Source organism: Streptomyces sp. NPDC033136, assembly GCF_055578235.1.
This window is the reverse complement of the sequence record NZ_JBVIPD010000004.1, coordinates 169,117-226,218: the sequence shown is the minus strand read 5'-3', so window position 1 is coordinate 226,218 and position 57,102 is coordinate 169,117. Positions and strand designations below refer to the sequence as shown.

At 70.9% G+C, this 57,102-nt stretch carries 49 protein-coding genes, 1 tRNA gene and 3 pseudogenes (2 of these 53 cut by a window edge); 36 read left to right on the top strand and 17 right to left on the bottom strand.

What is annotated here, in order from left to right; genetic code table 11:
- The 3 genes from ACZ5TL_RS09275 to ACZ5TL_RS09265 all read left to right on the top strand — a co-directional run.
- A protein-coding gene (locus ACZ5TL_RS09275) for an amidohydrolase family protein (RefSeq protein ID WP_468588764.1) crosses the window boundary here: on the top strand, window positions 1–755 show its 3' portion. 151 nt of this gene lie to the left of the window's left edge; the window shows 755 of its 906 coding nt (coding positions 152–906); its start codon lies beyond the left edge, outside the window; its stop codon occupies window positions 753–755.
- A 246-nt stretch (window positions 756–1,001) separates the two neighbouring features.
- Window positions 1,002–1,601: a dihydrofolate reductase family protein gene (locus ACZ5TL_RS09270; protein WP_468588763.1), complete on the top strand. Its 600-nt coding sequence runs from the start codon at window positions 1,002–1,004 to the stop codon at window positions 1,599–1,601.
- Between the two features lie 399 nt (window positions 1,602–2,000).
- Window positions 2,001–2,804: a sugar phosphate isomerase/epimerase family protein gene (locus ACZ5TL_RS09265; RefSeq protein WP_468588762.1), complete on the top strand. Its 804-nt coding sequence runs from the start codon at window positions 2,001–2,003 to the stop codon at window positions 2,802–2,804.
- A 4-nt stretch (window positions 2,805–2,808) separates the two neighbouring features.
- On the opposite strand, the pseudogene ACZ5TL_RS09260 reads toward ACZ5TL_RS09265, so the two are convergent.
- Window positions 2,809–3,018 (bottom strand): annotated as a pseudogene (locus ACZ5TL_RS09260) (MFS transporter); the annotation flags it as partial.
- Window positions 3,019–3,259: 241 nt separating this feature from the next.
- Complete coding sequence (locus ACZ5TL_RS09255) at window positions 3,260–3,778, bottom strand: imine reductase family protein (protein WP_468588761.1); 519 nt, start codon at window positions 3,776–3,778, stop codon at window positions 3,260–3,262.
- 238 nt (window positions 3,779–4,016) lie between these two features.
- On the opposite strand from ACZ5TL_RS09255, the gene ACZ5TL_RS09250 reads away from it, so the two are divergent.
- Entirely contained in the window at window positions 4,017–4,520 is a 504-nt protein-coding gene (locus ACZ5TL_RS09250; protein WP_468588760.1) for a GNAT family N-acetyltransferase, read from the top strand.
- A gap of 182 nt (window positions 4,521–4,702) precedes the next feature.
- On the opposite strand, the gene rbsD is transcribed toward ACZ5TL_RS09250, so the two are convergent.
- From rbsD to ACZ5TL_RS09225, 5 genes are all read right to left on the bottom strand, one after another.
- Window positions 4,703–5,092, bottom strand: coding sequence for a D-ribose pyranase (rbsD, locus tag ACZ5TL_RS09245; RefSeq protein ID WP_468588759.1), 390 nt, complete (start codon window positions 5,090–5,092; stop codon window positions 4,703–4,705).
- Complete coding sequence (locus tag ACZ5TL_RS09240; RefSeq protein ID WP_468588758.1) at window positions 5,089–6,078, bottom strand: ribokinase; 990 nt, start codon at window positions 6,076–6,078, stop codon at window positions 5,089–5,091. Before ACZ5TL_RS09240 ends, rbsD begins: the two co-directional genes overlap by 4 nt.
- Before the next feature lie 69 nt (window positions 6,079–6,147).
- Window positions 6,148–8,097 (bottom strand): ABC transporter permease/substrate-binding protein, encoded by a 1,950-nt coding sequence (locus ACZ5TL_RS09235; RefSeq protein ID WP_468588757.1) that lies wholly within the window; start codon window positions 8,095–8,097, stop codon window positions 6,148–6,150.
- Window positions 8,087–9,643 carry a sugar ABC transporter ATP-binding protein gene (locus ACZ5TL_RS09230; RefSeq protein WP_468588756.1) on the bottom strand — a complete coding sequence of 519 codons (1,557 nt, stop codon included), beginning with the start codon at window positions 9,641–9,643 and terminating at the stop codon, window positions 8,087–8,089. Before ACZ5TL_RS09230 ends, ACZ5TL_RS09235 begins: the two co-directional genes overlap by 11 nt.
- Window positions 9,640–10,659, bottom strand: coding sequence for a LacI family DNA-binding transcriptional regulator (locus ACZ5TL_RS09225; protein ID WP_468588755.1), 1,020 nt, complete (start codon window positions 10,657–10,659; stop codon window positions 9,640–9,642). Before ACZ5TL_RS09225 ends, ACZ5TL_RS09230 begins: the two co-directional genes overlap by 4 nt.
- 384 nt (window positions 10,660–11,043) lie before the next feature.
- Here ACZ5TL_RS09225 and ACZ5TL_RS09220 point away from each other — a divergent pair, with 384 nt between their 5' ends.
- Entirely contained in the window at window positions 11,044–11,691 is a 648-nt protein-coding gene (locus ACZ5TL_RS09220; protein WP_468588754.1) for a dihydrofolate reductase family protein, read from the top strand.
- 158 nt (window positions 11,692–11,849) lie between these two features.
- On the opposite strand, the gene ACZ5TL_RS09215 is transcribed toward ACZ5TL_RS09220, so the two are convergent.
- Window positions 11,850–12,161, bottom strand: coding sequence for a hypothetical protein (locus tag ACZ5TL_RS09215; protein ID WP_468588753.1), 312 nt, complete (start codon window positions 12,159–12,161; stop codon window positions 11,850–11,852).
- Window positions 12,158–12,370 carry a hypothetical protein gene (locus ACZ5TL_RS09210; protein ID WP_468588752.1) on the bottom strand — a complete coding sequence of 71 codons (213 nt, stop codon included), beginning with the start codon at window positions 12,368–12,370 and terminating at the stop codon, window positions 12,158–12,160. The genes ACZ5TL_RS09215 and ACZ5TL_RS09210 overlap by 4 nt, the downstream gene beginning before the upstream one ends.
- A gap of 129 nt (window positions 12,371–12,499) precedes the next feature.
- Here ACZ5TL_RS09210 and ACZ5TL_RS09205 point away from each other — a divergent pair, with 129 nt between their 5' ends.
- Together ACZ5TL_RS09205 and ACZ5TL_RS09200 are read left to right on the top strand one after the other, a co-directional pair.
- The gene (locus ACZ5TL_RS09205) at window positions 12,500–13,324 is read left to right on the top strand and encodes a helix-turn-helix domain-containing protein (RefSeq protein WP_468588751.1); all 825 of its coding nucleotides are present in this window, start codon (window positions 12,500–12,502) and stop codon (window positions 13,322–13,324) included.
- Window positions 13,311–13,517 (top strand): DUF397 domain-containing protein, encoded by a 207-nt coding sequence (locus tag ACZ5TL_RS09200; protein WP_468588750.1) that lies wholly within the window; start codon window positions 13,311–13,313, stop codon window positions 13,515–13,517. The genes ACZ5TL_RS09205 and ACZ5TL_RS09200 overlap by 14 nt, the downstream gene beginning before the upstream one ends.
- A gap of 21 nt (window positions 13,518–13,538) precedes the next feature.
- Here ACZ5TL_RS09200 and ACZ5TL_RS09195 read toward each other — a convergent pair whose 3' ends face one another.
- The gene (locus ACZ5TL_RS09195; protein WP_382494143.1) at window positions 13,539–13,709 is read right to left on the bottom strand and encodes a hypothetical protein; all 171 of its coding nucleotides are present in this window, start codon (window positions 13,707–13,709) and stop codon (window positions 13,539–13,541) included.
- Between the two features lie 527 nt (window positions 13,710–14,236).
- Here ACZ5TL_RS09195 and recD2 point away from each other — a divergent pair.
- Window positions 14,237–16,516: an SF1B family DNA helicase RecD2 gene (gene recD2, locus ACZ5TL_RS09190; RefSeq protein WP_468588749.1), complete on the top strand. Its 2,280-nt coding sequence runs from the start codon at window positions 14,237–14,239 to the stop codon at window positions 16,514–16,516.
- A 178-nt stretch (window positions 16,517–16,694) separates the two neighbouring features.
- On the top strand, window positions 16,695–17,984 hold the full coding sequence (locus ACZ5TL_RS09185) for a citrate synthase (RefSeq protein WP_468588748.1): 1,290 nt from the start codon (window positions 16,695–16,697) through the stop codon (window positions 17,982–17,984).
- A gap of 683 nt (window positions 17,985–18,667) precedes the next feature.
- Here the strand turns inward: ACZ5TL_RS09185 and ACZ5TL_RS09180 are convergent.
- The 3 genes from ACZ5TL_RS09180 to ACZ5TL_RS09170 form a co-directional block, all read right to left on the bottom strand.
- The gene (locus ACZ5TL_RS09180) at window positions 18,668–20,911 is read right to left on the bottom strand and encodes a heavy metal translocating P-type ATPase (RefSeq protein ID WP_468588747.1); all 2,244 of its coding nucleotides are present in this window, start codon (window positions 20,909–20,911) and stop codon (window positions 18,668–18,670) included.
- Window positions 20,912–21,053: 142 nt separating this feature from the next.
- Window positions 21,054–21,293, bottom strand: coding sequence for a heavy-metal-associated domain-containing protein (locus ACZ5TL_RS09175; RefSeq protein ID WP_468588746.1), 240 nt, complete (start codon window positions 21,291–21,293; stop codon window positions 21,054–21,056).
- Window positions 21,294–21,681: 388 nt separating this feature from the next.
- Complete coding sequence (locus ACZ5TL_RS09170; protein WP_468588745.1) at window positions 21,682–21,882, bottom strand: helix-turn-helix transcriptional regulator; 201 nt, start codon at window positions 21,880–21,882, stop codon at window positions 21,682–21,684.
- Between the two features lie 485 nt (window positions 21,883–22,367).
- Between ACZ5TL_RS09170 and iolC the strand changes: the two genes are divergently transcribed.
- From iolC to ACZ5TL_RS09115, 11 genes and pseudogenes are all read left to right on the top strand, one after another.
- Entirely contained in the window at window positions 22,368–23,342 is a 975-nt protein-coding gene (gene iolC / locus ACZ5TL_RS09165; RefSeq protein ID WP_468588744.1) for a 5-dehydro-2-deoxygluconokinase, read from the top strand.
- The gene (locus tag ACZ5TL_RS09160) at window positions 23,339–24,229 is read left to right on the top strand and encodes a Cgl0159 family (beta/alpha)8-fold protein (protein WP_468588743.1); all 891 of its coding nucleotides are present in this window, start codon (window positions 23,339–23,341) and stop codon (window positions 24,227–24,229) included. The genes iolC and ACZ5TL_RS09160 overlap by 4 nt, the downstream gene beginning before the upstream one ends.
- A gap of 10 nt (window positions 24,230–24,239) precedes the next feature.
- A pseudogene (locus ACZ5TL_RS09155) lies at window positions 24,240–24,521 on the top strand (5-deoxy-glucuronate isomerase); the annotation flags it as partial.
- 216 nt (window positions 24,522–24,737) lie between these two features.
- Window positions 24,738–26,615, top strand: a complete 1,878-nt coding sequence (gene iolD / locus ACZ5TL_RS09150; RefSeq protein ID WP_468589000.1) for a 3D-(3,5/4)-trihydroxycyclohexane-1,2-dione acylhydrolase (decyclizing) — start codon at window positions 24,738–24,740, stop codon at window positions 26,613–26,615.
- 25 nt (window positions 26,616–26,640) lie between these two features.
- A complete protein-coding gene (gene mmsA, locus ACZ5TL_RS09145) occupies window positions 26,641–28,143 on the top strand; it encodes a CoA-acylating methylmalonate-semialdehyde dehydrogenase (RefSeq protein ID WP_468588742.1) in 1,503 nt (500 codons plus the stop codon).
- 151 nt (window positions 28,144–28,294) lie between these two features.
- Window positions 28,295–30,949, top strand: coding sequence for a CocE/NonD family hydrolase (locus tag ACZ5TL_RS09140; RefSeq protein ID WP_468588741.1), 2,655 nt, complete (start codon window positions 28,295–28,297; stop codon window positions 30,947–30,949).
- Window positions 30,946–31,812, top strand: a complete 867-nt coding sequence (locus ACZ5TL_RS09135) for an ABC transporter permease (RefSeq protein ID WP_468588740.1) — start codon at window positions 30,946–30,948, stop codon at window positions 31,810–31,812. Before ACZ5TL_RS09140 ends, ACZ5TL_RS09135 begins: the two co-directional genes overlap by 4 nt.
- A 148-nt stretch (window positions 31,813–31,960) precedes the next feature.
- Window positions 31,961–33,478 (top strand): vWA domain-containing protein, encoded by a 1,518-nt coding sequence (locus tag ACZ5TL_RS09130; protein WP_468588739.1) that lies wholly within the window; start codon window positions 31,961–31,963, stop codon window positions 33,476–33,478.
- Between the two features lie 241 nt (window positions 33,479–33,719).
- The gene (locus ACZ5TL_RS09125) at window positions 33,720–34,238 is read left to right on the top strand and encodes a hypothetical protein (protein ID WP_468588738.1); all 519 of its coding nucleotides are present in this window, start codon (window positions 33,720–33,722) and stop codon (window positions 34,236–34,238) included.
- A 179-nt stretch (window positions 34,239–34,417) separates the two neighbouring features.
- Complete coding sequence (locus ACZ5TL_RS09120; RefSeq protein WP_468588737.1) at window positions 34,418–36,337, top strand: AMP-dependent synthetase/ligase; 1,920 nt, start codon at window positions 34,418–34,420, stop codon at window positions 36,335–36,337.
- Window positions 36,338–36,565: 228 nt separating this feature from the next.
- Entirely contained in the window at window positions 36,566–36,907 is a 342-nt protein-coding gene (locus ACZ5TL_RS09115; protein ID WP_468588736.1) for a hypothetical protein, read from the top strand.
- A 370-nt stretch (window positions 36,908–37,277) separates the two neighbouring features.
- Here the strand turns inward: ACZ5TL_RS09115 and ACZ5TL_RS09110 are convergent.
- Window positions 37,278–37,703: pseudogene (locus ACZ5TL_RS09110) on the bottom strand (IS5/IS1182 family transposase); the annotation flags it as partial.
- Window positions 37,704–38,081: 378 nt separating this feature from the next.
- Here ACZ5TL_RS09110 and ACZ5TL_RS09105 point away from each other — a divergent pair.
- The 6 genes from ACZ5TL_RS09105 to ACZ5TL_RS09080 all read left to right on the top strand — a co-directional run bounded on the left by ACZ5TL_RS09105 (window position 38,082) and on the right by ACZ5TL_RS09080 (window position 42,376).
- Entirely contained in the window at window positions 38,082–38,384 is a 303-nt protein-coding gene (locus ACZ5TL_RS09105) for a hypothetical protein (RefSeq protein ID WP_468588735.1), read from the top strand.
- Between the two features lie 827 nt (window positions 38,385–39,211).
- The gene (locus ACZ5TL_RS09100) at window positions 39,212–39,916 is read left to right on the top strand and encodes a hypothetical protein (RefSeq protein ID WP_468588734.1); all 705 of its coding nucleotides are present in this window, start codon (window positions 39,212–39,214) and stop codon (window positions 39,914–39,916) included.
- A 296-nt stretch (window positions 39,917–40,212) separates the two neighbouring features.
- Complete coding sequence (locus ACZ5TL_RS09095; protein ID WP_468588733.1) at window positions 40,213–40,401, top strand: hypothetical protein; 189 nt, start codon at window positions 40,213–40,215, stop codon at window positions 40,399–40,401.
- 153 nt (window positions 40,402–40,554) lie between these two features.
- Window positions 40,555–40,836, top strand: a complete 282-nt coding sequence (locus ACZ5TL_RS09090) for a hypothetical protein (RefSeq protein WP_468588732.1) — start codon at window positions 40,555–40,557, stop codon at window positions 40,834–40,836.
- A 219-nt stretch (window positions 40,837–41,055) separates the two neighbouring features.
- Window positions 41,056–41,526, top strand: coding sequence for a tyrosinase family oxidase copper chaperone (locus ACZ5TL_RS09085; RefSeq protein WP_468588731.1), 471 nt, complete (start codon window positions 41,056–41,058; stop codon window positions 41,524–41,526).
- On the top strand, window positions 41,510–42,376 hold the full coding sequence (locus tag ACZ5TL_RS09080; RefSeq protein ID WP_468588730.1) for a tyrosinase family protein: 867 nt from the start codon (window positions 41,510–41,512) through the stop codon (window positions 42,374–42,376). The genes ACZ5TL_RS09085 and ACZ5TL_RS09080 overlap by 17 nt, the downstream gene beginning before the upstream one ends.
- A gap of 150 nt (window positions 42,377–42,526) precedes the next feature.
- Here the strand turns inward: ACZ5TL_RS09080 and ACZ5TL_RS09075 are convergent, their stop codons facing one another.
- Window positions 42,527–43,492 carry a D-2-hydroxyacid dehydrogenase family protein gene (locus ACZ5TL_RS09075; RefSeq protein WP_468588729.1) on the bottom strand — a complete coding sequence of 322 codons (966 nt, stop codon included), beginning with the start codon at window positions 43,490–43,492 and terminating at the stop codon, window positions 42,527–42,529.
- A 253-nt stretch (window positions 43,493–43,745) separates the two neighbouring features.
- A tRNA-Arg gene (locus ACZ5TL_RS09070) sits at window positions 43,746–43,818 on the bottom strand.
- Between the two features lie 321 nt (window positions 43,819–44,139).
- Here ACZ5TL_RS09070 and ACZ5TL_RS09065 point away from each other — a divergent pair.
- From ACZ5TL_RS09065 to ACZ5TL_RS09020, 10 genes are all read left to right on the top strand, one after another.
- Entirely contained in the window at window positions 44,140–45,747 is a 1,608-nt protein-coding gene (locus tag ACZ5TL_RS09065) for a dynamin family protein (protein ID WP_468588728.1), read from the top strand.
- Between the two features lie 3 nt (window positions 45,748–45,750).
- Window positions 45,751–47,577, top strand: a complete 1,827-nt coding sequence (locus ACZ5TL_RS09060; protein WP_468588727.1) for a YfjP family GTPase — start codon at window positions 45,751–45,753, stop codon at window positions 47,575–47,577.
- Window positions 47,578–48,017: 440 nt separating this feature from the next.
- Window positions 48,018–48,494 carry a single-stranded DNA-binding protein gene (locus tag ACZ5TL_RS09055; protein WP_468588726.1) on the top strand — a complete coding sequence of 159 codons (477 nt, stop codon included), beginning with the start codon at window positions 48,018–48,020 and terminating at the stop codon, window positions 48,492–48,494.
- Between the two features lie 288 nt (window positions 48,495–48,782).
- Entirely contained in the window at window positions 48,783–50,192 is a 1,410-nt protein-coding gene (locus tag ACZ5TL_RS09050) for a Cys-Gln thioester bond-forming surface protein (RefSeq protein ID WP_468588725.1), read from the top strand.
- Between the two features lie 943 nt (window positions 50,193–51,135).
- Window positions 51,136–52,359: a cation:proton antiporter domain-containing protein gene (locus ACZ5TL_RS09045; RefSeq protein ID WP_468588724.1), complete on the top strand. Its 1,224-nt coding sequence runs from the start codon at window positions 51,136–51,138 to the stop codon at window positions 52,357–52,359.
- Between the two features lie 504 nt (window positions 52,360–52,863).
- The gene (locus tag ACZ5TL_RS09040; protein ID WP_468588999.1) at window positions 52,864–53,256 is read left to right on the top strand and encodes a DUF421 domain-containing protein; all 393 of its coding nucleotides are present in this window, start codon (window positions 52,864–52,866) and stop codon (window positions 53,254–53,256) included.
- The gene (locus ACZ5TL_RS09035; protein WP_468589019.1) at window positions 53,150–53,947 is read left to right on the top strand and encodes a hypothetical protein; all 798 of its coding nucleotides are present in this window, start codon (window positions 53,150–53,152) and stop codon (window positions 53,945–53,947) included. Before ACZ5TL_RS09040 ends, ACZ5TL_RS09035 begins: the two co-directional genes overlap by 107 nt.
- A 333-nt stretch (window positions 53,948–54,280) precedes the next feature.
- On the top strand, window positions 54,281–55,945 hold the full coding sequence (gene ettA / locus ACZ5TL_RS09030; RefSeq protein ID WP_468588723.1) for an energy-dependent translational throttle protein EttA: 1,665 nt from the start codon (window positions 54,281–54,283) through the stop codon (window positions 55,943–55,945).
- Window positions 55,946–55,947: 2 nt separating this feature from the next.
- Complete coding sequence (locus tag ACZ5TL_RS09025; protein WP_468588722.1) at window positions 55,948–56,361, top strand: acyl-CoA thioesterase; 414 nt, start codon at window positions 55,948–55,950, stop codon at window positions 56,359–56,361.
- A complete protein-coding gene (locus tag ACZ5TL_RS09020) occupies window positions 56,358–57,029 on the top strand; it encodes a DUF8010 domain-containing protein (RefSeq protein WP_468588721.1) in 672 nt (223 codons plus the stop codon). Before ACZ5TL_RS09025 ends, ACZ5TL_RS09020 begins: the two co-directional genes overlap by 4 nt.
- Window positions 57,030–57,100: 71 nt before the next feature.
- Here the strand turns inward: ACZ5TL_RS09020 and ACZ5TL_RS09015 are convergent, their stop codons facing one another.
- Window positions 57,101–57,102, bottom strand: partial view of a globin gene (locus ACZ5TL_RS09015; RefSeq protein WP_468588720.1) — a 2-nt sliver only. It continues 412 nt past the right edge of the window; a 2-nt sliver of its 414-nt coding sequence is all that appears in the window; its start codon lies off the right edge, out of view; the stop codon is cut by the window's right edge — 2 of its three bases fall inside, at window positions 57,101–57,102.

Genomic DNA, 57,102 nt, shown 5'->3' with positions numbered 1-57,102 from the left:
CCACCGGGCCGCTGATCGGCGGGCTGGAGTGGCCGATCACGTACCGCAGGGAGGAGGCGGAGCGAGCGGCTCTGCTGCGGGAGTTCGGCGTCCGGGCCTTCACCTCGATGCTCTACCCCCACAAGCCCGGCATGGCCGCATGGCTGAACGGATGGGCCGCCGACTTCGCCCGCCGCACCCCCGACTGCCTGCACACCGCCACCCTCTTCCCCGAGCCGGGCGTCGAGACGTACGTCCGCGAGGCCGTCGAAGCGGGCGCGCGGGTGTTCAAGTCGCATGTGCAGGTGGGAGCGTACGATCCGGCCGACGAACGGCTCCAGCCTGCGTGGGGCGTGCTGGCCGAGGCCCGGATCCCCGTGGTGATGCACTGCGGCTCCGGACCCGCGCCCGGCAAGCACACCGGCCCCGAGCCCGTCGGACGGGTGCTGGCGCGGCACCCGGCACTCCGGCTGATCGTCGCGCACATGGGCATGCCCGAGCACGAGGAGTTCCTCGGCCTCGCCGAGCGCTACGACCAGGTGCGGCTGGACACGACGATGGTGTTCACCGACTTCACCGAGGCGTTCATGCCGTACCCGCGCGACGCCCTGCCCCGGCTCGCCGCACTGGGCGACCGCATCCTGTTCGGCTCCGACTTCCCCAACATCCCCTACCGCTACATGCACCAGCTCCACGCCCTGGAACGGCTGGGTCTCGGGCCGGAGTGGCTGCGGGCCGTCTGCCACGACAACGCGGCGGACCTGTTCGGGCTGTAGGTGCACGCCGATGGGGGCGGACGTCCTCCGGGGACGTCAACTCGCCGTACGATCGCGCGGGTTCGTCGCACGCGGCCGTCGCCTTCGCAGACACCATGTCCCGGACGCCGATCTCCATCCGGCGGCCGCGCGGAGGTGTTCGCCGCGGGCATGCCGTGATCCGGGGGCGCCACCGGCGATGAGTTTCGCGTCGGACCCAGGTCTGTAGTGCCGTCATCGCCCGAGCGAGAAAGCGGAGTGAGTCCCATGCGCATCGTCATCACCGAGTTCATCAGCCTGGACGGCGTCGTGCAGGCCCCGGGCGGGCCGCAGGAGGACACCGACGGCGGCTTCGCGCACGGCGGCTGGTCGCACTCGTACTTCGACGAGGAGGTGCTGGGCGGCGCCTTCGACGCTGGGCTGGCCAGAGCCGAGGCGCTGCTGTTCGGGCGGCGTACGTACCAGACGATGGCGGGGGCGTGGCCCGAGCGGGCCGGGGACCCCTTCGCCGACCGGATGAACTCCCTGAAGAAGTACGTCGTCTCCAGCACGCTCGGCGAGGCCGACCTGACCTGGAACAACTCCTCGCTCATCCCCGGCGACCAGGCCGTCGCCCGGATCCGGGAGCTGCGCGAGACCGGGGGCGGCGACATCGCCATGATGGGCAGCCCGACGCTCGTGCGGACGCTGCTGTCCGAGGGTCTGGTCGACGAGCTGCAGCTCCTCGTCATGCCGGTGATCCTCGGCGGCGGCAAGACGATCTTCCCCGGCGACGGTGGGAAGCGCCCGATGGAGCTGGTCTCCACGGTCACCGGCAAGACCGGCGTCCAGGTCTGCGTGTACCGGCCGGCGACGGCGGAGGGGTGACGAGCTGCTCGGGATGGAGTGGGGCGACCGGCACTGGCGCACGCCGGTGCAGACGCCCCGCCGCAGGATGTCCCGTCCCGATGCCGCGGCGCCGGGATCGGGGCGACGCATCGGGATCGGGGCGACGCGCCCCTGGGCACCCGATCCGGTGACGGACGGCACCGCCCCGGCATCACCACAGTGAGGGTGCCGGGCATCGGACCGTCCGGGCCGAACCGGGAGCGCGAGGGTGTGTGGGAACCCGCCCACCCGTCACGGAGCGCGCACACGAGACACGTGCCCGAGCGGGGGCAGCGGAGGGAACGCGGGAGACCAGCGCGTCCGGCGACTGGATCTTCACGCAACACCCGAGTGGCCAAGGGGAGTCGTGGGCGGGGGTGCCGGGTAGGGTCCGTCCGTATGAAGCTGGCGTTCTCCACCCTCGGTGTCCCCGGCCTGCCCCTGCCCGACGTCCTGCGCCTCGCGAGCGCGCACGGCTACCACGGCGTGGAACTGCGCACCCACCCCGAGGAACCGGTCCACACCGGCCTCGACCCGGATCAGCGGGCCGAGGTGGCGGCCGAGTTCAAGGGGGCGGGCGTAGAGATCCTGGGCCTGGCGGGCTACGCGCGGGTCGCCGCGCCGGGCGACGACGAGCCCGTCCTGGCCGAGATCCGCGCCCTCCTCGACCTGGCCCACGACCTCGGCGCCCCGTACATCCGGGTCTTCCCCGGCGGCGACCCGGAGGTCCAGACCCCCGAGGAGGCCGACGCGACGGCCGCCCGCCGCCTGGGCACGGCCGCCGAACACGCGAACGACCTCGGTGTTCGCATCCTCCTCGAAACCCACGACTCCCACCGCACCGCCGCCGACGCGATGCGCGTCCTCGGCCTCGTCGGCCACCGCCAGGTCGGCGCCCTCTGGGACGTCATGCACACCTGGCTCGGCGGCGAACAGCCCACCGAGTCCTACGCGGCCCTCTCCCCGCACCTCGGCTATGTCCAGGTCAAGGACATCGCCTCGGCCGACGACACCACCCCCCTCCCCCTCGGCGAGGGCGTCCTGCCCCTGGCCGAATGCGTGGAGATCCTCTCCCGCCACGGCTGGGACGGCTGGCTGTGCTGGGAGTACGAGAAGCGGTGGTACGAGGACGCGGCACCGCTGGCGGATCTGCTGGGGCCGGGGCGCGAGCATCTGAGCAGGCTGCTGAACGACTCGGCGTGACGCGTCAGCCCTCGGCGGGGCGGGCTCCCGCTGCCAGGACCGTGAGCACCGCGACACAGCCGCCCAGCAGCATCACCGTGGACGGTGAGGTGCGGTCCAGCACGACACCGCCGAGGAGCGCGCCGGCCGAGATGGTCGCCTGGAAGGAAGCGGTGAACAGGACCGACGCCGCTTCCGGGGCGTGCGGGACCGCCTGCGAGAACCAGGTCCGCGAGACGATGGCGAAGATCCCCAGCATCACGGAGACCACGGCTGGCCAGCCCTTCCGCGGGGACCGCGGAGCGGGTGAGCTGCCGTCGGCCGAAGCGGTGAGGGGGACCGGCATGGCGATCCGTTCTGTGGGAGACAGCGCGTTTCGCTCAGTCCAGCAGGGGCGCCGCGGATGGTCGGCAGCTCTGCGACCGCACCCCTGCCCGTCAGGGGTGATGTCGCGTGCTCGCGACGACGAGGAGCGGTCAGTCGCCTCGGGGCCTGCCGAACTCCTCGATCAGGACCGGATACTGCTCCTTGCCGTGCCCGGCGGCGATCGCGCGGTCGGCCATTGCCTTGATCAGTTTCGGCAGTTCGGCGTTCACGCCCACCGCCTCGCTCTCCTCGATCAGGTGGGCCATCGCTCGTGCGTCGGTCTCCAGGGCCGACACCTCGGCCGGGAACGAGCCGCTGTCGATCTGCTCGGCATAACCGGGCAGCCATTCGGCCACACCGGCGGCGATCTGCCGGGCGAACGGCGCGTACGTCGTGGCGTCGACACCGGCCGTCCTGAGCATCGCGGTGCCCTGGAGCCAGGCGTTCAGGACGCTCCACATCATGGCCGAACCGGCCACGTCGTAGAGGGACGCGAGCCCATGGTCCGCACCGAGGTGGGTGACGGTGCCGAGCGCGCCGAGCGCGGACTCGTGGGTCTCGAAGTCCGCCCGCGCCCCGCTGTGCAGAATCATCGCCTCGGCGGTCCCGATCGCCGGCGGGACGGCCATGATGGCGCCGTCGAGGTAGCGGGCGCCTCGCTGCTCGGCTTCCCGGGGTGACGAAGCGTGCGTCGAAATCCGTAGCCGGCGTCACGGAGGGCATCTGTTCAAGCGGCTCCGGTCGCTCAACCGACCCTCGGTGGGCGCGTGATGCCCAACTTCGGTCACCGAACGGTCTGTAGGAGTCCGGGCCGTGCGGGCCCAACTCCGTTGCCGCCGCGCGTCCCGCCTGACTACCGTCCCCACCATGCCCCGGACCCTGCACACCCCCCGCCTCCTCCTCGACCCCTACACCCCGGACGACGAAGACGACTTCGTCGTCCTGTTCCAGGACGCCAGGGTGTCCCGGTGGATGGGGAACGGCCCCGCCTCCGAGGCCGACGACCGCGCTCTGTTCGGGCGCATCTTCAGCAAGGTGTACGCGCAGGACCTGTTCGACGTGTGGGCGGTCCGGCGCGAGGGGCGACTCGTCGGGCACGCGGAGATCAAGCGGACCGCCGAGGTCGAGGGGCACGAGATCATCTACGCCCTGGCCCCCGAGGTCTGGGGGAGCGGGCTCGGGACGGAGCTGGCCGAGGCCGTCGTGGCGTACGGCTTCGGGACTCTGGGGCTCACCGAGGTGCACGCCACCGTGGACGCGCGCAACACCGCATCGCTGCACCTGCTCGGCCGGATGGGATTCGCGCACGTCCGGGACATCGAAGAGGACGACGGCGGCCTCACCCGCGTGCTCACCCGGCGGGCGCCGTGATCTTCCGGAATTCGGTAGGAAATTCTTATCCGGCCGTGCAACCCTTCCCGCCCCCGGAGGGTCGTATGTGGTGTCAGGACCTCTGGAGGGGGATCCGGGGGGGATCGCGGAGGCTCCTGACGGGAGGGGAAAGGCCGGGGGCCTGGTCGACGGACCGGGCCCCCCGAAACCCTTCCGGGACGTCAGAAGAAGACGCCGCAGCGCAGCAGGACGTTCGCATAGGGCCGTGCCTCGCCCGTGCGGACGATCAGCCGGGCCCCCGCCGACAGTTCCTTGAGCCGCTCGTGCGGGACGAGGTCCAGCGCGGGGAAATATCCCTCCAGCAGCTTCGAGGCCTGCGGATTCGCCTGCCGTACCTCCTGGGCAGCCGTCGCCCCCTCGACCACCAGCTCCGCCAGCAGCCCTTCCAGCACCTCCGCGAACGCCGGCACCCCGGCCCGGAACGCCAGGTCCACCACCCGCGGCCCGTCGGGTACCGGCATGCCCGCGTCGCACACCAGCACCCCGTCGCCGTGCCCCAGTTCGGCCAGCGCACCGGCGAGACGGCGGTTCAGTATTCCTGCCTTCTTCACCGGGCCCCACCTCGCTCGCCCGATGCGCAGTCGCCGTCCGACCCGCGGCCGGGGGCCCGGGGGGTGTCTCCCGGGCCGGCACCGCTCAGCTCAGCGACCTCCGCGGCCGTCGGGAAGGAGGCCTGCGCGCCCTCCTTCGTCACGGTCGCGGCACCCACCCGCACCGCGTACGCCGCAGCCTCCGCCAGGGACTCGCCCGCCCCCAGCCGGTAGGCGAGCGCGGCGGTGAACGCGTCGCCCGCGCCTGTCGTGTCCACCGCCCGCACCTTCACGGACGGGACACGGGAGACACCCTCCGCCGACGCCACCAGCGCGCCCTCCGACCCCAGCGTCACCACCACCGACCGCGGGCCCTTCGCGAGCAGGATCCGCGCCCAGTCCTCGGGCGCGTCCCCGACCGCCGACGCGCCCAGGATCACCTTCGCCTCGTGCTCGTTCACGATCAGCGGGTCACAGGCCGCCAGGACCTCCCGCGGCAGGGGCCGCGGCGGCGAGGGGTTGAGGACGAAGCGGCTGCCCGGCGCCAGGTTCCGGACGACCTCCACCACCGTCTCCAGCGGGATCTCCAGCTGTGCCGAGACCACCCGGGAGCTGTGGAACAGGCACCCGGCGGCGCTCACGTCCTCCGGCGCCAGCCGGCCGTTCGCACCCGGCGACACGACGATGCTGTTGTCCCCCGACGGGTCGACCGTGATCAGCGCGACCCCGGTCGGCGCGCCGCCCACCAGGACACCCACCGTGTCGACACCGGCCTGCCGCTGCGAGTCCAGCAGCAGCCGGCCGTGCGCGTCGTCACCCACCCGGGCCAGCAGCGCCGTACGGGCACCGAGCCGGGCGGCGGCGACCGCCTGGTTCGCGCCCTTGCCGCCCGGGTGGACGGCCAGGTCGGAGCCGAGCACGGTCTCGCCGGCGCCGGGCCGGCGCTCCACCCCGATCACCAGGTCGGCGTTGGCCGACCCCACGACCAGGAGGTCGTAGTCGTACATGAGTTGTCTCCCCACGTGAGTGACATGGGCGGGCGGTCACGTCGTGTGACCGCCCGCCGTTCCCCGATGTCAGCCGCTGAAGCCGGCCACGTTCTCCTTGGTGACCACCTTCACCGGCACCTTCACCGTCTCCTCGATCTTCTTGCCCTGGAGTGCCTTCAGGGCGTTGTCCACGGCGATCTTCCCGAGCTGGGACGGCTGCTGCGCCACGGACGCGTACAGCGTGCCGCCCTCGACCGCCTTGAGCCCGTCCGGCGTGCCGTCGAAGCCGACCACGGAGACCGACTTGCCGGCCTTGGAACCCAGCGCCTTGATCGCGCCGAGCGCCATCTCGTCGTTGGCGGCGATGACGCCCTGGACGTCCGGGTGCGCCTGGAGCAGGTTCGACATCACGTCGAGGCCCTTGGTGCGGTCGAAGTCGGCGGGCTGCTGGGCCACGACCTGGATGCCCGGGAAGGCCTTGAGGCCGTTCGCGAAGCCCTGGGCGCGCTCGCGGGCGGCGGAGGTGCCCGCCTGACCCTGCAGGATCACGATCTTGCCCGTGCCGCCGAGCTTGTCGGCGATGGTCTTGGCGGCGAGTTCACCGCCGGCGACGTTGTCGGAGGCGACGAGGGCGTCCACCGGAGCCTCGTTGACGCCCCGGTCCACCGCGATGACCGGGATCTCCGCCTGGTCCGCCGCGTTCACCGAGTTGCTCGCCGCGTCCGAGTCGACCGGGTTGACGATGATCGCGCCGAGCCCGGAACTGGTGAAGTTCTGCAGCTGGTTGGCCTGCTGGGAGGCGTCGTTCTGGGCGTCCGTGACGGTGAGGTCCACGCCCAGCTTCTTCGCCTCGGCCTGGGCGCCCGCGCGGATCTGCACGAAGAAGGGGTTGTTGAGCGTGGACAGCGACAGGCCCATCTTCGGGGTGCTCGCGGTGGAGGAGCCGTTGTGCAGGAAGGACGTGGCGCCGACGATGGCGACGGTGACGACGGCCGCGAGCCCGTACGTCGCGGCCTGCTTGCCCTTGCCTCCTGAAGAAGCACCGGCCACCGGGGTCGCCCCGGCCTTGCGCCGCAGCGTGTCGAACAGCACGGCCAGCGCGATGACGACACCGATGACGACCTGCTGCCAGAACGCGGAGACGTTCAGCAGGTTCAGCCCGTTGCGCAGCACGGCCAGGATCAGGGCGCCGATCAGCGTGCCGGACGCCTTGCCCGTACCGCCCGCGAGGGAGGCGCCGCCGATGACGACCGCGGCGATCGCGTCCAGCTCGTAGCCTTCGGCGGCCTGCGGCTGCGCGGAGGACAGCCGGGCGGCGAGGACGACACCGGCGACGGCGGCGAAGACGCCCGAGAAGGCGTAGATCGCGAGCTTCTGCCTCTTCACGCGCAGCCCGGACAGCCGCGCGGCCTCCTCGTTGCCGCCGATCGCGTACATCGAGCGGCCGATGTACGTCCGGCCGAGGACGAAGGCGGCGATCAGGCCCATCACGATCATCACCAGGACCGGCACCGGGAGCCAGCCGCCGAGCGTGTCCCCGAGGTGGGAGACGGAGTCGGGGAAGGCGATCGGGGAGCCCTCGGAGATCACGAGGGACAGGCCGCGGGCCACGGACAGCATGGCCAGGGTGGCGATGAACGGCGGGAGTTTGCCGTAGGAGATCAGGATGCCGTTGACCAGGCCGCACGCGATACCGGTCGCTATGGCGAGGAGGACGGCGAGGAACACGGGGACACCCGCCGAGGTGGCGCTCCACGCGAGCACCGTGGCCGAGAGCGCGGCGACCGAGCCGACCGACAGGTCGATGCCCGCGGAGACGATCACGAAGGTCACGCCGAAGGCGAGGACGGCCGTCACGGCCGCCTGCACACCGACGTTGAGGAGGTTGTCCGTCGTCAGGAAGTCGCCCGACAGGGCCGACATCGCGATGACGAGGACGATGAGCGCGGTGAGCGCGCCGTTGTCGAGCAGGAGGCGGCGCAGGCCTCCCGAGGCGTCACCCGCGCCCGTCGTGCTCTTGAGCGTGTCAGTGGCCACGGGAGGCCTCCGTTCCGGTCTCGGTCGTTGTCGCTGTCGTGGGGGTGCTGGGACTGCTGGGACTGCTGACGGCGAGTGCCATCACGGCGTCCTGGGTCGCCTCGTCGGCGGAGAGTTCACCGGCGATCCGGCCCTGCGCCATCACCAGCACCCGGTCGCTCATGCCGAGCACCTCGGGCAGGTCGCTGGAGATCATCAGGACGGCCGCGCCGGCGGCGGTGAGTTCGTTGACGAGCTGGTAGATCTCGACCTTGGCGCCGACGTCGATGCCGCGGGTCGGCTCGTCGAGGATCAGCACCTTGGTGTCGGCGAGCAGCCACTTGCCGATGACGACCTTCTGCTGGTTGCCGCCGGAGAGCGTGCGCACGTGCTGCTCCAGGCCCGCCATCCGCACGCCGAGCTGCCGCGCGATCCGCGCGGCCGCCTCGCGCTGGCCCTTGAGGTCGACGAGCCCCGCGCGCGTGGCCGACCGCAGCGTCACCAGCCCGAGGTTCTCCTCGACCGACGCGTCCAGCACCAGGCCCTGGCCCTTGCGGTCCTCGGGGATGAGGCCGATGCCCGCGGTCATCGCCGCGCCGACGTCGTCCTTGGCGATCGCGGTGCCGGACACCTTCACGGTGCCCTTGTCGTACGCGTCGGCCCCGAAGACCGCCCGTACGACCTCCGTACGCCCGGCCCCGACCAGCCCCGCGATGCCGACGACCTCACCGGCGCGCACCTCGAAGCTGACGTCGTGGAAGACGCCGTCCCGGGTGAGCCCCTCGACGGACAGCAGCGCGGCACCCCGGTCACCCCGCTCGCGCGGGTACTGCTGCTCGATCGACCGCCCGACCATGAGCCGTACGAGCTCGTCCTCGGGCGTGGCGGCCGGGACCTGCCCGACGCTCCTGCCGTCCCGGATGACCGTCACCCGGTCTCCCAGGGCGGCGATCTCCTCCAGGTGGTGCGTGATGAAGACGATCCCGACGCCCTCCTCGCGCAGCCTGCGCACGATCGCGAAGAGCTTCTCGACCTCCTCGGAGGTGAGTACGGCCGTCGGCTCGTCCATGATCAGCACGCGCGCGTCGAGGCTGAGCGCCTTGGCGATCTCGACCATCTGCAGGCGGGCGATGCCGAGTTCGCGGACCCGCGCGCGGGGCGACACGTTCACGCCCACCCGCGCGAGGAGGACCTCGGCGTCCGCCTCCATCCGCTTCCGGTCGATCATCCCGAACCGGCGCGGCTGCCTCCCCAGGAAGATGTTCTCGGCGACCGTCAGGTCGGGTACGAGGTTGAACTCCTGGTAGATGGTGGCGATCCCGAGCCGCTCGGAGTCCTGCGCACCCTGGATGCGCGTCTCCTCACCGCCGACCAGGATCCGCCCGGCGTCGGGGGTGTAGGCGCCGGAGAGCATCTTGATGAGGGTGCTCTTGCCCGCGCCGTTCTCACCGAGCAGCACGTGCACCTCGCCCCGGCGCAGGTCGAAGTCGACGCTGTCCAGCGCCACCACGCCCGGGAAGGTCTTGCGTATGCCCTCGATGCGCAGCAACTCGTCCGGGTTGCTCACGACGTGCTCCTTTGCACTGGGGTGGGGTTCTCGCCGCACGAGCGGCGTACGACGAGCCGGGCGGGGAGGGTGACGGACTCGCCCGGCCGTCCCTCGATGCGGTCGACCAGGGCCCGTACGGCGGCCCGGCCCAGCTCGCCCGTGGGCTGGGCGATCGCGGTGATCGGCGGATCGGTGTGCACGAACCACCGGATGTCGTCGAACGCGGCCAGCGCGAGATCGTCCGGCACGCGCAGGCCACGCGCGCGTACGGCGTCCAGCGCGCCGAGCGCCATCAGGTTGTCGGCCGCGAACACGACCTCGGGCGGCTCGGCCAGGGCGAGGAACCCCTCGGTGACCCGGCGGCCGCTCTCGACCTGGAAGTCGCCCTGCCCTGTGTAGGCGTCGGGCAGGTCGAGCCCGTACGCGCCGAGGGCCTCCCGGAAGGCCCTCACGCGCTCCTGGCCGGTCGTGGTCGCCGCCGGACCCGCGATGATCGCGAGCCGCCGGTGCCCGAGCCCGTGCAGATGCGCCACGAGGTCCCGGATGGCGGCCCGCCCGTCCGCCCGGACGACCGGCACGTCCACGCCCGGGATCCACCGGTCCACGAACACCATGGGCGTCCCCGCCCGCGCGGCGTCCAGCATCAGCGGCGAGCCGCCGTCGGTGGGGGAGACCAGCAGGCCGTCGATCCGGCGGTCCAGCAGGTTCCGTACGTGGTGGTCCTGGAGGTCGGGCCGCTCGTCGGCGTTGCCGATGATCACGCTGTAGCCGAGCGCGCGGGCCTCCTCCTCCACCGAGCGGGCCAGTTCGGTGAAGTACGGGTTGAGCACGTCGCTGATGACCAGGCCGAGGGTGTGGGTCTGGTCGGTGCGCAGGGAGCGGGCGACGGCGTTCGGGCGGTAGCCCAGGGTCTCGACGGCGGCCAGCACACGGGTGCGTGCGTCGGCGCTGACCGACGGGTGGTCGTTCAGGACGCGCGAGACCGTGGCGACGGAGACGCCGGCCTCGGCAGCGACGTCCTTGATACTGGCCACCGCCGCTCCACCTCCTTGTGGATCAGTCGTGTGAGCGCCCGCCGATGACTCGGGGAGTGCTTGTGGAATCGATTACATCGACGGGTGGATGGAATCGATTACACGCCGGTAAATCAAGACCCCAAGGGCACCTCTTGACCGGATCGTGATCTCGCGGGGCGCGGCCCGGCGATCCAGGGTGGAGAGACGAGGGATTCCGCGAGGGGGCTTCAGAGGCCCCTGGCGGGCCGGAGCGGAGGAGGTATGACGGCGGCGACCCGGAACGGAGGGTGGTCGACCACGTTGTGGCGCAGGCCGGGGGAGGCGGGGGAACTACCGGGGCCGGTGCCGATGAGTTTCGCCCGCCCGGGCGGTCCACACTTCGTCGACCACAGGAGGAGCGCCATGACCCAGCTGCTGCGCGTGCAGAACTTCACCGTCTCGAGCGACGGATTCGGCGCCGGAGAGCACCAGAGCCTGGAGAGGCCCTTCGGCCACGCCGACCCGGGGCAGATGATGGCCTGGGCCGTTGCCACGGCGAGCTGGCCCCACCGCACCGACCCCGGCGGGAGCCGCGGTCTCGACGACTACCTCCTGCGTGACTTCACGCACGACATCGGTGCCGAGATCATGGGCCGCAACAAGTTCGGTCCGCAGCGCGGCCCCTGGCAGGACCACGAGTGGAAGGGCTGGTGGGGCGACGAGCCGCCGTTCCACACGCCGGTGTTCGTCATGACCCACCACGAGCGCCCTTCGTTCACGCTCTCCGACACCACATTCCACTTCGTCGGGGGCGATCCGGCGGATGTCCTCGACCAGGCCCGCAAGGCGGCCGGGGGCAAGGACGTCCGGCTCGGCGGCGGGGCGTCCACGATCCGGCAGTTCCTCGACGCCGACCTCGTGGACACCCTGCACGTGGCGGTCTCGCCCGGCTTGGTGCTCGGCGCCGGGTCGCGGCTGTGGGAGTCCCCCGAGGAACTGCTCGACCGCTTCCACCGCGATGTGGTGCCGAGCCCGAGCGGGGTGACGCACCACCTGTTCTGGAGGAAATGAGGAGCGCGCTGCCGGTCGGCGAGTCCGCGATGAGGGCGGTACGGGCAAGCCTGGCGGCCGCCACGGTGTGGTTGCCGCCCTGGTAACGGGTCGCGTCATGCGACAGCCGGGCAGACGGAGGGCCTGACGGCGAGCGCGCCGCCGGTGCGCGCAGGCCGTCAGGCTCCTCCCGGATGACGGCGGTCTTTCGCGCAGGACAGGCGCGCCCCTCTGCTGTCCGCGACCCGTTTGACGTCCCGCAGGCACTCGGTGAGCCGCAGGGCCAGGTAGCGCAGTTCCGCACTCGACGCGCGGCGCTGCGCGAGGAGTTCGGCGGCGTGGCCGAGGAGGTCGTCAGCCATGCCGAGGTGTACGTCCTCGATCTCGTCGGCCAGCCGCGAGACGTAGCCCGTCCCGTCACCGACGAGGTAGCAGGGCTTTCCTTCCGGGCTGGTCCACGGCAGGAGACGCCCGGACCATCCGGCGGTCATGCGCTCGCCCCCGTCGACAGATACGGCCGGACCAGTCGTTTGTCCTCGCCGCGCAGCAGGCGCTCCTCCGGGCGGCGGCCGACCGCGCCGTTGACGCCGTCGCGGCAGTACGGGCACGGGGGCCGCTCCGGGGGCAGCCGTCGTCGGCCGCGTGGGGGGAACAGGACGCGGAGGAGTGGTTCGAGGGCTCGGGCGATGAGGTCTGTCATGTCTGTCCGTCTTCCGACCAGTGGTGACTGCGTTCTGTGGTGAAGCACTCACAGAGTGGGGTCGGTGGTGGCTACGCTGCCAGGGGCTGGAGCTTGACATCGCGTCTGTCAAGAAAGGGAGTTGGCCGCATGGACGAACGTCGTACGCCTCGAACGCTCCGGGAGAAGTACGGGGAGGAGCTGAGGCTGAGGCGATCGGCATCCCGCCTCACCCAGGAGGAACTGGGCGACCAGGTCGTGTGCTCGCCCACACTGATCAGTCACTTCGAGGCCGGGAGGCGCCTTCCGAAGCCGGAGGACGCGCAGCGGATCGACCGGGCGCTCGGGACGGACGGCTTCTTCGCGCGGTGGCTGGAGGATCTGGAGTCGAAATACACCGACCACTTCGCGGCGGTGGCCGAGCTGGAGCAACTGGCGGTGCTCATCCAGCAGTTCGCGCTCTCGCTGGTACCCGGAGTGCTCCAGACCGAAGGCTATGCACGCGCGCTTTTCCGTGCGTACCGACCGAACCACACGACCGAGGAACTTGACGAGCTCGTTGTCATCCGAACGAAGCGCCGACAAATCCTCGACGGACCGGGGCGGCCTGTGGTCTGGACCCTGCTCGATGAGGCGGTCCTGCGGCGCTGTGTCGGCGGCCCGCAGGTCATGGCAGAGCAGTTGCACAAGATCGCAGACATGGCCGAGGCGGGACGACTGCGGTTGCACGTCCTTCCCTATGGCGTGGGGGCACACGCACTCATGCAGAGTCTGCTCACGCTCATGACGTTCGAGGACTCGGCCCCGGTGGCCTACGTCGAGGGCTTTCAGACCGGGAACCTGATGGACGATCCGGCTCTGGTGAGCGCCAGTCAAACCGCTTACGCTCTGGCCCTGAGCGATGCGTTGGCGCAGCAGAAGTCACTTGCCCTCGTCAGAGCGGCAGCGGAGGAACACGCACATGGTCACCACTGAGAACGGCAGCGCCGACTGGTACAAATCCAGCTACAGCGGCGGAGATCAAGGGGAGTGCCTCGAAGTCGCCCGCAACCACCCCGACGTCCCCGTCCGCGACAGCAAGAGCACCGACGGCCCGGCCCTGCTCTTCTCGGCCGGAGGCTGGACCGCGTTCGTGGCCGCCGTGAAGGAGGGCCACATCAAGGGCTGACACCGCCACACGGGGGGAATCTCACCGCCGCAAGCTGTAACTCACCAACGACGCCCCCACCACCGACCCGAACGCCGGCAGCAGGAACTGCGCGAAGGCCTCCCAGCCCCACACGATGCCCGCGCACGCCGCCGTGATGTTGATGGCCAGGGACATGATCCACAGGGCGACGCTCTGGGCCTGGGGCGACATCGTTCCTCGTCGTGATCCGGGTCGGGGTGAATGCACGGGGCGGGGCGGAATCAACCCGGTCCCGGGCTCGGACGGGGGCGCGATTCCGGCATGGGGGTGCGGCCCACAGGGGGAGAGCCGGGGGTGTCCTCGTCCGGCGCGGACGGCCCCGGAGCCACGATCGCGTGCTCCCCGGACAGGGTCGGCGCCTTCACGAGCAGCGTCAACGTGCCGACGGCGCACAGGCCGACGAGCAGCGCTCCAGTGGTGCACAGGCGCCGAGGGGCGTTCGGGCGTGGGGGAGGCACGGGCATCACGGTCGCTCCGGAATCGAGTCCGCCCCCCGTGGAATGAATCCCTGGATCTTCCCACGGGAAAGAATCCCAAAAGGGACGCACCGGATGCTTGAACTGTAAAGCTTCCGGCCTTTCTGTGAATTCACCGTGAAAGGTGAGCCCCTGTGCGCATACTGATCGGTCGCTTTGCGCGAGGGCCGTCCGTGGTGCGCTCGGGGCTTCGCTGTCGTACCCGGGCGGTACCGTCGGATCATGACCGATCAGGCGGGGGCCGCCCAGGCGGGCGAGCGGCGACTGGCCACGCTGGAAGGCGTGCTCGAGCGCATCACGTACGCCAACGAGGAGAACGGCTACACGGTCGCCCGGGTCGACATCGGCCGAGGCGGCGGCGACCTCCTCACGGTCGTCGGCGCGCTGCTCGGCGCCCAGGTCGGCGAGTCCCTGCGCATGGAGGGCCGCTGGGGCTCCCATCCGCAGTACGGGAAGCAGTTCCACGTGGAGAACTACACGACGGTCCTCCCGGCCACCGTGCAGGGCATCCGCCGCTACCTCGGCTCGGGTCTGGTCAAGGGCATCGGCCCGGTCTTCGCCGACCGCATCACGCAGCACTTCGGCCTGGACACGCTCCAGGTCATCGAGGAGGAGCCCAAGCGGCTCATCGAGGTCCCCGGGCTCGGCCCCAAGCGGACCAAGAAGATCGCCGACGCCTGGGAGGAGCAGAAGGCCATCAAGGAGGTCATGCTCTTCCTCCAGACCGTCGAGGTCTCCACGTCCATCGCGGTGCGCATCTACAAGAAGTACGGCGACGCCTCCATCTCCGTCGTGAAGAACCAGCCCTACCGTCTCGCCGCCGACGTCTGGGGCATCGGCTTCCTCACCGCCGACAAGATCGCCCAGTCCGTCGGCATCCCGCACGACAGCCCCGAGCGCGTCAAGGCGGGCCTGCAGTACGCGCTGTCGCAGTCCACCGACCAGGGCCACTGCTTCCTCCCCGAGGAGCAGCTGATCAAGGACGCCGTGAAGCTCCTCCAGGTCGACACCGGCCTGGTCATCGAGTGCCTCGCCGAGCTGGCCGAGCCCCCGCAGGACGGCGAGGACCCCGGCGTCGTGCGGGAGAAGGTGCCGGGCCCCGACGGCGGGGAGCCCGTCACCGCCATCTACCTCGTCCCCTTCCACCGCGCCGAACTCTCCCTCTCCGCCCAGCTGCTGCGCCTCCTGCACACCGGCGAGGACCGGATGCCCGGCTTCGGGGCCGTCGCCTGGGACAAGGCGCTGAGCTGGCTGAAGGGGCGTACGGGAGCCGAACTCGCTCCCGAGCAGGAGGCCGCCGTCAAGCTGGCGCTGACCGAGAAGGTCGCCGTCCTCACCGGCGGCCCCGGCTGCGGCAAGTCCTTCACGGTCCGCTCGATCGTGGAGCTGGCCCGCGCCAAGAAGGCGAAGGTCGTCCTCGCCGCCCCGACCGGCCGGGCCGCCAAGCGCCTGTCCGAGCTCACCGGCGCCGAGGCCTCCACGGTCCACCGCCTGCTGGAGCTGAGGCCCGGCGGCGACGCGGCCTACGACCGGGACCGTCCGCTGGACGCCGACCTGGTGGTGGTCGACGAGGCGTCCATGCTCGACCTGCTCCTCGCCAACAAGCTGGTGAAGGCCGTTCCGCCGGGGGCGCATCTGCTGTTCGTCGGGGACGTCGACCAGTTGCCCAGCGTCGGCGCGGGCGAGGTCCTGCGGGACCTCCTGGCCGACGGCGGCCCGATCCCCGCCGTCCGCCTCACCCGGGTCTTCCGGCAGGCCCAGCAGTCGGGCGTGGTGACGAACGCCCACCGGATCAACGCCGGCCAACACCCCCTCACCGACGGCATGAAGGACTTCTTCCTCTTCGTCGAGGACGACACGGAGGAAGCCGGCCGGCTCACCGTGGACGTGGCGGCGCGCCGGATTCCGGCCAAGTTCGGGCTGGACCCGCGCCGGGACGTCCAGGTGCTCGCCCCCATGCACCGCGGCCCGGCGGGCGCGGGCACGCTGAACGGCCTGCTCCAGCAGGCCGTCACCCCGGGCCGCCCCGACGTACCCGAGAAGAGATTCGGTGGACGGGTTTTCCGGGTCGGCGACAAGGTCACCCAGATTCGCAACAACTACGAGAAGGGCGAGAACGGGGTCTTCAACGGCACGGTGGGCGTGGTGACCTCGCTCGACCCGGTCGACCAGCGCCTGACGGTGCTCACGGACGAGGACGAGGAGGTCCCGTACGAGTTCGACGAGCTCGACGAGCTGGCCCACGCGTACGCCGTGACGATCCACCGCTCCCAGGGCAGTGAGTACCCGGCGGTCGTCATCCCGGTCACCACGGGCGCCTGGATGATGCTCCAGCGCAACCTGCTCTACACGGCCGTCACCCGGGCCAAACGGCTGGTCGTCCTGGTCGGTTCGCGCAGGGCGATCGGCCAGGCGGTGCGCACGGTGTCGGCGGGCCGGAGGTGCACGGCACTCGACTTCCGGCTCGGTTCAGCGAAAAATGATCGATCAAATGCGTCGTGAAGGTCACAAGGCTCTTCCAGAAGGGGAACACAGGGGGCAGGATGAGCAAGTTGGCGGCACTCAGTGCCGTCGATAGGCCCGATGGTCGACCCCGAGTGCACTCTCCTGAGCCAAGTGGGGGATGGTAGAGACAGTCAGGGCACCTCGAAGATGAGGCACAACGTCGGTGAGGGAAGACGTGAGCGACAACTCTGTAGTACTGCGGTACGGCGACGGCGAGTACACCTACCCGGTGATCGACAGCACCGTCGGTGACAAGGGCTTCGACATCGGAAAGCTCCGCGCCCAGACCGGTCTGGTGACGCTGGACAGCGGTTACGGCAACACCGCCGCGTACAAATCCGCCATTACCTACCTGGACGGCGAAGCGGGCATCCTGCGGTATCGCGGGTACCCGATCGAACAGCTGGCCGAGCGCTCCACCTTCCTGGAGGTCGCCTACCTGCTGATCAACGGCGAGCTGCCGACGGTCGAGGAGCTCTCGACGTTCAAGAACGACATCACGCAGCACACCCTGCTGCACGAGGACGTCAAGAACTTCTACAAGGGCTTCCCGCGTGACGCCCACCCGATGGCCATGCTGTCCTCGGTCGTCTCGGCGCTGTCCACGTTCTACCAGGACAGCCACAACCCGTTCGACGAGCGCCAGCGCAACCTCTCCACCATCCGCCTGCTCGCCAAGCTCCCGACGATCGCGGCGTACGCGTACAAGAAGTCGATCGGTCACCCGTTCGTCTACCCGCGCAACGACCTCGGCTACGTCGAGAACTTCCTCCGCATGACCTTCTCGGTCCCGGCGCAGGAGTACGAGCCGGACCCGACCGTGGTCTCCGCGCTCGACAAGCTGCTGATCCTGCACGCGGACCACGAGCAGAACTGCTCGACCTCCACGGTCCGCCTGGTCGGCTCCTCGCAGGCGAACATGTTCGCCTCGATCTCCGCCGGTATCAACGCGCTGTGGGGCCCGCTGCACGGCGGCGCCAACCAGTCCGTGCTGGAGATGCTGGAGGGCATCCGCGACTCCGGCGGTGACGTCGACTCCTTCATCCGCAAGGTGAAGAACAAGGAGGACGGCGTCCGCCTGATGGGCTTCGGCCACCGGGTCTACAAGAACTTCGACCCGCGCGCCAAGATCATCAAGGCTGCCGCGCACGACGTGCTGTCGGCCCTCGGCAAGTCCGACGAGCTGCTGGACATCGCGCTGAAGCTGGAGGAGCACGCGCTCTCCGACGACTACTTCGTCTCGCGCAGCCTCTACCCGAACGTCGACTTCTACACGGGCCTGATCTACCGGGCCATGGGCTTCCCGACCGAGATGTTCACGGTCCTGTTCGCCCTCGGCCGGCTGCCGGGCTGGATCGCCCAGTGGCACGAGATGATCAAGGAGCCGGGTTCCCGCATCGGCCGCCCGCGCCAGATCTACACGGGCGTCGTCGAGCGCGACTTCGTTCCCGTCGAGGAGCGCTGAGGCGCAGCACCCCTGGGCCCCCGTATCCGCCGCTGTGCGGGTGCGGGGGCTCGCGTGCGTGCGGGGCGAGCGGGCTTGAGAGGTAAAAACCTGAGAGGCGAGAACCTCAGGGGCAAAGCTCAGAGGTATCCCTTCAGAGGCATAAAAGAAGGCGCCCTGCCGCCGGTCCCCCCACGGGCCGACGGCCAGGGCGCCTTCCCAGTCCCGGTACGGATTCCCCCCACGGGATCCGGCCGGGCGTCTGTGAGGACAGCGCCTGAATCGCTGTGAGCACAACGAGCAGAACTCGCCGTACTGCTGTGGTGTGCGGTCTGCCGGGACAGCGCACGCCCGGGAGGGCCGCTCAAAGCTTCCCGGTGTACGTGCCCCGGCAACGCATATCTCCGGAGAAGTCCCCCAAGACATCTCCAGATGTCAGGTGGCGCCCCCCAAGACGCTCCCCGACACCGTCAACTTAGACCTTCGAACCCCTTCGATGGTTACGTTCACATCACTGTGATCTGCGTCTCTTGCGCATGTCCGTCAGATACGCAAGAGCACGGAAATGCCGCCCGAGACCCAAGCGTAAGGATGATGCGAGCGCCTTGTGAAGAGCTTATGTGAGTCGGGCTCCGGACTCCAGAGGGGCTCATATCAGGTTCGCCGTGAACTTAGGGCTGAAGTCAGGGTGAATTAGGGGTACTTCACCGAAATGTCCGCAGCCGGAGGCTGTTCGTGACGACGAAGACCGACGAGAAGGCCATCGCGGCCCCCGCGATCATGGGATTGAGCAGCCCCGCGGCGGCCAGCGGCAGGGCCGCCACGTTGTAGCCGAAGGCCCACACGAGGTTGCCCTTGATCGTGGCCAGCGTGCGGCGCGAGAGCCGGATCGCGTCCGCGGCCACCCGCAGGTCGCCACGGACCAGCGTGAGGTCGCCCGCCTCGATCGCCGCGTCCGTGCCGGTGCCCATGGCCAGGCCCAGATCGGCGGTGGCGAGCGCGGCCGCGTCGTTGACGCCGTCGCCCACCATGGCGACGACCCGCCCCTCGGCCTGGAGCCGCCGGACGGCGTCGACCTTGTCCTCGGGCAGGACCTCCGCGATCACCTCATCGATCCCCACGGTCTCGGCCACGGTCTCGGCCACCGCCCGGTTGTCCCCGGTCAGAAGTACCGGCACGAGTCCCAGCGCGCGCAGTTCGCGCACCGCCTCGGCGCTGGTCTCCTTGACCGCGTCCGCCACGGCGAGCACGGCCCGTGCCGTCCCGTCCCAGCCGGCCAGGACAGCCGTACGACCGGCCCGCTCGGCCTCGTCCCGCGCGCGGGCCAGCTCCGGCGGCACGTCGTCGAAGAGCCGTCCCACGGCGACCTCACGGCCCTCCACGCGCCCGCGTACGCCCCGCCCGGGGACGTTCTCGAACGCCTCGGCCTCCGGGAGCCGCCCGGCCCTCTCCTCGGCGCCCAGGGCGATCGCACGGGCCACGGGGTGCTCGGAGGCGTACTCGACGGCGCCCGCGAGCCGCAGCGCCTCCTTCTCGTCGGTGCCCTCGGCGACGTGGACCTCCTGGAGGACCATCCGGCCGGTGGTGACGGTGCCGGTCTTGTCCAGGACGACCGTGTCGATCCGGCGCGTGGACTCCAGGACCTCCGGGCCCTTGATGAGGATGCCGAGCTGGGCACCGCGCCCCGTGCCGACCATCAGCGCGGTGGGGGTGGCCAGGCCCAGGGCGCACGGGCAGGCGATGATCAGGACGGCGACGGCCGCGGTGAACGCGGCGACGCTGTCACCGGTCAGGCCGAGCCACACCCCGGCCGTGGCGGCCGCGATCAGCAGCACCACCGGCACGAAGATCCCGGAGATCCGGTCGGCGAGCCGCTGCACCTCGGCCTTGCCGTTCTGCGCGTCCTCCACCAGCTTCGCCATCCGCGCGAGCTGCGTGTCGGCGCCGACCCGGGTGGCCTCGACGACGAGCCGGCCGCCCGCGTTGACCGTCGCGCCGGTGACCGTGTCCCCGGCCGTCACGTCCACCGGGACCGACTCACCGGTCAGCATCGAGGCGTCCACCGCGGAGGCGCCCTCGACGACCGTGCCGTCGGTGGCGATCTTCTCGCCGGGCCGTACGACGAACCGGTCGCCGACGGCCAGCCGCTGCGCCGGGATCCGCACCTCGCGCCCGTCCCGCAGCACGGCGACGTCCTTGGCGCCCAGCTCCATCAGCGCCCTGAGCGCGGCGCCCGCACGGCGCTTGGAGCGGGCCTCCAGATAGCGGCCCAGCAGGATGAACGCCGTGACGCCGGAGGCGACCTCCAGGTAGATCGAGGAGTCGCCGTCGCCGCGCGAGACCGTGAGCTCGAACGGGTGCCGCATGCCCGGCATGCCCGCGTCGCCGAGGAACAGCGCCCACAGGGACCAGCCGAACGCGGCCAGGGTGCCGAGGGAGACCAGCGTGTCCATGGTGGCGGCGCCGTGCCGGGCGTTCGTCCAGGCCGCGCGGTGGAACGGCAGCCCGCCCCAGACCATCACCGGGGCGGCGAGGGTGAGCGAGAGCCACTGCCAGTTGTCGAACTGCAGAGCCGGGACCATCGCCAGCAGGACGACCGGGACGGCGAGGGCGGCGGAGACGACGAGACGCAGGCGCAGGGCCGACAGCTCGGGGTCCGCCTCCTCGACGGCGGGCCCCTCCTCCCGCGGGGGTGCGGGCTCCTCGGCGGTGTACCCGGTCTTCACCACCGTCGCGATCAGGTCGGCGACCTCGGTGCCCTCGCGGTAGGTGACCCGGGCCTTCTCCGTCGCGTAGTTCACCGTGGCGGTGACGCCGTCCATGCGGTTGAGCTTCTTCTCGACCCGGGCCGCGCAGGAGGCGCAGGTCATCCCGCCGATGAGCAGCTCGACCTCGGCGGCCGCGGGCTCACGGCCGGCCGGCGCCTGGGCGGTGGTGGTGCTGTTCATGTACTACTCCAGGAGGTGCGGGGCGCCCGGGAGGCGGAACGGGCCGTACGGGCCGGGACGGTGTGCCGTACGGCCCGTACGCGGGTACGAGTGCCGGGAGCCGGCGTCCTCCATACCTGGCCGGTCGCCGGACCCGGGTGGCTCAGGCCCGGCCGGCCAGTTCGAAACCGGCCTCGTCGACGGCGGCGCGTACGGCCTCGTCGTCCAGCGGGGCCGCGGAGACGACGGTGACCTCGCCGGTCGAGGCGACGGCCGTCACCGAGCTGACGCCGGAGATCTGGGAGATCTCGCCGGAGACGGCGCCCTCGCAGTGTCCGCAGCTCATGCCGCTCACCTTGAAGACGGTGGTGACGGGGCCCGTGGTGTCGGTCTGGGCGGTCATGTCGATACTCCTCGTCGAGGCATGCGGGGCGATGGGGACCTGTGGGGTCCGCATACAGCCACTGTACCCCTAGGGGGTATCGGATCCGCGACGCCCCTTCCTCGGACGGGACAGCTGGCGTCCCCCGGGGTGCCGACCGTCCGGGGCATCGCGCCCCCCCAGCGGCCCCGGACGCGGCGTACTGCGCCCCGACCTGCGGGTGACGTCCAGGATCCGGCTGGACGAGGTCCCCGACGCGCTGACGGCGGCGGGAACGGCACCGGGCGCGGGCTCGACCGTCATCGAACCGTGGTTGAGCGGCCGGACGACGACCGGGCGTCCCGGACGCGGCGCCCGGAGGCGATCGTGCCCCACACGACGGCGGGGCACGAGGCGGGCACGGTGAGGATCAATCGGCTCTTCGGCCGCGATTGCCGGGCCGGGAGGCGACCCACGCCCGGACGGTGTCGGCGTACCAGAAGGGCTTGCCGCTCTCCACATGGTCGGGCGGGGGCAGCAGCCCGTGCTTGCGGTAGGACCGCACGGTGTCCGGCTGCACCCTGATGTGCGCCGCGATCTCCTTGTAGGACCAGAGCCTTCTGTCGGTCATGACGTGCACCTCCCCGCGCGCACCGCGGCGGCGGCCGGGAGGGGCCGTCAGGGGGAGCCGGGCGTCGCGCTGGCGATCAACAAGCCTGTGTCCGTTCAACGACGCTCCGTGACACGGGACAGGCCCTGTGCGCCGGGTGTGACGGAAGGCCCGCGGACCGGCGACATGCGTGACAGGACGGGTGCGTTTGTGACACAGCCGGAGCAAAGGCGCGCGCCGGGGCTTCGGCGAGGCGCCTTGACGCGGCACCCGAGCCCGGTCCTGCGTCGTCCGGCGGTCGCCGAACCGTGAGAACGAGATCGCGCGGCAGTCGTCTGGGGAGGCGGAGCGGGCCTCGGGGTCGAAGACTACGGAAGAGAAGGGCGCGGACCAGGTCACCACGAAAGCGCTGTCATGATCTGGTCCGAATGTCCGGACAAAGCATTGACAGGGCTTCGGGAAGGGGGCTACAAAGCCGGGGAGAGCCGAGCATCGAGGGGAAGCCGATGGTCTACGACCTGATCACCATGGGGCGGATCGGAGTGGATCTGTATCCGCTCCAGACGGGCGTCCCGCTGCCGCAGGTCACGTCCTTCGGCAAGTTCCTCGGCGGTTCGGCGAGCAACGTCGCGGTCGCCGCGGCCCGCCTCGGACGGCGGACGGCGGTGATCACCCGCACGGGCGACGACCCCTTCGGCACCTACCTGCACGAGGCCCTGAAGGGCTTCGGCGTGGACGACCGCTGGGTCACCCCGGTCCCCGGCCTGCCCACCCCGGTCACCTTCTGCGAGGTCTTCCCGCCGGACGACTTCCCGCTGTACTTCTACCGGCAGCCCAAGGCCCCCGACCTGGAGATCGACGCCCACGAGCTCGACCTGGACGCCATCGGTGACACCCGCGTCCTCTGGGTCACGGGCACGGGCCTGAGCGAGGAACCGAGCCGTACGGCGACCCTCGCGGCCCTCGCCCACCGAGCCAAGGCCGGCGCGACGGTCTTCGACCTCGACTGGCGCCCGATGTTCTGGACCCGTGACATCAGCGGCTCCCGCCGCGGGCCCGACGCGGCCCGCCCCTTCTACCGGGAGGCCCTGCGCCACACCACCGTCGCCGTCGGCAACCTCGACGAGGTGGAGGTCGCCACCGGTGTGCGCGAACCCCACGCCGCCGCCCGGGCCCTCCTGGACGCCGGTGTCGAGCTGGCCGTCGTCAAGCAGGGCCCGAAGGGCGTCCTGGCGGTCAACCGCGAGGGCGAGAGCGCCGAGGTCCCGCCGCTGCCCGTGAACGTCCTCAACGGCCTCGGCGCCGGGGACGCCTTCGGCGGCTGTCTCGTCCACGGCCTGCTGGCCGGCTGGGACCTGGAGAAGACCATGCGGCACGCCAACGCCGCCGGTGCCATCGTCGCCTCCCGCCTGGAGTGCTCCTCCGCGATGCCCACCCCGGACGAGATCGAGGCGGCCGTCACCGCGGGGGCCGTCCAGTGACCGTCGACGTCTGCGAACTCGTCCGCCTGCGCAGCCGCCGCCCGGAGGCGATCGCCGAGGCCGCCGCCCGCCGCCCCCGCCGGCCGCTGCTGAACCCGAGCGGTCGCCTGATGATCGTCGCCGCCGACCACCCGGCCCGCGGCGCCCTCGGCGCGGGCGGCCGCAGCCTCGCCATGGCCAACCGCGCCGACCTCCTCGAACGCCTCTGCCTGGCCCTGTCCCGGCCGGGTGTCGACGGTGTCCTCGCCACCGCCGACATCCTCGACGACCTGCTCCTGCTCGGCGCCCTCGACGGCAAGGTCGTCCTGGGCTCCATGAACCGCGGCGGCCTCCAGGGCGCGAGCTTCGAACTCGACGACCGCTTCACCGGCCACCGCCCCGAGGACCTCGAGCGCCTGGGCTTCGACGCCGGCAAGCTGCTCCTGCGCATCGACTACGACGACCCGGGCTCCCTCACCACCCTGGAGTCCACCGCCCGGACCATCGACGCCATGGCGGCCCGGGGGCTCCCCGTCTTCGTCGAGCCGTTCCTCTCCCGCCGCGACGCGACGGGCCGGCTGCGCAACGACCTCTCCGCCGAGGCCGTCACCAAGTCGATCGCGATCGCCTCGGGCCTCGGCGGCAGTTCGGCCTACACCTGGCTGAAGGTGCCGGTCACCGACAACCCCGACGACATGGCGGAGGTCATGGCGACCTCCACGCTGCCCGCCGTCCTGCTGGGCGGGGAGGTGGGGGAGTCCGCCGAGGAGCAGGCCGGGGCGTACGAGAAGTGGCGTGGCGCCCTCCAACTGCCCACCGTGTGCGGGCTGGTGGTGGGCCGCTCACTGCTGTATCCGGCGGACGGCGACGTGGCCGCCGCCGTGGACACCGCCGTAGGACTGCTGTGAGGGCCGTGGCATGACCAGTGAGCCGTACGTCCCGCGGGGCACCACGACCGGCGTGCACCACGTCCGGGGCATCGTGCCGCCCCCGACGGGCGCGTGCGGCGTGCGGGTCGAAGACGAAGAGTTCCACCGCCCGGGCGGGGAGAGCGCGTTCGCGTCGGTCACCGACGTCGCGTACGCGCCCCGTGAGACCCGGGCCCAGAACGCCTCCGGCGCGGGAGGCCGCTTTGCTTTGGCAGGAGCGAAGTGCGAGCGACAACTCCCCGCCCGCTACGGCCCCGCGCCGGAGGTCCCCGACGAAACCGCCTCATCCGGCCGGGGGGCAGGTGCAGTGCCCCCCCGGGCCCTCACCGGGGGACCGCCACCGCGCCGCGCCCGACGGCCCCGCGTCCGGAACCGGGCACGCCGAGGCTCCCGGCGTGCGCTGTCGAGTCGCACGGCGCGGCGGAGCCGTACGGCAGAGGTGGATCCGTTTCCGTCCGTCCCACATGGAAAGCACAGGGGGATACCGATGACGACCCGGCTGACCGTCGCACAGGCCCTCGTCCGCTTCCTCGCCGCCCAGTACACCGAACGCGACGGCGTACGGCAGCGGCTCATCGGCGCCACCTGGGGCATCCTCGGCCACGGCAACGTCGCCGGCCTCGGCCAGGCGCTCCTGGAACACACCGCGGAGATGCCCTACCACCAGGGCCGCAACGAACAGGCCATGGTGCACGCGGCGGTCGGCTACGCCCGCCAGTCGGGCCGCCTGTCCACGCACGCGGTGACGACCTCCATCGGCCCGGGCGCCACCAACCTCGTCACCGGCGCCGCCCTCGCGACCATCAACCACCTGCCGGTCCTGCTCCTGCCCGGCGACATCTTCGCCACCCGCCCCGCCGACCCGGTCCTGCAGCAGCTCGAAGTGCCCTACGCGGGTGACGTGTCGGTCAACGACTGCCTGCGCCCGGTGTCGAGGTACTTCGACCGGATCACCCGCCCCGAGGCCCTGGTCCCGTCGGCCCTGAGCGCGATGCGCGTGCTCACCGACCCCGTCGAGACCGGCGCCGTCACCCTCGCCCTGCCCCAGGACGTGCAGGCCGAGGCGTACGACTGGCCCGAGGAGTTCTTCGCCGAGCGCGTCTGGACCGTACGGCGGCCCGGTGCCGACCCCGGGGAACTCGCCGAGGCCGTGCACATGATCCGGGCCGCCCGGCGCCCCCTGGTCGTCGCGGGCGGCGGCGTCCACCACAGCCGCGCCGAGGAGGCCCTCGCCGAGTTCGCCGGGGCGACCGGTATCCCGGTCGCCTCCACTCAGGCCGGCAAGGGCTCCCTGCGCCACGACCACCCCCAGGACGTCGGCGGCATCGGCCACACCGGCACGGCGACGGCGGACGAACTCGCCCGCACCGCCGACCTGGTGATCGGCGTCGGCACCCGCTACACCGACTTCACCACCGCCTCCGGCACCCTGTTCAGCAACCCGGACGTGCGGTTCCTCAACCTCAACATCGCCGCCTTCGACGGCCACAAGCTCGCCGGGCAGCCCCTGGTCGCGGACGCCCGCACCGGCCTGGAGGAGCTGACCGAGAGGCTGCAGATGCACGGCCACCGGGTCGCGCCCTCGTACGCCACCGAGTACACCGAGGACAAGGAGCGCTGGGAGCAGCGCGTCGACGCCTGCTACGAGGTCGACGAGCCGGACACCCGCCCGACCCAGCCGCAGGTCCTCGGCGCCCTGGACGCCCTGGTCGACGAGTCGGACATCCTCGTCAACGCCGCCGGCTCCCTCCCCGGCGACCTGCACAAGATGTGGCGGACGCGGTCCCGCGACCAGTACCACCTGGAGTACGGCTACTCCTGCATGGGCTACGAGATCCCGGCCGCCATCGGCGTGAAGATGGCCGCTCCCGACCGTCCCGTGTGGGCGCTGGTCGGCGACGGCACGTACCTGATGATGCCGACGGAGATCGTGACGGCCGTGCAGGAAGGCGTCGCGATCAAGGTCCTGATCATCCAGAACCACGGCTACGCGTCCATCGGCGGTCTGTCGGAGACGGTGGGCGGCGAGCGGTTCGGCACCGCCTACCGCTTCCCGTCCGGGGACGGCGCGTACGCCGGGCCGCCGCTGCCCGTCGACCTCGCCGCCAACGCGGCCAGCCTCGGCATGCGCGTGCTGCGCGCGAAGACCGTACGGGACCTGCGGGAGGCCCTCGCCGAGGCCCGGACCGCCGACACCCCCACATGTGTCTACGTGGAGACCCGAACGGCAGACACAGTGTCGGGCGCGCCTCCCGCGCAGGCCTGGTGGGATGTACCCGTGGCCGAGACCGCGACACGACCGTCCGCGGTCAAGGCACGTGAGCTGTACGAACGGCACGTCTCCACCCGGCGCCGTCCTCTGTGAAAGATGTGACTGGAGTGACCCTGTCATGACGAAGATCGTCAACCACTGGATCGGCGGCAGGACCGTCGAAGGCGCCTCGGGCACGTACGGGCCGGTGACCAACCCGGCGACCGGCGCGGTGACGACGAAGGTCGCGTTCGCCTCGGTCGAGGAGGTGGACGCGGCGGTCGCCGCCGCCAAGGAGGCGTACGCCACCTGGGGCCAGTCCTCGCTGGCCCAGCGGACCTCGATCCTCTTCCGGTTCCGGGCGCTGCTCGACGCGCACCGCGACGAGATCGCCGAGCTGATCACCGCCGAGCACGGCAAGGTGCACTCCGACGCCCTCGGCGAGGTCGCCCGCGGCCTGGAGATCGTCGACCTGGCCTGCGGCATCAGCGTGCAGCTGAAGGGCGAGCTGTCCACGCAGGTGGCGAGCCGCGTCGACGTCTCGTCCCTCCGCCAGCCGCTCGGCGTGGTCGCCGGCATCACGCCGTTCAACTTCCCGGCGATGGTGCCGATGTGGATGTTCCCCATGGCCATCGCGTGCGGCAACACCTTCGTGCTCAAGCCGTCCGAGAAGGACCCGTCGGCGTCCCTCAGGATCGCCGGGCTGCTCGCCGAGGCGGGCCTGCCGGACGGCGTCTTCAACGTCGTCCACGGCGACAAGGTGGCCGTCGACCGCCTCCTGGAGCACCCGGACGTCAAGGCCGTCTCCTTCGTGGGCTCGACCCCCATCGCCCGCTACATCCACACCACGGCCTCCGCCAACGGCAAGCGCGTCCAGGCGCTCGGCGGCGCCAAGAACCACATGCTGGTCCTGCCGGACGCCGACCTGGACGCGGCGGCTGACGCCGCCGTGTCCGCCGCCTACGGCTCCGCGGGCGAGCGCTGCATGGCCATCTCCGCGGTCGTGGCGGTCGGCTCGATCGGCGACGAGCTGGTGGAGAAGATCCGCGAGCGCGCCGAGAAGATCAAGATCGGCCCCGGCGACGACCCGGCGTCCGAGATGGGCCCGCTCATCACCAAGGTCCACCGCGACAAGGTGGCGTCGTACGTCGAGGGCGCGGCGGCCGAGGGCTGCGAGGTCGTCCTGGACGGCACCGGCTACTGCGTCGACGGCTTCGAGGACGGCCACTGGATCGGCATCTCGCTCCTCGACAAGGTGCCCACGTCGGCGAAGGCCTACCAGGACGAGATCTTCGGCCCGGTCCTGTGCGTGCTGCGCACCGAGACCTACGAGGAGGCCCTGGACATCGTCAACGCCTCACCGTTCGGCAACGGCACGGCGATCTTCACCCGGGACGGCGGCGCGGCCCGCCGCTTCCAGCTGGAGGTCGAGGCCGGCATGGTCGGCGTGAACGTCCCGATCCCGGTCCCCGTCGGCTACCACTCCTTCGGCGGCTGGAAGGACTCGCTCTTCGGCGACCACCACATCTACGGCAACGACGGCACCCACTTCTACACCCGCGGCAAGGTCGTCACCACCCGCTGGCCGGACCCGGCCGACGCCCCGGCGGGCGTGGACCTGGGCTTCCCGCGCAACCACTGAGACTTCTCCCACGGGAAACCACGCCCCCGCCGGGCCCGACGCCGTACACCACCCGCGGTATGCCCAAGGCCCGGCGTAGTCCTCTGGGCGTGGTGCCACTTCGGTCTCCGGTCGACAACTGTTCGACAGGTTCACCCCGTACCGTTGACGCATGGATCTTCGACTGCCCGGACTGAACGGGCTGCTGCGGAGGCCCCGGAGGCTCCTGGCCGCCGGGGCCGCCGTCGTCGTGCTCGCCGGTGCGGGGACATGGACGGCCGTGGCGAACGACGACGTGCCCCCGGTCCACCGTTCCGACCGGGTCCAGGACACGGGGAACGGGGTGCGCATCGACACCTCGTTCTTCACCTCCGGCGGCGACGGCCGCCGCCCCGCCGTCCTGCTCGGGCACGGCTTCGGCGGCAGCAAGAACGACGTACGGCAGCAGGCCGAGGACCTCGCCCGGGACGGCTACGCGGTCCTGACCTGGTCGGCCCGCGGCTTCGGCAAGTCCAACGGGAAGATCGGCCTGAACGACCCCGAGGGCGAGGTCGCCGACGCCTCGAAGCTCATCGACTGGCTGGCGAAGCAGCCCCAGGTCGAACTCGACAAGCCCGGTGACCCCCGCGTGGGCATGGCCGGCAGCTCCTACGGCGGCGCCATCGCGCTGCTCACGGCGGGGCACGACCAGCGCGTGGACGCCATCGCCCCGGCGATCACGTACTGGAACCTCGCCGACGCCCTGTTCCCGAACGGCGTGCTCAAGAAGCTGTGGGCCGGCCTCTTCATCAACTCCGGCGGCGGCTGCGACAAGTTCGAGCCCGCGCTGTGCCGGATGTACGAGCGGGTCGCCGAGTCGGGCGAGCCCGACGCCGAGGCCCGCACGATGCTGGAGGAGCGTTCGCCGTCCGCGGTCGGCAAGGACATCAAGGTGCCGACGCTGCTGATGCAGGGCCAGTCGGACTCCCTCTTCCCCCTCGGCCAGGCCGACCGGGCGGCGAAGACCATCCGCGCGAACGGCGCCCCCGTCGACGTCGACTGGATCGCGGGCGGCCACGACGGCGGCGACATGGAGATCAGCCGCGTCCAGGACCGCGTGCGCTCCTGGTTCGACCGCTACCTGAAGGACGACAAGGGCGTCGACACCGGCCCCGCCTTCCGCGTCACCCGCACCCTGGGCCTGGGCTCCGGCGACGGCGAACCCCGCCTGACCGGTGTGACCTCGGACCGCTACCCGGGCCTGGGGAGCGAGCCGCGCTCCCTCGCCCTGGCCGGCCGCGAGCAGAGCTTCGCCAACCCGCCCGGCGCCAGCCCGCCCGGCGTCTCCGCCCTGCCCGGCCTCGGCGGCGCGGGCGGCCTCAGCCAGCTCTCCACCCTCGGCATCGGCGTCTCCCTCGACTTCCCCGGCCAGTTCGCCGCGTTCCAGTCCGCGCCGCAGCGCGAGGACCTGCAGATCACCGGCTCGCCCACCATCACCGTCCACGTGAAGTCCACCAGCGACGACGCCGTGCTCTTCGCCAAGCTCTACGACGTCGGCCCCGGCGGCTCCCAACCGGTCCTGCCCTCCCAGCTCGTCACACCCGTGCGCGTCGAGGGCGCCAAGGCCGGCAAGGACGTCACCCTCACCCTCCCGGCGATCGACCACGAGATCGACGACGGCCACCGGCTCCGCCTGGTCCTCGCCTCGACGGACCTCGGCTACGCCTCCCCGGCGAGCCCGGCGACCTACACCGTCTCCCTGAAGGGCGACCTGGAGGTCCCCTCCGCCCTCGGCCAGCGCGACACCCAGGGCGGCCTGCCCGCCTGGGTGTGGTGGCTGCCGCTCGCCGGCGCCGCGATCGCCCTGGCACTGATCATCACCGGTCGCCGCCGCACGGCCGCCCCCGCCCCGCCGGACCCCGCCCTCGCCGAGGTCCCCCTGCAGATCACCGACCTGACCAAGCGGTACGCGAAGTCGTCGGACCGGTACGCGGTCAAGGACCTGTCGTTCCGCGTGGAGCAGGGCCAGGTCCTCGGCCTCCTCGGCCCCAACGGCGCCGGCAAGACGACCACCCTGCGCATGCTGATGGGCCTCATCAGGCCCGACGGCGGCGAGATCCGTGTCTTCGGCCACGCCATCAGCCCGGGCGCCCCGGTGCTGTCGAGGGTCGGCGCCTTCGTCGAGGGCGCGGGCTTCCTGCCGCACCTGTCCGGCCGCGAGAACCTCGATCTGTACTGGCGCGCCACCGGCCGCCCCGCCGAGGACGCGCATCTGGACGAGGCCCTGGAGATCGCGGGCCTGGGCGACGCGCTCGCCCGCGCGGTGCGCACCTACTCCCAGGGCATGCGCCAGCGCCTCGCCATCGCCCAGGCCATGCTCGGCCTGCCGGACCTGCTCATCCTCGACGAACCGACCAACGGCCTCGACCCGCCCCAGATCCGCGAGATGCGCGAGGTGATGATCCGCTACGCCGCCGCCGGCCGCACGGTCATCGTCTCCAGCCACCTCCTCGCGGAGGTCGAGCAGACCTGCACGCACCTGGTCGTGATGGACCACGGGCAGCTCGTCCAGGCGGGCCCGGTCGCGGACATCGTCGGCTCGGGCGACACCCTCCTGGTGGGCACGGCCGCGCCCGTGGACGAGCCCGTGCTGGAGAAGGTCACGGCTCTGCCGGGCGTCGCCTCGGCCGTGCCCGTCGACGAGGGCCTGCTGGTCCAGCTGGACGCCGACGGCACCCCGCAGCGCCTGGTCGCCGATCTCGTACGGCTGGACGTGCCCGTGCGGTCGGTCGGCCCGCACCGCCGCCTGGAGGACGCCTTCCTCACCCTGATCGGAGCCGAAGCATGAGCAAGCTCGCCGAGCCGCCCGTCGAGGTCGCCGACGGCTACCGCGCGGGCCGCACCCTGCCCTTCCGCGTCGAGCTGGTCCGGCAGCTGAAGCGGCGCCGCACGATGGTCATGGGCGGGGTCCTGTTCGCCCTGCCGGTCATCCTGCTCATCGCCTTCCAGGTCGGCGGCGACCCGGGCGGCAACAACAACCGCGTGAACCTCATGGACACGGCGACGGCGTCCGGGGCCAACTTCGCCGCCGTCAACCTGTTCTCCGCCGCCGGCTTCCTGCTCGTCATCCCCGTCGCCCTGTTCTGCGGCGACACGGTCGCCTCGGAGGCGAGCTGGTCGTCCCTGCGCTACCTGCTCGCGGCCCCCGTGCCCCGGGCCCGGCTGCTGTGGTCCAAGCTCGCCGTCGGACTGAGCCTGAGCCTGGCCGCGATGGTCCTGCTGCCGATCGTCGCCCTCGCCGTCGGCACGGCCGCCTACGGCTGGGGCCCGCTCCAGCTGCCCACCGGCGGAACCCTGCCCACCGGCACGGCGGCCCAGCGCCTGCTGATCGTCGTCGCCTACATCATGGTGTCCCAACTGGTCACCGCGGCCCTCGCGTTCTGGCTGTCGACCCGGACGGACGCCCCGCTCGGCGCGGTCGGCGGAGCGGTGTTCCTCACCATCATCGGCAGCGTCCTGGACGAGGTGACGGCCCTCGGCGACTGGCGCCACTTCCTGCCCGCGCACTGGCAGTACGCCTGGCTCGACGCCGTCCGGCCCCAGTTGGAGTGGTCGGACATGATCCAGGGCACGTCGATCTCGGTAACGTACGCACTCGTGCTGTTCGCCCTGGCCTTCCGGGGTTTCGCCCGCAAGGACGTCGTCTCCTAGGTCAACGGAGGGTCACCCACCGGTCTCGACGGGCGGTCTCCGTGGCCGCTTCGAGACGCTTCCGCAACACCCCGTACCGCACGTTCGGGCCCCCCGCGCCGTCACAGTCACAAGAAGCCGACGCCGACGGGCCAAGGGGGCACCGACGATGAAGCCGTACGAGCGGTACCGGACACGCAAGCTGCTGCTGGCACTCACGGCGGCGGGCGGACTGCTGCTCACCGCGTGCGGCGCGGGCGCCGGCACCAGTGACGGCAGCCGGGCCTCCGACCGCGACGACCGCACCCCGGTCCTGCCCGCGCCCGAGCACGGCGAGGGCACCACCGAGCGGGACGAGCGCCGGGAGGACCCCGACCACCTCTCCACCTTCGCCCTCGACGTCGACACCGCCTCCTACGACTACGCCCGCCGCGCCCTCGCCGACGGCCGCCTCCCCGACCCGTCGACGGTCCGCCCCGAGGAGTTCGTCAACAGCTTCCGCCAGGACTACGAACGCCCCGACGGCGACGGCTTCTCGGTCACCGTCGACGGCGCCCGCACCGGCGACGAGGACTGGTCCCTGGTCCGCGTCGGCCTGGCCACCCGCACCACGGAGCGCGCCGGCGAACGCCCGCCCGCCGCCCTCACCTTCGTCATCGACATCTCCGGCTCCATGGCCGAACCGGGCCGCCTGGACCTCGCCCGGGAGTCCCTCTCCGTGATGACGGACCGGCTGCGCGACGACGACTCGGTCGCGCTCGTCACCTTCAGCGACGAGGCCGAGACCGTCCTGCCCATGACCCGCCTCGACGGCAACCGCGACGAGCTCCAGGACGTCATCTCCGACCTGGACACGCAGGACTCCACCAACCTCGGCGCCGGCGTCGAGACCGGCTACGAGACCGCCGTCGAGGGCCTGCGCGAGGGCGCCACCAACCGGGTCGTCCTGGTCTCCGACGCCCTCGCCAACACCGGCGACACCGACGCGGACACCATCCTGGAGAAGATCGCCGGCGAACGCCGCGAGCACGGCATCACCCTCTTCGGCGTCGGCGTCGGCAGCGACTACGGCGACGCCCTCATGGAACGCCTCGCCGACAAGGGCGACGGCCACACCGTGTACGTGTCCGGCACCGAGGAGGCCCGCGAGGTCTTCTGCGAGGAACTCCCGCGCAACATCGCCCTCACCGCCCGCGACGCCAAGGCCCAGGTCGCCTTCGATCCGCAGACGGTCGCCGAGTTCCGCCTGATCGGCTACGACAACCGGCGGGTCGCCGACGAGGACTTCCGCGACGACCGCGTCGACGGCGGCGAGACCGGCCCCGGCCACACCGTCACCGCCCTGTACGCCGTCCGCACCGAGCCCGGTGCCGAAGGCCACCTCGCCACCGCGACCGTCCGCTGGCTCGACCCCGGCACCCGCGACCCGCACGAGGAGACCGGCGACCTGGAGGCCGACGCCCTCGACGACTCCGTCTGGAGCGCGAACCGCTCCTTCCAGGTCACCGCGACGGCCGCCTACTTCGCCGGCACCCTCGGCCACTCCGGATCCTCCCTGCCGGGCGCCCCGCGTCTCGACGAACTCTCCGAACGGGCGGACGACTTGGCGGACCGCACGGAGGATGCGGAGATACGCCGGCTCGCCGAGGCGATCGACACGGCGAGGCGCCTGAAGCGAACCAGCTGAAGTGAACTACGGCGTGCGCCCGCCCCATTGACCACCCACACAGAATCGCGTTCATATTCCTGGACGATTTTCAGAACCCAGCGGAACGCATAGCCCGGTATCGAACACTTCAGAGGGAATTCGCCAGGGTACGCCACCCCTTCCGCGCCGTAGAGAAATCCATCATCATGAACGGGCCGGGCCTGACCAGCCTTGGCGAAAAGGGGGAAAGCGCCGTTTCCAATGGATCCGGAGGAACCTCATGCGAACCATCAGGAGGCAGGCCACGGAGTGGCTCGCCGCCGCCGCGACCGATCCGCACGACTGTAAACGGCAGTGGCACGGAGAAAGCGGTGTCGCGGTGCTGGCCTGCGGACGGTTCTGGGATGTGCTGAGTGTGCCGGAGGAATTGGGTGCACTGGCCCTGGAAGCACTCTTACGCGTTCCGCAGGCGCCCGGCCCCGTACTGGCGGACGCGGTCGCCCGCAGAGTGGGCTTCTTCCTGCCGCCGGATCCCGCAGGCCGCTGGGGCGGCACGGATGTCCGGTACCTGGGCACTGGCGCATGGGTCACGGTACCCGCGCCGCACCGGGCCTCGGGGCGTCTGTGCTGGCTGGTTCCGCCCGACGGTGCGGGAACGCTGTTTGTTCCCACCGCAGTGGAAGCGGCTCTCCAGCAGGCCCTGGGCACCCTCGCGGCCCAGGCCGCCACGAGGCGGCGGTGTCCGGTGTGTGGAGTGCGGGCCGCTGGAACCCGCCTTGAGGCATTGCACAAGGCGTAGACGCGCGGATCCGCTGGGGACGTTCTGGATGGTGTGCCGTGCGGCGCGGTCGGTCCCCGCCTTCGCGGGACCGCGTTCGCGCCCTTTGAATGTTCCTTACTTGTGGGTAAGTTGACTGCCCGGTAAGTAGACCGAGTGCATACGGCAGCTCGCCAGAGCAGCCGCTACCGGGAGCCGTCATGGGCGTACGCAAGGACTTGAAGCAGGCGAAGCAGCGGGGTGACCTGGCGGGCCGTGTGAAGGTCGAGGTCATCAGGGATGAACACGGTGTCGTCCGCGAGGCGCGCACCGGGGCCCTGGCGGCACGGCCGGCTACCGGCAGCATCGCCGACCTCCCATTCACCAACGCGACCGAGGCTCCAGAGGCCGTGGCCCTCCGCCGCAAGGAGGGCCACACCTGGCGCCGGGTCTCGGCCGCCGAATTCGCCCGGGAGGTCACCGCCACCGCGAAGGGACTCATCGCGGCCGGCCTCGAACCGGGCGACCGCGTCGCGATCATGTCCGGCACCCGCTACGAGTGGACGGTCCTCGACTTCGCGATATGGGCGGCCGGTGGCCAGAGCGTCCCCATCTACGTCACGTCATCGCCCGAGCAGATCGAGTGGATCGTACGGGACTCGGGGGCGCGCATGGTGATCGCGGAGAGCGCCGAGAACGCGGAGGCCGTGCGCGCCGGTACCGCCCGCCACACCGTCCCGCCGCGCTGCTGGCAGCTCGACGAGGGCGCGATGCCCGAACTCGCCACCCTCGGCCGGGACATCCCCGACGAGGAGGTCACCAAGCGCCGCGGCGCCCTCACCCCCGACACGGTCGCCACCGTCTGCTACACCTCCGGCACCACGGGCCGGCCGAAGGGCTGTCTGCTCACCCACGCCAACCTGCACGCGGAGGCCGCCAACACGGTCGAGTTGCTCCACCCCGTCTTCAAGGAGGTCACCGGCCAGGTCGCCTCCACCCTCCTGTTCCTGCCGCTCGCCCACGTCCTCGGCCGTACGATCCAGATCGCCTGCCTCCTGGCCCGCATCGAGATCGGCCACTGGCCGAGCATCAAACCCGATGAACTCCGTCCCGCGCTCAAGGAGTTCCGTCCCACCTTCCTGGTCGGCGTGCCGTACCTCTTCGAGAAGATCCACAACACCGGCCGCGCCACCGCCGAGCGGATCGGCCGCGGCGCCTCGTTCGACCGCGCACACCGGATCGGAGTGCGCTTCGGCGAGGCGTACATGAACCGGTTCCTGGACCGGGGCCCGGGTCCGGGCCCCGCCCTGTACGCCGCGTGGGCGCTGTACGACCTCCTGGTCTACCGACGCATCCGCAAGGAACTCGGCGGCCGTATGCGCTACGCCATCAGCGGCGGCTCCCCGCTCGACCGCGACCTCAACCTCTTCTTCTACGCCGCCGGGATCATCATCTACGAAGGCTACGGCCTCACCGAGACCACCGCGGCCGCCACCGTCGTTCCGCCCCTGCGACCCCGGCCGGGCACGGTCGGCCGGCCCGTTCCCGGCGCCACGGTCCGCATCGCCGACGACGGCGAGGTGCTCATCAAGGGCGGCATCGTCTTCGGTTCGTACTGGAACGACGAGGCCGCCACCGACGCCGTCCTGACCGACGGCTGGTTCGCCACCGGTGACCTGGGCTCCCTCGACGAGGACGGCTACCTCACCATCACCGGCCGCAAGAAGGACCTCATCGTCACCTCCGGGGGAAAGAACGTTGCCCCGGCCGTGCTGGAGGACCGTCTCCGCAGCCGCCCGCCGATCGGCCAGTGCATGGTCGTCGGCGACAACCGCCCGTTCGTCGCCGCCCTGATCACCCTCGACCCCGAGGGCGTCGCACACTGGCTCCACGTCCGCGGCCTGCCCGCCGACACCCCACTGTCGGAGCTGGTCTCCGACCCCCGCATGCGTGCCGACGTCCAGAAGGCCGTGGACTACGCGAACCAGGCGGTCTCCCGTGCGGAGTCCATCCGTGAGTTCCGGCTCGTGGACGGCGAGTTCACCGAGGACAACGGGATGCTGACCCCGTCCCTGAAGGTCAAGCGCCACGCGGTGGCGGCTGCGTACGCGGACGACATCGAGGCGCTGTACGGAGGATGACCCGGTTATCTGCCTCGCCAGACACTCCCCCCGCACACATGAGCGTGAAGGTCACGAAGGCTGGTCACCCCTCCGAGGCGGAACTGGTCAGCAGCGGGCGTGGCACATTGCGGGGCTTCTGAGCCCGTGGTCACATCTCCCTCGCAAGGCGCGTAAGGGGTATTTCGGCGCCTTGATCAAGGGCAGATCGCCTGTGGCGGCCTGCCACCAGTCACTTTGGGAGAATTTATGTCTCACCGCATGCTCCGCTCGGCGGCCACCGTGCTGCTGGCTTCCGCGCCGCTCCTGGCTGCCGCGCCGGCGCAGGCAGCTCCGCAGAGCTTCCCCTGCGGCGTCGTGCTCCAGAAGATCAACACCGCCGGGACCAGCGAGATCACCGTCGGCGTTACGTGCGAGGTGGCGCGGACCGTGGGCGTGACGATCTCCGCGGGTGACCAGGAACTCCTCAACGTCGAGAAGGACGTTGAGGCAGGCGTCATGGAGAAGGTCAGTGTCACCGTGCCCGCTGTGCCGCGCGTTTGCGCCACGCTGAAGACCGACGGTGCCAGCACCACGGTCTGCAACCGCTGACGGGTCCCTCTCGTCGCCATCCGCCTGACGGACACGGCCGCCGCCGCCCACCTCGCGATCCGCGAGGTCTGGGGGCGGCGGCTGTCGTGTGAACCGCGTGTGCCGTCAGCGATCCCGAGGAGCGGGTAAGAGCCTGCTGCGCAGCCTCCCAACGAACCGTTCTCGTTCCCGAACCGCTTCCCGCTCTCGCCGTCGGCCTGGGCGTGGACGGCGACCTGATCGATGTGCGGTTCGCATCAGGCGGACGCAGGTTCCGGACGGCGCCGACACCCGCGGGCGGGTTCTCCTGGCCCCTCTCGCAGCCCCGCGAACGCGCAGCCTCACGCCGTACAGCGCGGAACCCACGCTGGGCGGGGAGCCGGTCGCTCCCGGCTTCAGCGGAGCAGTGAGTCCTGTCCCTCCTCAGCCCGGTGAAGAGGCTGCCCCGTCGGCCGCGGCAAGGGAGACGGACCGTGCCCGCCTGCGCCCTGGTAGCCCCTTGTCCGCCCAGCAGTTGATGCCGGCCTCGGCGGGGGCGTCGATGGTGCCGTGCTCGCATGCGTCCCGGACGTCATGGACGGCACCGACCAGGGCCGGTGAAGCGGCCTCCCGTCCAGGACCAGGCCCACCTTCGTCGACGCGCCCGTACTGCTGCGGTGAGCGTGGGGCGAGGGCAGTCATGAACTCGACGGCCTCGGTGACGTACTGGCAGGCACCGTCATCGGGTGCCGAACGTGCTCCGACGTTCCCTCAAGCGGGCCGCGAGGAAGCGGAGGGCAGAGCTGGACACGTCGACGCCGGACGGGTGGACAAGCATCCGAAGCCTCTGGAGGTGACAGTTCTCTTGGTCGAAAACCCATCTACCGGGTCTTCATCCTTCAAGAACCGCCGGGCATCGAGGCGTTGTGGGCCGGAGACCAGGGCAACGAGTGAATGCGTTCCATCGGTCGCGAGTTCGAGCCGCGGGTGGAAGTAAGCGATGGGTCAAGGTCGTTGCGCAGGTTGTGTGTCGTTACTCCATTGGTGGAAGTAATGCGTCACGACCTGGGCGTCGGGTAGTTCCTATTACCTGCCCTGTAGGGGCCATGTGGATGAAGTTCCGGGGTAGGGGGTGCTCGAAGTGGCGTCTGCTTCTGCGCTGGGGCAATATCGGTTGCGTTCTTCCAGTGGGGAAGAAACAGAACGGAGATACCTAATGCGCAAGAGCATGAAGCGCGGCGCTGCCGCGTCCCTGGCGGCCGTTGCCATCCTCGCGGGTTCCGCCTCGGCTGCCAGCGCCGCCTGCAGCGACAAGAAGGACGGCAACGGCGGCCAGCCCACGATCGTTAACGAGATCAACAACGTCAACGAGAACGACAACGACAACGAGAACACCGCTGTCGCTGTCAACGACAACGAGAACACCGCCACCGCAACCGCCGAGGCCGAGGCCGAGGCCGACGCCGAGGGCCTGGAGATTTCCCTCACCATCGGTGACGTGCCCCTGCTGGCGGAGTGACGTCCACAGGACGCACAGAGTTCCCCTTTCCCCGACAGTGACTGTTCAAGTCCGCTGCGGCAGGGGTACTCGCATTCGATTCCCTCGGGGGTCGTGACCCACCTGAAAGCGTCTTTCCCTGAAGGCGGATGGGGCGACTTCCTCATCCGCCACGGGAGAGACGCTTTCGCTTTCTCGGGTTTGGTGTTGACCACCTGGAATCGGCGTGCCGTAGGCGATCGCACAAGCAGTGCACTTCGGAGGGGAAGTGAGTGGCACGAGCATCCTGCCGCGTTGCCCCGAATCGGGAAAGGCGTCGTTCCGTACCGAGGATGAGGCTCGTGCCTGGATCGTCAGGCAGCCACTGATCGAGAGGATTCCGGACCGAATCTATCGGTGCCCTGACTGCCGTTACTGGCACTTCACCGGATCCCATTTTCTGACCAGTCAGAAAATCAAGCGGCAAAGAAATTATGGTAGGCGCGAAGCGGCTCCCCGGCGCAACCGCGGAAAGTAGGGGGAGAGGCTGACGAGAGAGTCGGTCCGCTCGTTTCCCCGATGCGGGAACCGACAGCGCCTCAATACCCAGGACACAGCCTCAGGGCTCATACGCGGCCCGGCGTCGACGACGCATTCCGCCACTGCCGATCCCGGTCTCGTTCCGGGGCCCGCAGTCGGCGTCGGCACGTCCGGTGCGCGCCACGTACAGGACTCCGCACAACGTCAGCCGAACGGCTGCGGCAAGGGCCGACCTTGGGCCCGTTCCATCGGTTCCAGGGCTGGGTTTTGCATCTATTTCGAGCAGGAAGACGACCAGATTGCGACAGAACCTGAGCAGGGGAATGGTCGTGGCAGCCGCCGCGACGGGCATTCTGTCCCTGTACGGCACGCCGGCGTTCGCGGACGTGCGCTCCGAGGGGAGCCCCGGGGTGTCACCCAGCGCCGTGTCGGGGAACAAGGCCGAGTCCGCAACGGACGCTGCCGTGAACGCCGGCTACGGCTCCGCCGGTGACGGCGGCGGGACCAACTCGTCCCACGAGGAAGCCTCGACCAGCGACCTGGACCTGCGGGACCACGGTTCTGCCGGTGAGGACCGCGAGGCCAACTCGTCCGACGGGGATGCCTCGACCAGCGACTCGGACCCGCGCCAGCGGAACGACGCTTCCCACGACGGCCGTGACAAGGGCGCCGACCTCGACGGCGGCTACGGCGATGACAGCGGTTACGGCGACGGCGGTTACGGCGACGACAGCGGCTACGGCGACGGTGGCTACGGCGACGACGGCGGCTACGGCGACGACTCGTCCACCCCGCCCACGACCCCGCCCACGGCCCCGCCTACGTCACCGCCCAGCACACCTCCGTCGGAGCCGCCCACGTCTCCGCCGCCGACCACGCCGCACGTCCCGCCAGCCACGCCCCCGGCGGAGCCGCCCTCTCTCGCCGAAACCGGCGCTGACGAGCAGGTGTTCGTAGCCGCGGGTGTTGCCGCGCTGCTGGTGACGAGCGGCACCGTCGTGTACCGACGAGGCCGGGCCGGGTTCCGTCGGTAAGGAGGGAACCGCTCGACAGTGCTCCTTTCGGGTGCCGGACGAACCGCGTCCGGCACCCGAACTCGTTCCTGGCCGCGCGCCGCAGCAGATGGCCCGCGTACGTCGTGGGGGGTATCGCCGTCGCGGCTGCCTTTGGTGCCGGTGCAACAGTGGGTACCAGGCGGAGGGAGCCGGTGCCGACGGCGACGGCCGACGGGGAATCATCTGCTCCGCTTGTGCCGCCTGCCCTTCCCGCCGAACCCGCCCCTGAGGCAGCCGCCGACACGAGGCAGGGGCCGGCGGAGTTGCAGGCACTCGTGGATGCCCCGCTCACGGTCCTCACCTCCGGCAACCCGGCCGCCGTCCTGCCGGCGATCACGGACCTGCCGCAGGGGTTCATGGCCACCATCTCCGGCTTCCTGGACAGCCTGCCGGCCCTGCGGCGGGCCGGTACGACGTGTCTGAGACGGCTGGACCATGCCTTTCCCCTGCTAATGCGAGGATGAGAAATGCGGATAAGACCTGCCCTTCATTCGGGTGGCCTTCGGTGTGGGCCGCCGTATTTCCGCGTGCGGGGGTTTCCGCTCAGTCGGGGGCTCGTTGAAGGCGGTGAGGTAATTCCCGCTGGCAACTTCCCAGTTGCCGCCGAAAGGAACACGATGAAGTCCCTGAAGGCCGCCGCCCTCGTTGTCGGGTCCTTGGTCGTGGCCGGTGCCGCCGCTCCCGCTGTCGCTCTCGACGCGCCGTATGTCAAGGCCGCCGGCCGCACCGGAGACGTGACCGAGGTCAGGAAGCATGTCGACCAGCGGCTGACGGACTACCGCCCGGACGTGCTCGACACGGAGAACAAGGGTTTCCTGCCCGGCACTCTCAAGGGGACCGAGAACGCCCTCGACCACGAGAGCGCTCGACTGGCCCCCGTTCTGCAGACGCAGGGCTGAGCGGGATTCCCGCGCCGATCCCACCGCGCAGGAGATCGGCCCGTTGACGTGTGCCACTGGACCGCCCTTTTCAGGGCGAGGAGGAGACAGGCATTGCGAACCGGTAAACCACCGCAGCCACAACCAGCGCGCACCGCGGCGCCCACGACGGTCACACCCGCGGCTGCCGGCTCCGCGCACCCCGCGAAGCCGCCCGCCGTCCACCATGCCAGGACCACGGTGCGACGTCGTGTGCTGTGGGGGCTGTTCGCGTCGGCGCTCACCGTGGCTTCCGCCCCGGCCCTGGTGGCGTCGGGGACAACCCCGTGGGCGTCGGGATCGGCGGGGAAAGCGCCGGGACCGGCCGGAGACGAGGAACGGTTCGACGAGACGTACCGCGGGCGCCGCATCGCAGGCGTCAAGTACGACGCCGGGCGGCCCGGGGAGGACGGCCCGAGCGCGTGGCACGTCACCGTGGACGGGCGGCCGTTGCATCTGATGCGCCGGGCGGACGGCAGCTGGATGAGCATGGTCGACCACTACCAGTCGTACGCGTCCCCGCTCGCCGCCGCGCGCGCTGCCGTCGACGAACTCGGCCCCGGCGCACGGCTGGGCACGCCGGGTGAGCGGAGCAGTAGCACGGAGGACAGCCGTACGGCGAACGGGAACAAGGGCGCCGAGGGGGAACATCGCCATGGTGTACACGCGTAAGGACATCAGCACGCTCACCCGGTCGGAACGACGCCGGCTCGTCAACGCGCTGCTGGAGCTCAAACGACGCGGTGAGTACGACGAGTTCGTGCGCATGCACATCGAGTACTACGCCCCCGACGGTGAGGGCGGCCTGCGCGCCGCCCACATGGCACCTTCCTTCCTGCCCTGGCACCGCAGGTTCCTGCTGGACCTGGAGAACGCGCTGCGGCGCGTGGACGAGTCGGTGACCCTGCCGTACTGGGACTGGACGCGCAACCGCACGCCGACGGCCGTACCGTGGACCGATGACCTGCTCGGCGGCACCGGGCGGCGTTCCGACCGGCAGGTGATGTCCGGCCCCTTCGCCTACCACCACGGCATGTGGACGATCAAGGTGGGGATCACCGACGCGGAGTACCTCATGCGTGAGCTGGGCCGCCCCCGGGACCCGATCGCGCTGCCCAAGGCCGGGGACCTCGAGGGGCCCCTCAACGATCCCGTCTACGACACGGCACCCTGGAACTCCCAGTCGACCAAAGGGTTCCGCAACAAGCTGGAGGGGTGGGGGGCCGGGCGGGGCCCCGCTTCGTGGCGCACCCACAACCGGGTCCACCGTTGGGTCGGCGGCCACATGATGGGCGGCGCGTCCGTCAACGACCCCGTCTTCTGGTTGCACCACGCCTTTGTGGACCTTCTCTGGTCCCGCTGGCAGCGGCGGCACCCGGGCGCCCGCTATCTCCCCGCGAAGCCGCTCGCCCGAGGGGACGCACAACACGGCCGAGTCGTCGCGCGGCACGAGAGGATGCCGCCGTGGGACGTCACACCGGACGAGTTGGAGGACCACAGCCAGATCTACCGGTACGCGTAGTCCGTCCGAGCCGTGTACGGGTGCGGCTGCCTGCGCGCGGCACGCGAAAGGGCACGGCGAGGCCCGTGGGCGCGTACCGCGGGGACCAGCCGGTTGCATCCGCCGACGCAGGCGCCCTGACCGCCGGCAGGGGATCGCCGGCCACACACCTCAGTGGGACGCCAGGAGCCGTACGGGCGAACCGGCCAGAAAGGCCCGGATGTTCTCGACCGCCTGGCCGTAGTACGTCGCGTAGTTCGCCCGGGAGACGTAGCCGAGGTGCGGGGTGGCGAGGATGCGGGGGGCGGTGCGCATCGGGTGGCCGTCGGGGAGGGGCTCGACGTCGAAGACGTCGACGCCGGCACCGGCGATACGGCCCTCGTGCAGGGCGGCGAGGAGCGCGTCCTGGTCGACGATGGCCGCGCGTGAGGTGTTGACCAGGTACGCGGTCGGCTTCAGGAGGGCGAGTTCGGCGGGGCCGAGCAGGCCGCGGGTGCGGTCGCTCAGCGCGAGGTGGACCGAGACGAAGTCGCTGTTCGCGAGCAGGTCCTCCTTGGAGGGAGCGAGTTCCACGCCGACCTCGCCGGCGCGCTCGCGGGTGAGGTTATGGCTCCAGGCACTGACCCGCATGCCGAAGGCGAGGCCGACCCGGGCGACGCGGCCGCCGATCTTCCCCAGGCCGAGAAGCCCGAGCCGGCAGCCGTGCAGATCGGCGCCGACCGTGCTCTGCCAGGGGCCGCCGGAGCGCAGGGCGGTGTTCTCCTCGACGATGCCGCGGGCGAGGCCGAGCAGCAGTGCCCAGGTCAGTTCGACGGGCGGGGTGGGGGAACTGGCCGTGCCGCACACCGTGACGCCGTGGGCCTCGGCGGCCGCGTAGTCGATGACGGAGTTCCGCATGCCGGAGGCGACGAGCAGTTTCAGCCGGGGCAGCCGGGCGATCAGCGAGCCGGAAAACGGCACGCGTTCGCGCAGGGTCACCACGATGTCGAACGCGGCCAGGGCGGCGGCCAGGGCGTCCTCGCCGTCGATGTGCCGGTCGAAGGACACGACCTCCACGTCGTCAGCGACCATCGACCAGTCGGCGACCTCGGTCGCCACCTTCTGGAAGTCGTCCAGCACAGCACAGCGCAGCCGCACGGCATGCCCCTTTCACGGCCCGTGGTTCGGTCCACGGTTCGCTTCCAGAGGTCATGATCGCGCATGGGCGGCGGCGCGGGGACCTGACCCTGTCACCCCGACCAATCGGTCGGCCACGGCGTGGGACCCCCGAGGACGCGGCTCAGTGTGGTCGGCGGGATATACGCGCTGTTCGAAGCCGCCTGGGAAACTGCCACTGACCTCAATGCCGGGAAAAGCCCCTCACGCGTTTTCGCTGGTGAGAGGCTATATGCGCCCCCGGCAGGACTCGAACCTGCGGCCAAGCGCTTAGAAGGCGCCTGCTCTATCCACTGAGCTACGGGGGCCGGGTGTGGTGGCCTCTGTCTGGATGCCCGGGTGTGGGCCGATCCGTGACGTTGCCGGGGACAAGGATAGGGCTCCCGCGTCCTTGCCCCTGTTGCTTCGCCTCCGTGGCTCGATGTGGAGGTTCAGTGAAGCGGTCCTGATAATCGCAGGCGGGTACGAATCGTGCATCGCTTTTGGCGTCTGGCGCATCGGGTGTTGTGCACTCGTTATGCCTGGAGTGTGCCCGTGTCCCACTCGTCCCTTCCATCCCTTGTGTTCTGTCGGCGCGCAGACATGCTCATATGCTTCAGAATTCCCCTAAAATTGGGCATTCTTCACATGTGGTGACCTTGGACGTACGGCCTCAGCTGCTCGACGCACTCTCCGCCCTGCGCGACCGTGTCGCCGCCGCACGCTTCCCGCTGCCCCTGGCGGGGGCCCTACGCGCGCGTGCCAACCGCGACGAACTGCTCGCGCAGCTCGACGACTACTTGGTGCCCCGGTTGCGGGAGCCCGAAGCGCCGCTTCTGGCCGTCGTAGGAGGGTCCACCGGAGCTGGGAAGTCCACGCTCGTGAACTCCCTCGTGGGACGGCGGGTCAGTGAGGCGGGCGTGCTGCGGCCGACGACACGGACCCCCGTGCTGGTCTGCCATCCGGAGGACCATCACTGGTTCAGCGGGATGAGGGTGCTGCCCGACCTCACGCGCGTGTGGGTGCCCCAGCAGGACTCGACGGACGACCTGCTGCTCCCCGGCGAGAACCCCGCGCGCGTGCTGCGCGTCGAGACCACCGAGACACTGCCGCCCGGTCTCGCCCTGCTCGACGCGCCCGACATCGACTCCCTGGTCGCCGACAACCGCGTCCTGGCCGCCGAGCTCATCTGCGCCGCCGACATCTGGGTCATGGTCACCACGGCCGCCCGCTACGCCGACGCCGTCCCCTGGCACATGCTGCGCACCGCCAAGGAGTACGACGTCACCCTCGTCACGGTCCTCGACCGCGTCCCCCACCAGGTGGTCAACGAGGTGTCGCGGCAGTACGGCGCCCTGCTCACCAAGGCCGGCCTCGGCGAGGTGCCGCGGTTCACGGTGCCCGAACTGCCCGAGTCGGCCTGGGGCGGCGGACTCCTGCCGGCCAGCGCCGTGGCCCAGCTGCGTACCTGGCTCATCCACCAGGCCCAGGACCCCGCGGCCCGTCAGCAGGTGCTGGCCCGCACCGCGTACGGCGTCCTCGACTCCCTCAAGTCCCGCATGCCCGAGCTGGCCGCCGCCGCCGCCGCCCAGCACGCCGCCGCGCTGCGGCTCACCTCCGCCGTCGGAGTGGCCTACGACAGCGAGCACACGCGCGTGCGGGGCCGGTTGCAGTCCGGGGCCGTACTCGCCGGGGACGCGCTCAAGCGGTGGCGCGCCTTCCCCCTGGACTGCACCGCCGCCGAACTCCTCGACGCCCTCGTGGAGAGCCTCAGCGCGCTGCTGCTGTGCGCCGTCACCGCCGCCGACGAGCGCGTCGACGACGCCTGGCGGCGCGAACCGGCCTCGGCCGCTCCGGAACTCGCCCTGGGAGAGCCCGCGGCGGACAGTGCCGAGCACCGGATCGGACTCGCCGTACGGCGCTGGCGGCGCGAGCTCGAGGAGTACGCCGAGGACGAGGTGCGCGAACTGGACCGGAACCTCGCGCCCGACCCGGAAGTGGTCGCCGCCCTGGTCGCCACCTCCCTGCTGGGCGGCCGCCGCGGTCGGATGGCCGGGGAGAGCCTCGCCGAGCGGATCGGCGCCCACGGCGCGCTGCGGCTGCGCGACCGGGCCGGACGGCTGCTCACCGAGCACGTCGACCGGCTCCTGCACGCCGAACGGGAGCGCCGGCTCGCCCCGCTGGACGCGCTCGACGTCCACCCCGAACCCCAGGCCGAACTCATCGCCGCGCTGTCCGTACTGCAGAAGGAGAGGTGACCGGTGACCGCCATCACTGACCAGGACCACACCGAGCACGCCGATCAGCCGGACGACGACGCGAACAAGGCGGGGGGCGCCGGGAGGACAGCCAGGAGTGCCTCGGAGGGCGAGCGCGCGGCGCGTACGGACTCCGGGGAGACCTGGGACGACGGGCTCATCGCCCGCCGGGTCAACGAGAACGCCGAGGGGGCCCAGTTCGCCATGACGGACAGCCGTTCCGCCGTCCCGCCCGCCCTGACCCCCCTGGTCTACGACGGCCCGCTGCGCTCCCGGCTCGAGGCCCTGCGCGAACTCGTGGGGCTGTCGCGCACCCGCCTCGACAGCCGCACCCTGTCGGAGGCGGGCCGGGTGCTCGACGAGGCGTCCGCGCGGCGCCGGCTCTCCGGGCAGCACACCGTCGTCGCCATCGCGGGTGCCACCGGCAGCGGCAAGTCGCAACTGTTCAACGCGCTCGCCGGGGTGACCATCTCGGAGACCGGCGTACGTCGTCCCACCACCGCGGCGCCCATCGCGTGCAGTTGGAGCGACGGCGCGGCGAGCCTCATCGAACGCCTCGGCATCCCGCCCCGGCTGCGCCGCCGGCCGCTGCCGACGGGGGACGGCGAGTCGCCGCTGCGCGGACTCGTCCTGATCGACCTGCCCGACCACGACTCCGCGGCCGTACAGCACCGCGAGCACGTGGACCGCATCCTGGCGCTCGTCGACGCGGTCATCTGGGTCGTCGACCCGGAGAAGTACGCCGACGCCGTCCTCCACGAGCGGTACCTGCGGCCGATGGCGGCCCACGCCGAGGTCATGTTCGTCGTCCTCAACCAGATCGACCGGCTGCCCGGCGAGGCCGCCGAGCAGGTCCTCGACGACCTGCGGCGGCTCCTCGACGACGACGGCATCGCCCTCGGGGAGTACGGCGAACCGGGTACGACCGTGCTCGCGCTGTCCGCGCTCACCGGGGACGGTGTCGGTGAACTGCGCGAGGTGCTCGGCCAGTTCGTGGCGGAGCGGGGGGCACCAGCCCGCCGTATCTCGGCCGACGTCGACCTCGCCGCGGCGCGGCTGTGGCCCGTCTACGCCACCCAGCGGCGGACCGGGCTGAGCGAGCAGGCCCGTGAGGAGTTCTCGGACCGGCTCGCGGACGCGGTGGGCGCCACGGCCGCCGGCGAGGCGGCCGAACGCGCCTGGCTGCGCAACGCCAACCGCGCGTGCGGCACTCCCTGGCTACGGTTGTGGCGCTGGTACCAGGACCGCGGCGAGCCCGCCACGGGGCGGCTCCCCTCCCGCGCGCAGGCCGACGAGGAGGCCACCGCCCGGCAGCGGGTCGAACAGGCGGTGCGGACGGTGTCCGACCGGGCCTCGGCCGGGCTGCCCGCGCCCTGGGCACAGGCGGTGCGCGAGGCGGCGGCCCGCGGCTCGCAGGGGCTGCCCGAGGCACTGGACGAGCTGTCCGTGCGCGCGGGTGTGCCGACGGGGCGGCCGCCGCGGCCGGGGTGGTGGCCGGTGGCCGTGCTGACCCAGGCGTCCATGACGATCCTGCAGTTCCTGGGCGGGCTGTGGCTGCTGGGCCAGATCATCGGGGTCATGGCGCCGAACCTCGGCGTGCCGGTGCTGCTGATGGTGATCGGCATCGTCGGCGGTCCGCTGATCGAGTGGAGCTGCCGGATGGCGGCGCGGGGGCCGGCCCGGCGCTACGGGCTGGACGCGGAACGCCGGTTGCGGGAGGCGGCAGCCGGGTGCGGCAGGGCGCGGGTACTGGATCCGGTGGCGGCGGAGCTGTTGCGGTACCGGGAGGTCCGGGAGCAGTACGGGAGGGTGGTGGGGGCAGGGCGGTGAGCGTGGTGCGGTAGCGCTTGTCGGGTGACGCGTGTGGCGTGATGCCTGTGCGGTGGCGCGTGTGTGATGCCTGTGCGGTGGCGCAGGCGGTGGCGGCTGGTGAAGGTGCTTGCTGCAGGCGGTGCCCTCTGGTGCGTGGTGCGGGGGCGCATGGTGGGGTGGCGCATGTGCGGTGATGCAGGGGTGGCGCATGGTGCGGTGACCGCGGGGTGACCGCTGTGACCGCCGTGGCTGTGACGGGCCGTCGGCGCCATCGTCTCGCGCCTCCGTGGCACTCGGCGTCACCCCTCCGGGTGGCGGCGTTGTCCACAGGTGGGCGGTGATCCACAGCGCTCAGCGGGCCCGGCCCGGCGGCGGCAGTCTGGCAGACGCAGCCGTACGGGACGGGCCCGTACGCGTGTCGGCCCGGCGTCCGAGTCCGGGCGAGGGAGGGGTTCGCGATGAACGAGACGATGGTCTGCGCGGTCGGCAGGGTGGCGACGCAGCCGGTGTACCGGGAGATGGCGTCCGGCCCGTCGGCGAGGTTCCGGCTGGCGGTGACCGCGCGCTACTGGGACCGCGAGAAGAACACGTGGACCGACGGGCACACCAATTTCTTCACGGTCTGGGCCAACCGCCAGCTCGCCACGAACACGGCGGCGTCGCTGGCGGTGGGGGAACCGGTGATCGTGCAGGGCAGGCTGAAGGTGCGCACCGATGTGCGTGAGGGGCAGAGCTGGACGTCGGCGGACATCGACGCGGTGGCGATCGGCCATGACCTGGCCTGGGGCACCTCGGCGTTCAGGAGGGGCGGCAAGCCCGAGACGGCGTCGCCGCCGACGCGACCTGAGCCCAACTGGGAGACACCGCACGAGGGTTCCTCCGACACCCCGGACGCACCGGCTCAACAGCACTCCGAGGCACCGGCACTGACGTGACATCAGGTACCGGCGGAGGTCTGCCCGAACTACGGCTTATCGACAGGTGTGCACCGGACGGCCAGGGGTGGATTTGTCGATAAGCCCTGCTCACCAGGGATCTTGGCGATAACGATTCCGAGTCGGATCACTCGTCCGACGGCCTGACCGGCGGGCGGACTCCGCCGCGTCCTTAGGATGCCGGACATGGCTTTCGGGGCTCTCGGGTCTCCCGTGACCTGTGAGGCTTCTGATTCTGCTGGTGGGACCGTCCCCCCACGTAACCGGTCCTGCTCGAAGGGGAATTTGGTGTTTGCTTCGTTCTCTGAGCTGTTCGTACGCAGGCGAGGGACGGCCCGCTTCGCCGCCGCGACGCTGGTGTCCGGGCTCGTCGCCGCGGGCGGGCTGGCCGGTGCCCGGCAGGCGGCCGCCGACGAGACGCCACAGAGCCAGGGCGGGGCGGCCGCGACGATAGGCGGCCTCAAGACGTACGGCGCGGCCGTGATACACGCCGACACCGGCGACCAGGAGATCTCGGCGGGCCTGTTCGAGATGTCCGTCGAGGGCGGCGGCATGCTGCAGACGTACTGCGTCGACCTCCACAACCCCACGCAGCGGGACGCCAATTATCACGAGACGCCCTGGAGCGGCACGTCCCTGGGCGTCAACAAGGACGCCGGGAAGATCCGCTGGATCCTGCAGAACTCCTACCCGCAGGTGAACGACCTCGCGGCGCTGGCCCGGAAGGCGGGTGTGCGCGGGGCGCTCACCCAGCAGGACGCGGCGGCCGGTACGCAGGTGGCGATCTGGCGGTACTCGGACGACGTGGCCGTCGACGCGCTCGACCCGCAGGCCGAGCAACTCGCGGATTACCTGCAGAAGAGCGCCCGGAACCTGCCCGAGCCCCGGGCCTCGCTCACCCTGACCCCGTCGGCGGTCTCCGGACGGCCGGGCGAGCGGCTGGGGCCGGTGACGGTCCACACCAATGCCGGCAGTGCGACGGTGACCCCTCCGGCGGACGCCGCTACGAGCGGGGTCCGGATCGTCGACGCGCAGGGCAAGCCCGTCACCTCCACCTCGGACGGCGGGCAGGTGTTCTTCGAGGTGCCCGAGGACGCGGCGGCCGGCGCGGCCGATCTCACGGTGCAGGCCTCGACGACCGTCCCGGTCGGCCGGGCCTTCGCCTCGGACAGCCGCAGCCAGACACAGATCCTGGCGGGCTCCAGCGAGTCGACGGTGTCCGCGACGGCCGGCGCGACCTGGGCGAAGCAGGGTCCGGTTCCGGCACTCTCGGCGGCGAAGAACTGTGCCGAGGGCGGCGTCGACGTCATCGCGTCCAACAAGGGCGACGAGCCGTTCACCTTCGAACTGGCCGGCCTCGAGCACACCATCGCCGCGGGCGAGTCCCGCACGGTGACGGTGCCGCTTCAGGAGGACCAGGCCTACGACTTCACGATCCGCGGCCCCGGTGGTTTCGAGAAGCGCTTCACCGGTGTGCTGGACTGCCAGATCCGGGGCAGCGCGACCGGTACCACCACCCAGACCCTCAGCGAGCCGACCCCGGCCGCGGTGGGCGGCACCGACACGGACACCAACCTCGCCGAGACAGGCAGCTCCGGCGTCACTCCCCTGATCGCGGGCATCGCCCTCGGCATGGTCCTGATCGGCGGGACGACCCTGATCGTGCTGCGGCGCAAGGAGCCGACGGCGGGGGACTGACCCGCGGCGAACGCGGCGGCGGCTCCGGGCGGCGCCGCTTTGCCCCGGACGCCGAGAGGGTGCTGTTCGCCGGGGCTGGTGCCTCCGACGTCAGGGGTGACTCAGGGGCTTGGCTTCTGATGGATCTCCGCGGAGATCCATCAGAAGCCAAGCCCCTCGGTGCGTAGACGTCCTCAAGCGGCGAGGGCGATCACTCCTGCGATCACTCCTGCGCGCCCAGGAGTGGAGCCTTCCCCTCAGATGTGGGGTGCCAAGTGATCACCCCCTGGGCCGTCCCCGGGCCGTGTCCGGCGGCTTGGGCCGTCTGCGGGCCGTCGGGTGTTTCCGGGCCGTCATGCGCGTGACCAGCGGCCCGATACATCGCGGAGTGGCCTTCCCGGTCCGGGTCTCGCTGGGACGGCATGAGGTGGGTGTAGGCCCGGAGGGTGAAGCCCGGGTCGCTGTGGCCCGAGTAAAGAGGCTCAGGGCCAGGTGCGCCGAGGCGCAGAAGTGCCGCAGGGCGTGCATGCCGTGCTCGCGGGAGGCGGCGTAGCGCTCGCCCTTCTCAGGGGCCGGGATGATGCCTGCGGCTGCGAACGCGGGCCGCCAAGCCTGGTCATCGAAGGCCTGGCTCCAGATGGCCGCTCCGGCGACCCTCGTGAAGAGGAGCTGGTGTGCGACCTTGAGACCGGTCGGGGTCAGCCAGGGAAGCGTCACGCCGACGGGCGGGAAGTCCGCCACGTGCTCGCGGATTGCCGCCGACACCTCGGGGTCAGGGGGACGTCGCGGAGCTTCATCGTTCCAGGTCAGGAAAGCACTTTCGCGTTTCCACCTCGCCAGCCGCCAAACCCGAGTGAAACGGCGAGGTCAGTGCTCTTCGGGGCGGTGTCAGCAACTTGGGCCGTCCAGGGCACCGGGCGTCCGGGTACACATGCTCGTGACCGGAAAGGGAAAGTCAGGCGGCATGGTGGACACTCTACTGACGGTTGCCGGTGCGCTCGCCCTCGTGGTGGCGGCGCTCTCCGCGCTCATCCAACGGCTACCGCTGAGCGGACCGCTGCTGGCCCTGCTGACCGGCGTCGTCTTCGGTCCGGCCGTGCTGGGGATCATCGACCTTCCCACCGTGGTGGAGGGACACGAGGAACTGCACGAGGCCTCCCGGATCCTGCTGGCGATCTCCGTGATGGCCGTGGCGCTGCGCTATCCGTTCCGCGCCGTACGGTCACGGATCAGGCCGGTGGCCGTCCTTCTCGGCGTAGCCATGCTGGGGATGGCGCTGCTCACCACGGCAGTGTCGGCCGCCGCCCTGGGCATCGGCCTCGGCGCGGCGGCGCTGCTGGGAGCCGCACTGACCCCCACTGACCCCGTCCTCGCCTCCAGCGTGATCACCGGCGAACCCGCCGAGAAGGGCATCACCGCCCGGACCAGGCAGCTCCTCTCCCTCGAATCGGGTGCCAACGACGGACTGGCCCTGCCCCTGGTGCTCGCCGCCGTGGCCATCGCCGGGCCCCTCACCGGCACCAAGGCACTGCTGGAATCCCTGTGGCAGGTTCTGGGCGCGGTCGCCTTCGGGGGGGTGGCGGGCTGGCTGGGCGGAAAGGCCCTGCGCGCCGCCGACGATCGTCGCACCGTCGAGTCAGGCCCCCTGTTCATCTACACGCTCCTGCTCGCCCTGTTCGTGCTCGGGGCCTCCGGTCTGCTGCACCTCGACGGCATCCTGGCCGTCTTCGTCAGCGGCCTGGCCTTCAACGCGACGAGTTCGGCGAACGAACGCGCCGAAGAGAACAAGATCGACGAGGCGGTCAACCGCCTCATGGTCCTGCCGCTGTTCACCGTCCTGGGAGCGATGATCCCCTGGAGCGAGTGGGGCGATCTGGGATGGTGGCGGGCACTGCTGCTGGTCCTGGGCGTGCTACTGCTGCGCAGGCTGCCGATCCTGCTAGCGCTCAAGCGGCCCCTCTCCCTGACCTGGCGGGATGCCGTCTTCCTGGGCTGGTTCGGCCCCATCGGCGTCTCGGCGCTGTTCTACCTGACCATGGAGGCCCACCGGCTCGGGGCGAACCCCCTGGTACTCGCCGCCGGAACACTGATCGTCGCCGCCAGCACCGTCGTGCACGGCATCACCACGGCCCCCGGGCTAGTTCTCTATCGCAAGGCCGCCGACCGTGCACCCGACACGGCGCAATGAGCCACGAGCGCTCGGCCGCCTTCCCCGGACGCGGCTGCCGGCCACACCGACACCGACCTGCCCGCAAACGCCCAGTCGGCGGCGTTCACCCAGGGGATCCCAGCCGTCGTGCGGCCTGCCCCTTTGGCCGGTTCCGCCTCCACCTGCGCGAACTCCTCTGGCTCAGCCTCGGCAGTGACGCCTTTCCTTGTGCCCGCAGAGGCTCGCGGACCGTCCTCATGCCACGTCCGCCGCCACCGCTGTACGGCGCCTTGTGCGGACGACCGGCCAAGGGGGTAGCAGGGGGAACATGCTCTTCGACTCCTGGGATGACCTGGCCCGCGTTTGGATCACGACGGGCCTCGCCCATCTGTTTTTGATCGTCGCGGTCCGCGCGTCCGGCAAGCGAGCCTTGTCGAAGACGAACGCCTCCGACTTGGTCGTCACCGGGGCGTCGGGCTGGACCTGGCAACGATTCTGCTCAACCGCCACGTCGCGCTCCTCGAAGGCGCCACCGCTCTCGGCATGCTGGTGGCGCTGCGGTTCTTCACCGCTTGGGCGCCGGTCCGCTCCGGTAGGGTCCGGCGCCTGGTGAAGGCCGAGCCGACCGTGCTGCTGCACCAGGGCCGCATGCTCCCCGAAGCGATGAGGCGCCGGCGGGTGGCACTCGATGAGGTGAGGCAGGCCGTCCGTCCTCAAGAGGTTGGTGCTATGGAGGAAGTGCAAGCCGTCATGCTGGAAACGGACGGCAGCCTCAGTGTGATTTCCCGCTCCTGGTACGGCTCCGGTACCGCCCTGGACAATGCCGAGCATGCCCATCGTGATGCTGTACAGGCCAGGCATTACGGTCAGGTCCCTGGTCTGTGGCCAGGCGGAGCGCGGACGCATGAAAGGCGTAGTGAGCGAATGGGGGGCTGACGTGGGTCCAACTTCCGAGCACGACTCTGTGCGTGAGCGTCTGGCCCAGGAGTTGCTGGACCGGCTCACGCCAGTGATGAGCGCCCTGGGAGTGCTGTTCCTGCTCGTCGTCATCGGCGAGCGCATGGCCAGGCCCGGAACGGCGATGCAGGCCGCCATGACGGTGACCGGCTGGCTGCTGTGGGCAGCCTTCGTCACCGAGTTCATCACCCGCCTGGGCCTGGCCGAGCACCGGGGAAAGTTCCTGCGCCGCAACTGGTGGCAGGTGATCTTCCTGATCCTGCCCTTCCTGCGGGTGCTTCGCCTGATGCGCTCGCTTCGCCTCCTGCGCACCGGCCGGGTGCTCTCCTCGACCGTGCGGTCCTCCCGGTCGGCGGGCCGGCTGCTCAGCGACCGGGTGGCGTGGCTGGGCATGATCACGGTGATCGTGGTGGTCGCCGCAGGGGAACTGCTGTATGAGTTCGATCGGCCGACCGATTCGTTCGCGAGCACCCTTCACGCCACGGCACTGATGGCGATCAGCGGTGAGACGGCGGGAGCAACAACCGCCTACGGCAAGTTCATCGAAATCTTGCTGGCCCTGTACGCCGTCACGGTGTTCGCCTCGTTGGCTGGCGCCTTCGGCGCCTACTTCATGGGCAACCGCGGCCCGACGCCGCCCGGCACGCCACCGGCTGAGGAGAAGCGGTAATGACAGCTGCCTGAGACCGCGGCTTCGGGCCCGGCTCGCGTCGCGGACCCGGCCCGCTGTTCGCCTCCTTGGCGGCGGCCGGGAGTATCCGCTGGTCTAACAGAATGGATGCGGCTTCGCTCGCGCTCCGGTGAGTTCTTCAGCTGTGATGTCCGGAGCAACAGCCGGAGCCGCGACAGGCGACCAACGGCAGTGACAGGCGAGTCCAGGCCACCCATCGCGAACCCCCAGGTCACAGCCCCCCACTCATACGCGTTTCCACCCAGGGGTAGCGGTACGGCAAGATGGGGTGTATCTGCCCACTGCCAGTTTCAAGCTGCCGGACGGTTTCTCTTGGCTGAGTTCATTTACACCATGCGCAAGGCGCGCAAAGCGCACGGCGACAAGGTGATCCTCGACGACGTGACGACGAGCTTCCTCCCGGGAGCGAAGATCGGCGTCGTCGGCCCGAACGGCGCCGGAAAGTCGACGATCCTGAAGATCATGGCCGGGATCGAGCAGCCGTCCAACGGTGACGCCTTCCTCACCCCCGGCTACACGGTCGGCATCCTGCTGCAGGAGCCCCCGCTGACCGAGGACAAGACCGTCCTGGAGAACGTCCAGGAGGGTGTCGCCGAGATCAAGGGCAAGCTCGACCGGTTCAACGAGATCGCCGAGCAGATGGCGACCGACTACACCGACGAGCTCATGGACGAGATGGGCAAGCTCCAGGAGCAGCTCGACCACGCAGGCGCCTGGGACCTCGACGCCCAGCTGGAGCAGGCCATGGACGCCCTGGGCTGCCCGGCCGGCGACTGGCCCGTCACCAACCTGTCCGGCGGTGAGCGCCGCCGCGTCGCGCTGTGCAAGCTGCTGCTGGAGCAGCCCGACCTGCTGCTGCTCGACGAGCCCACCAACCACCTCGACGCCGAGTCCGTGAACTGGCTGGAGCAGCACCTGGCCCAGTACCCGGGCACCGTCGTGGCGGTCACCCACGACCGGTACTTCCTCGACAACGTCGCCCAGTGGATCTGCGAGGTCGACCGCGGCCGCCTCTACCCCTACGAGGGCAACTACTCCAAGTACCTGGAGACCAAGGCCGCCCGCCTCAAGGTCGAGGGCCAGAAGGACGCCAAGCGGCAGAAGCGCCTCAAGGAAGAGCTCGACTGGGTGCGGTCGAACGCCAAGGGGCGTCAGGCCAAGTCCAAGGCGCGTCTGGCCCGCTACGAGGAGATGGCCGCCGAGGCCGACAAGATGCGGAAGCTGGACTTCGAGGAGATCCAGATCCCGCCGGGCCCGCGCCTGGGCAACGTCGTCGTCGAGGTCAGCAACCTCACCAAGGGCTTCGGCGAGAAGCTGCTCATCGACGACCTCAGCTTCACGCTGCCGCGGAACGGCATCGTCGGCATCATCGGGCCGAACGGCGCCGGCAAGACCACCCTGTTCAAGATGATCCAGGGCATGGAGGAGCCCGACTCCGGCGCCATCAAGGTCGGCGACACCGTCAAGATCTCCTACGTCGACCAGAGCCGCGAGAACATCGACCCGAAGAAGACGCTGTGGGCGGTCGTCTCCGACGAGATGGACTACATCAACGTGGGCCAGGTCGAGATGCCCTCGCGCGCGTACGTCTCCGCCTTCGGGTTCAAGGGGCCGGACCAGCAGAAGCCGGCCGGTGTGCTCTCCGGCGGTGAGCGCAACCGGCTGAACCTCGCGCTCACCCTCAAGCAGGGCGGCAACCTGCTGCTTCTCGACGAGCCGACCAACGACCTCGACGTCGAGACCCTCTCCAGCCTGGAGAACGCACTGCTGGAGTTCCCCGGCTGCGCGGTCGTCGTCTCCCACGACCGGTGGTTCCTGGACCGCGTCGCCACGCACATCCTCGCCTACGAGGGCGAGTCCAGGTGGTTCTGGTTCGAGGGCAACTTCGAGTCGTACGAGAAGAACAAGGTCGAGCGGCTCGGCCCGGACGCCGCGCGTCCGCACCGCGCCACCTACAAGAAGCTGACCCGGGACTGATCTTGCGGCACATCTACCGCTGCCCGCTGCGCTGGGCGGACATGGACGCCTACGGCCACGTCAACAACGTGGTGTTCCTCCGCTACCTGGAGGAAGCCCGTATCGACTTCCTGTTCCGCCCGGAGAAGGACTTCAAGCAGGGGTCCGTGGTGGCACGCCATGAGATCGACTACAAGCGGCAGCTGGTCCACCGGCACCACCCGGTGGACGTCGAGCTGTGGGTCACCGAGATAAGGGCCGCGTCCTTCACCCTCACCTACGAGGTGAAGGACGACGACCAGGTCTATGTGAGGGCCTCGACGGTGATCGTGCCGTTCGACTTCGAGGCACAGCGCCCGCGCCGGATCACCGAGGAGGAGCGCGAGTTCCTCCGCGAGTACATGGATGACGACGAGGAGGAGGCCGTCGCCGCATGACGGTGCTCCACCTCGCCGACGAGGGGGAGGCGGCGGATCTCGCCGCCTTCCTCTCCCGGCTGCTCCACTACGACCGCGGGGCCGCGGTGCGCCTGCAGGCCGTGGGCACCGCGCTCGCCGTGTTCGGACGGCCGCCGTCCTTCGAGGTGCTGGCCGTGCGGGCGGTGCGGCTGGCGAAGCCGTACGAGAAGGGGCTCGAGGCCACGCTGGACGTGACCGTGTCCGCCGGTGAGTTCCTGGAGTCGGTGGACGAGAAGGCCGCGACGGCCGTCGTGCCGGGTGCGGTGACCGGGCCGCCGTGGGCGGGCGTGCTGCCGCCGCGCGGTGGCTGGCGGGCGGCCGAGCCGGGGCTGCCTGCGCCGGACGCGCTGCGGTCCCTCGTGGCCGCCGCCGTCGCCGAGTTCCGGGCCCGTACGCAGGAGTTGCCGGCCGAGCGGCGCACCCGGGCCGAGCTGGACCGGATCGGGCGGGACATCTGGTCCCGTACGGTCGGCGACACCCCGCTACCCGTCCGGGCCGTGCACGCCGCGCAGTCGCTCGGCTTCCTGCGGCCCGAGGTGCCGCTGGGGCTGTTCTCGTCGGGTGCGTGGCTCCGGCTGCGCACGCCGTACGGGTCGATCGCGGTACGGCGCGCCGGGCTCGGGGCCCTGGACGTCAGCGTCCGCTGAAACGGGTCCCCCGCCGCGCCCCCGGAGGCGTCAGCGTCCGCCGACCCGGCCCCGCCGCGCCCCGGAGGGCGTC

What these genes read in the sequence shown, in the direction of transcription:
- ACZ5TL_RS09120 (WP_468588737.1), top strand. Translation starts at nt 34,418, where the DNA reads ATGGGCGTACGCAAGGACTTGAAGCAGGCGAAGCAGCGGGGTGACCTG.
- ACZ5TL_RS09180 (WP_468588747.1), bottom strand. Translation starts at nt 20,911, where the DNA reads ATGAACAGCACCACCACCGCCCAGGCGCCGGCCGGCCGTGAGCCCGCG.
- ACZ5TL_RS09045 (WP_468588724.1), top strand. Translation starts at nt 51,136, where the DNA reads ATGGTGGACACTCTACTGACGGTTGCCGGTGCGCTCGCCCTCGTGGTG.
- ACZ5TL_RS09210 (WP_468588752.1), bottom strand. Translation starts at nt 12,370, where the DNA reads ATGACAGACCTCATCGCCCGAGCCCTCGAACCACTCCTCCGCGTCCTG.
- ACZ5TL_RS09265 (WP_468588762.1), top strand. Translation starts at nt 2,001, where the DNA reads ATGAAGCTGGCGTTCTCCACCCTCGGTGTCCCCGGCCTGCCCCTGCCC.
- ACZ5TL_RS09135 (WP_468588740.1), top strand. Translation starts at nt 30,946, where the DNA reads ATGAGCAAGCTCGCCGAGCCGCCCGTCGAGGTCGCCGACGGCTACCGC.
- ACZ5TL_RS09125 (WP_468588738.1), top strand. Translation starts at nt 33,720, where the DNA reads ATGCGAACCATCAGGAGGCAGGCCACGGAGTGGCTCGCCGCCGCCGCG.
- ACZ5TL_RS09205 (WP_468588751.1), top strand. Translation starts at nt 12,500, where the DNA reads ATGGACGAACGTCGTACGCCTCGAACGCTCCGGGAGAAGTACGGGGAG.
- iolC (WP_468588744.1), top strand. Translation starts at nt 22,368, where the DNA reads ATGGTCTACGACCTGATCACCATGGGGCGGATCGGAGTGGATCTGTAT.
- ACZ5TL_RS09140 (WP_468588741.1), top strand. Translation starts at nt 28,295, where the DNA reads ATGGATCTTCGACTGCCCGGACTGAACGGGCTGCTGCGGAGGCCCCGG.
- ACZ5TL_RS09215 (WP_468588753.1), bottom strand. Translation starts at nt 12,161, where the DNA reads ATGACCGCCGGATGGTCCGGGCGTCTCCTGCCGTGGACCAGCCCGGAA.
- ACZ5TL_RS09130 (WP_468588739.1), top strand. Translation starts at nt 31,961, where the DNA reads ATGAAGCCGTACGAGCGGTACCGGACACGCAAGCTGCTGCTGGCACTC.
- ACZ5TL_RS09090 (WP_468588732.1), top strand. Translation starts at nt 40,555, where the DNA reads ATGAAGTCCCTGAAGGCCGCCGCCCTCGTTGTCGGGTCCTTGGTCGTG.
- ACZ5TL_RS09240 (WP_468588758.1), bottom strand. Translation starts at nt 6,078, where the DNA reads ATGTACGACTACGACCTCCTGGTCGTGGGGTCGGCCAACGCCGACCTG.
- ACZ5TL_RS09270 (WP_468588763.1), top strand. Translation starts at nt 1,002, where the DNA reads ATGCGCATCGTCATCACCGAGTTCATCAGCCTGGACGGCGTCGTGCAG.
- ACZ5TL_RS09040 (WP_468588999.1), top strand. Translation starts at nt 52,864, where the DNA reads ATGCTGGTGGCGCTGCGGTTCTTCACCGCTTGGGCGCCGGTCCGCTCC.
- ACZ5TL_RS09035 (WP_468589019.1), top strand. Translation starts at nt 53,150, where the DNA reads ATGCCCATCGTGATGCTGTACAGGCCAGGCATTACGGTCAGGTCCCTG.
- ACZ5TL_RS09020 (WP_468588721.1), top strand. Translation starts at nt 56,358, where the DNA reads ATGACGGTGCTCCACCTCGCCGACGAGGGGGAGGCGGCGGATCTCGCC.
- ACZ5TL_RS09080 (WP_468588730.1), top strand. Translation starts at nt 41,510, where the DNA reads ATGGTGTACACGCGTAAGGACATCAGCACGCTCACCCGGTCGGAACGA.
- ACZ5TL_RS09105 (WP_468588735.1), top strand. Translation starts at nt 38,082, where the DNA reads ATGCGCAAGAGCATGAAGCGCGGCGCTGCCGCGTCCCTGGCGGCCGTT.
- ACZ5TL_RS09195 (WP_382494143.1), bottom strand. Translation starts at nt 13,709, where the DNA reads ATGTCGCCCCAGGCCCAGAGCGTCGCCCTGTGGATCATGTCCCTGGCC.
- ACZ5TL_RS09115 (WP_468588736.1), top strand. Translation starts at nt 36,566, where the DNA reads ATGTCTCACCGCATGCTCCGCTCGGCGGCCACCGTGCTGCTGGCTTCC.
- ACZ5TL_RS09255 (WP_468588761.1), bottom strand. Translation starts at nt 3,778, where the DNA reads ATGGCCGTCCCGCCGGCGATCGGGACCGCCGAGGCGATGATTCTGCAC.
- ACZ5TL_RS09175 (WP_468588746.1), bottom strand. Translation starts at nt 21,293, where the DNA reads ATGACCGCCCAGACCGACACCACGGGCCCCGTCACCACCGTCTTCAAG.
- iolD (WP_468589000.1), top strand. Translation starts at nt 24,738, where the DNA reads ATGACGACCCGGCTGACCGTCGCACAGGCCCTCGTCCGCTTCCTCGCC.
- mmsA (WP_468588742.1), top strand. Translation starts at nt 26,641, where the DNA reads ATGACGAAGATCGTCAACCACTGGATCGGCGGCAGGACCGTCGAAGGC.
- ACZ5TL_RS09220 (WP_468588754.1), top strand. Translation starts at nt 11,044, where the DNA reads ATGACCCAGCTGCTGCGCGTGCAGAACTTCACCGTCTCGAGCGACGGA.
- ACZ5TL_RS09055 (WP_468588726.1), top strand. Translation starts at nt 48,018, where the DNA reads ATGAACGAGACGATGGTCTGCGCGGTCGGCAGGGTGGCGACGCAGCCG.
- recD2 (WP_468588749.1), top strand. Translation starts at nt 14,237, where the DNA reads ATGACCGATCAGGCGGGGGCCGCCCAGGCGGGCGAGCGGCGACTGGCC.
- ACZ5TL_RS09250 (WP_468588760.1), top strand. Translation starts at nt 4,017, where the DNA reads ATGCCCCGGACCCTGCACACCCCCCGCCTCCTCCTCGACCCCTACACC.
- ACZ5TL_RS09170 (WP_468588745.1), bottom strand. Translation starts at nt 21,882, where the DNA reads ATGACCGACAGAAGGCTCTGGTCCTACAAGGAGATCGCGGCGCACATC.
- ACZ5TL_RS09200 (WP_468588750.1), top strand. Translation starts at nt 13,311, where the DNA reads ATGGTCACCACTGAGAACGGCAGCGCCGACTGGTACAAATCCAGCTAC.